Consider the following 57671-nt stretch of genomic DNA (forward strand, 5'->3'; position numbering starts at 1 on the left):
CCGAACCAGAACCGTCACCGGATCCCACGGAACAACCCACACCGGAGCCGGAACCCATCCCGGAGCCAAAACCCACCGTAGACCCCACGGATGCACCACTGCCCGAGCCTGAACTAGAACCATCCCCGGAGCCGTCGGCGCAGCCCGCCCCGGAGCCGGCACCCACCCCGGAACCGTCGGCGGAGCCCGCCCCACAGCCAAACCTGGAGCCCGCTCCTGCACCGTCGGAAGCGCCGGCACCCGCGCCTGCATCGGAGCCCTCCCCTCAGCCGAGCCCTGAGCCTGAGCCTGAACCCGAGCCCGAGCCCGAGCCTGAGCAACTTCCTACGGACGCCCCGGCCGTCGCCTCCTCACCGCACGAGCGCCCCGAGTCTCTTGCACCGGATCTCGCGCCCGAGCACACCACTGAATCCGAAATCAATGCCGGGTCCGCACCGGCGGCCGAACCCCCACTCGACTCCCCCGCGCCGCTACTCGTGCCCGAACAGGAGACTTCGGGACTCGCTCTCGCGCCGGCTCCGACGAGCCAACAAACTGAGATCCCCGCCCTCACCGTTCCCACGACCGAGGAATCGCAAACCGCCCCACCTGGCGTTCGCCTCAACCCCACGCAGGCCCCCACCGACGGTTCAACTCCGCCAGCGGATGACGTTCTCGGTGCGGACGAAGAGAAGGTCGACACGATTCTTTCCGTGTGGACCAACCCCGATGGCAGCGCCCTCGGCACGCTCAAAACCATCCTCGCGAGTACGGTCGCGGTAGGCGTTGGTGTTGCCGGCGGTCTTGGTGCCCTCACGCTCAGGGCGCGCGCAAAGCGACCATAGGGGCCTGCGAGTCAGCCTTGTTCAGGCAAGGGCAGGGCGATCCGGCCTAGGCGATCTCGCCGCGCTCACGAAGGCGCGACTTGATGAATAACAGGATCGACGGGACCGCGCGCTCCATCTTGAGCACGGTGCGGTCGAAAAACTTCTGGCTCTCGTAGAACGGATCGGGAACCTCGAGATCCTCGGGTTCAGCAACTGCCGGTTTCGCCGGATCGAATTCGCCCCACATGTGAAGCGTGGGCGGCTCGACGCCTTCGGGAATCGCCTCGAGTTTGCGCGTCATTTCCGCGAGGTGTTTCGTGCTCATCGTGAGCACGAGGTCCCATTCGCCGAGCTGGTGGACGAGAACGGTGCGGGCTGCATGCGCATCCGGGCTATAGCCAGCGCGCTCGAGGGCAAGGACGATGCGATCGTCCATGGGGAACCCTTCGGATTCGTACGTGGTTCCCGCGCTTTCAACCTCGACGAGACCCGCGAGACCGGCCTGCTCGAGGCCGGTCTTGAGCATGACGGCGGCCGCGGGCGAACGGCAGATGTTCGCCGTGCACACTGTCAACACTCGGTACTTGCTCACGCCCCTATCTTGCCGCATTTTCGGCGCGAGCGTTAAGGGTCGTACCCGGCGCGTCCACTAGTATGGGGTGGCTCCCGCCGGGGGTCTTTGCCGCGATCTGAAGTGCATGGAGGTGCGCGTTGGGTTCACACGCGTTCTCGCGACTGGATCGTCCCCATTGGTCGGCGCGCCTCGAAGACAAAAAGAACACCGCAGTCGCACGCGTACTGCGCGCCCTCGGCTACGAAGCGCGCATCCAGCCGTATACCGCGTACGGCTCCCCCACAAAAGTACGCGTGCTCGGGCGCGTTCTCTTCGCGGGCGCCGGCACGCGCCCGGATCATTTCGATCCTCCGGTCTACGACATGCGCTCGCTAGCGCGGCGCGGCTTTCGGAATTTCACGTCGCAAATCGATCCGCACGTTCGAGTTACGATCACCGTGAGCACCGCCAAGGGCCCACAGGTCTTTGAGACGTACGCTGACCGCTCCGGCATTATCGACGAGATCATTGCCGTAGAGCTCGACCCCGGCATCCACGAGCTCTCCCTCAGCACCGATGGCACAAACACCGTCACGGCGAACGTCCACGTTTTCGATGATGAGGCGCAAGAAATCGCGGTTGTCAGCGACATCGACGACACGGTCCTCATCACGCTCCTGCCCCGCCCCCTCATCGCCGGCTGGAACGCCTTCGTGATCTCCCAGGCCTCCCGCCGCATCGTTCCCGGAATGGCCGTTTTCTACCAGCAGCTTCGCCGCCACTACGGTGAGAACACCCCGTTCATATACCTCTCGACGGGAGCGTGGAACGTCGCGCCCGTGCTCGAACGCTTCCTCTTCAAGAACGGGTACCCTGCCGGCCCGCTTCTCCTCACCGACTGGGGCCCCACCAACACGGGCTTCTTCCGCTCGGGCACACGCCACAAGCTCACGACTCTCGCCGCCCTGCGCGAGATGTTCCCGAATACGCGCTGGCTCCTCGTGGGCGACGACGGTCAGCACGACCCCTCGATCTACGGAAGCGTGGTCGATGAACATCCGGAATCGGTCGCCGCGGTAGCGATTCGCGAACTCACCGACGACGAGCAGGACCTCGCTCACGGTGCCGAACGCCCCCTCGCGTCGATCGGCGCCCTCGGGCGCGCCCTCGTGGATGCCGTACCGAAGGTGTGGCGCAGCACTATTGGCCGAAAGGGTGCCGACGATCGCCCGGCAACCGTCGGACCTTCCTCAAGCGGTGATGCCAGCGCCAGCTCCACGCACGCGCCCGGGACTGCTCTCGAGAGCGTGCATGAGCGCCAGGGGGTGCCGTGGGTCAGCGCACCCGATGGTTTTGGCCTTATCCGGGCGGCGCGCGCGATCGGGATCCTCGGCCACCACTAAAATCAGGGGGAGAGAGGGGCAGGCATGGGCGAGAGGACCTTTACCGTCCGCTACAACGATGGCGGTCTCGCCGACGCCGCGAGTCCGCGCGAGGCGCGCGCCCGCCGCTACTGGCAGGCCCTCCTCGCGTTTTGTGGGCGGCACGTGACCGCGCTCGTCGCGCTCCTCATCGCGGGAGTTCTCGCGGACATCGCCTTGAAGAAGGCGTTCGGAATCCACATCTTTTTCATTTCACTGGTCTCCTCGGGAACGGTTTTTGCGCTCCTCGGGTACGTGTTCTACCGAGACGGTCGCAACCTCTACGATCGAGTGTTTCTTTCGCGTCGCGAGAACCCGCCAAGTCCACCCGTGGCGCCAACGGGCGCGGAGGCCTACGAGTGGGGTCGTGCGATCGACGGTGTCGGCCTGTGGATTGACCCCGAATATCTTGGCCTCGTCGCAGACCCGGGACGCTACGAGACCCACCCGTGGAGCGATGTGCGTCTCGACGAGGCCAAGTTCCGCGGGATTGGCAGGAGCGATTTGATCGTTCACTTGCCTCACCGCCACTTGCGCTATAGCGGCGACAAACTCGGGCTGAGCGCAACGGAGATCATCGCGAGCGCGGCACGCCTTCGCACCTAGCCCAATTTCGCTGTTACAGCAGGTCAGCCCATCGCTTTTCGCACCACTCTCGCATAAAATCGAAGTGGAACCCGCGAGAGTGAGAGGGTGCTTCGCATGGACCAGATGAGCGTCGGCTACGAGGACAACGGCCTCCCGGATACGCGAGAGAAGCTCGGGACACTTGCAAAGATGCCCTTCGAGTCCCTTGGGGTTTCTCGCGAGGAGTTGCACGACACCCTCCGCAACGACGTCCCCCGTCTCGGCAGTGGAGTTCTTCGCGTCGCAGGCACCTTCCTTGCGCTCGGGATCGCGGGGAGCGTGACCCTCTCGCTCCTCAACAGCGACGCTCTTCCCGCTCAACTAAAGTTCTTTGTTCCCTTGGTTATGGGGTTCGTGCTCCTTGTGGCCTTGCCGTTCATTCTTCGTATCGTGCAGCGCATTCGTGTCCGCCGGGAGCAGCGTCGTGCTGAAAGGGAAGCCGCGAGCGCGTACCACAACGCTCCCATCGAGGGCGTCTATACCCTCGATGAACGCGGGTTCTCGGCGCCGAAAGAGGCACGCTTCAGCGAAGCGCTCACGTCAAGTTTTCTGGACATCCGCGCCAGAGCGAGCACGATCGTCGCGGCCCCCACGGATCGGACCGTCACGTGGGGCCGCTCGAAAAACGGCAAAGGGCTGTGGCTCGACCGCGACGGCCTCACCATTCTCGAGCAGGGAGGCGAGCGCAGAACCTACCCTTGGCGCGATGTGAGCCTCTCGGTAACGAAGGCCTCACTGAGGGACGACACGAATCTCATGGTGCACCTTCCCCACACCAGCGTGGTGTATTTCGGGATGTACCTCGACGTTCCGCCAAGCAAGATTATCGCAGCGGCAGAACGTTTTCGCGCCGCGCGCTAGAGCACACTCGCGAGGAATGCCTTGAGCCGCTCCGAGCGCGGGTTATCGAGGATCTCGCTCGGCGGCCCAGCCTCGACCGCCTTACCGCCATCCATGAACACGACGTGGTCGGCAACCTCGCGCGCAAAGGCGATCTCGTGCGTCACGACGACCATGGTCTGGCCCTCGGCCGCAAGATCCTTGAGGACCTGGAGCACCTCGGCAACGAGTTCAGGATCAAGTGCCGATGTCGGCTCGTCGAACAGCATGATCTCGGGCTCCATCGCGAGAGCCCGCGCGATTGCGACGCGCTGCTGCTGCCCGCCCGAAAGCTCGCTCGGGTAGTGGTCGGCGCGGTCGCCGAGGCCGACGCGTTCGAGAAGCTCAAGCGATCGCGCACGCGCCTCGGCTTTCGACATGCCCCGCACGTGGATTGGCGCTTCGCTCACGTTCTCGAGGGCCGTCATGTGAGGGAACAGGTTGAAGCGTTGGAACACCATCGAGATGCGGGAGCGCTGCGCGGCGATGTCCTTTTCGGAGAGTTTTTGCCAGCGACCGTCGGCAAGCGGTTCCGGACCGTACCCCTGCAGTTCGCCGTCGATCAGGACTTTCCCGCCCGTGGGTTCCTCGAGTTGGTTGATGCAGCGAAGGAGCGTGGATTTACCCGAGCCCGAGGGGCCAATGAGCACGCACACGTCCCCGTCGCCTACCTCGAGGTCAACACCCCGTAGGACGTGCAGGTCCCCGAATGCCTTATGGATGTTCTCGAGCCGAACCTTCGGCTCTGCGGCCTTGGTCATGTCACCTTCCTCGCCACTGTTTTCTGTTCTTGCCACATGTGCCCCTGCGCTCACAGCTCAACCTCCGGCAGCGGGTCCTTCGGGGTTGTGCCGGCCGCGTTCACGGATGCCTGGCGCGAAGCTCGTTTGCCGGGGCGCACCGCGGCACGATCGTCGAAGCCGCGGCCGAAATAGCGCTCGATGTAGTACTGGCCCACCATGAGCACACTCGTCACGGCGAGGTACCACAGCGCTGCGACGATGAGCATCGGCACGGGCTTGAACAGAAGGTTCGCGATCGAGTTCGATGCGTAGGTGAGGTCGAGCGTGAACGGCACCGCGAGGACCAGCGAGGTCGTCTTGAGCATGCCGATCGTTTCGTTGCCAAGCGGCGGGATAATCACGCGCATGGCCTGCGGCAGCACGATCCTGCGCAGGATGAGCGAGTTCTTCATGCCGAGGGATTTCGCGGCCTCGCTTTGGCCACGCTCGACGCTCGTGAGGCCCGCGCGCATGATTTCCGCGAGGTAGGCGCCTTCGTTGAGGCCGAGTGCGACCGTGGCTGCCCAGAACGCGGTGAAGAAATCTCGCGTCGAGAAGCTAAAGAGTTCGGGCCCGAACGGCACGCCGATCACGACCTTCGGGATGATCACCGTGATGAGGCCCCAGAAGACGAGCTGCGTGTACACGGGCACGCCGCGGAACACGAAGATGTACGCCCACGAGACCCCGCGCAGAACGGGGTTGGAGCTCAGGCGCATGATCGCGGCGGTGAGGGCGATGATGGTGCCGATGATCATCGACACGAGCGTGAGCAGCAGGGTCCAACCAACGCCGCGAACGACCTTCACGTCGAAGAGGTAGGTGCCAACGACGTCCCATTCAAAGACCTCATTGCCTGCGGCGAAGGCAATGAGCCACACGCTGAGGACCGCGGTGATGACCGCGGCGATCCATGTTCCTGGCCTCGGGGCCCGCTTCGCGCGGATCCGGTTCGGGATCGGGGTATCGATACTCGTGTTCATGCCTTTTTGACCTCTGCTTTCTCGATCAGCCCTGCGTCGTTGCCCCACGCGCTCATGATGGTGCGCAGGGCTCCCGTGTCGATGAGGTGTTGCACGGCAGCGCGCAGCGCTTCGGCGAGCTGATCTTCGCCCTTTTTGACGACGATCCCATTGAGTGCCGATTCCTCGACGTCGCCTACCTGTTCGAGGCTTCCGCGCGAACGCGCAATCGCGTAGCTCGTGACGGGTGAGTCGGCAATGAGCACATCGGCCTTACCGCCCGCGACGTTCGTGACGGCGTCTGAGTTATTGGCGTAGGCGAGGACGTCGACGGGGCGTTGGCCTTCGGCGCGGCACTGCTCATCGGCGGCGAGGGCGATTTCCTCCTGGTAGGAGCCAACCTGCACCGCGGGGCGTTTGCCGCACAGGTTGTGCGGGTCGATGGAGTAGGGGTTGCCTTTCTTGACCGCGTAGGAGATGCCGGCTTCGAAGTAGCTCACCATCGTCACGGTTTGGAGTCGTTCCTCGTTGATCGTGAAGCCGGAGATTCCCACGTCGTATTTGCTTCCCACCGCGGGGATGATCTGGGAGAACACCGCCGATTCGGTGCGGGTTTTGAGACCGAACACGATGCCGAGTGCAGTGAGCAGGTCGATGTCGTAGCCGACCGCCTTGCCGTTGCTAAGGAATTCGCCGGGCGCGTAGCTCAGTTCGGCACCGTTGACGAGTTCGCCTCGCGTGCGGATCTCTTCGGGAAGGAGTGCGGCGATGTCCTCCTGATACTCGATCCCGCTGAAGTCCACTTCGGGAATGAGGCTCGCTTCAGCCGCCAGCTCTTCGGAAGCGCGCGTGCACGCGCCGAGGCTCGGGACTAGGGCGCTTGCCACGAGGGCGGCGGGGAGGGCTCGCAGGAATGTGCGCCTGGAGGTTCCGACGGTTGCCGCACTGGCGTCGGACCCACATTCACCGGTTTGAATCATTTTGCAATCGTATGCATGGCTATGCGATTGACGCAAGGCGTCCACTGTGTGACATACAGCGGGGTCGAAAGCCTCGGTGACGGGCATTACACTGGAATCACAAGCATCTCTCGGCAAGGAGGCCACCATGAACGAGAGCACCCCCACCAGCCGCGCAACCATGAATGAAGAGAGCTACGCGCATTTCCGCCGGCTCGGCACTTCGGGGCTTCTGCTCCCGCCGATCTCCCTGGGGTTCTGGCACAACTTTGGACGCGAACGCTTCGAAGGCGGCTTTGAACACGACGTTCGTGAACGTCCCAAAGCAGACTTCTCGCGCCAGCGCGAGATCGTGCACTACGCGTTCGATCACGGCATCACCCACTTCGACCTCGCCAACAACTACGGCCCGCCCGCGGGCAGCGCCGAAGAAACCTTCGGTGAGATTCTCCGCAAAGACCTCGCAGCCCACCGCGATGAAATCCTCGTGACCACCAAGGCGGGCTTTCGCATGTGGCCCGGGCCGTACGGCGATGGCGGCAGCAGGAAGTACCTGCTCGCCTCACTCGATCAATCGCTCTCGCGCCTCGGTCTCGACTACGTCGACATCTTCTACCACCATCGCCAAGACGACTCGACCCCGCTTGAGGAGTCGATGGGGGCACTCGCGCACGCCGTCAAGAGCGGCAAGGCGCTCTACGCAGGCATCTCAAACTACTCCCCCGAAAAAACCCGCGAGGCTGCAACGATGCTGCGCACGATGGGTGTTCCGCTCCTTGTCAACCAGGCGAGCTACTCGATGCTCACCCGCACCCCCGAGGAGAGCCCGAGCGGTCATGCGGAAGATTCGCTCCTTGGCGTATGCGAGCGGCTCGGCATCGGGGTCGTCGCGTTCTCTCCGCTCTCGCAAGGGCTGCTCACGAACCGCTACCTCACGGGCATTCCCGAGAAATCACGCGCCGCGCAGAACGTGTTCCTCGGGGAAGACGTCGCGAAGGACCCCCGCTACCTCGAGAAGGTGCGCGCGCTCAGTCGCGTTGCCGACGACCGCGGGCAGAGCCTCGCGCAAATGGCCCTCGCATGGGTTCTGCGTAAGCGCGTCGTGACGTCCGCGATCGTCGGGGCGTCGAGCGTGCAGCAGCTGCGCGCGAACATCGCCGCCGCACGAACCATCGTGCGCGCGGGCGAGAGCGTTCCTGCCACACACTTCAGCGACGACGAGATCGCGAGGATCGATGCGATCCTCGCCGATCCCGTTCCAGAAGACTGAGCATCTAGCCGTCCTGGGCAGAAGTCTGCAGCTCCTGCCCGGGACTGCTCTCACTCTCGCTGCTCGCACCCTCGAACTGCGAACGGTACAGCCGCGCGTACGCGCCACCCGCCGCAAGAAGCTCGTCGTGGGTACCTTGCTCGACGATGTCGCCGTGTTCCATCACGAGAATCACGTCGGCGTCGCGGATCGTCGATAGGCGGTGGGCAATCACAAATGACGTGCGCCCCTCGCGCAGAGTGTTCATCGCGTTCTGCACGAGGACCTCGGTGCGAGTATCGACGCTTGAGGTCGCCTCGTCGAGAATGAGTAGCTCGGGCCGCGCGAGGAAGGCACGCGCGATCGTGAGAAGCTGCTTTTCACCGGCAGACACGCTCGAACCTTCGTCGTCGATGATCGTGTCGTACCCCTCGGGAAGGTGCTGCACGAAGTCATGCACGTGAGTGGCTTTGGCGGCTTCAAGCACCTCCTCGTCGCTCGCATCGAGGCGGCCGTAGCGGATGTTCTCGCGGATCGTGCCTTTGAAAAGCCACGTATCCTGCAGCACCATTCCGGTGCGGCTACGGAGTTCATCGCGCGTCATCTCGCGCGTATCCACGCCGTCAATCGTGATCGCGCCACCGTCGATCTCGTAGAAGCGCATGATGAGGTTGACGAGAGTCGTTTTGCCCGCCCCCGTGGGGCCCACGATCGCGACCGTCATCCCGGGGCGCGCCACGAGTGACAAATCCGAGATGAGAGGCTTCTCGGGCGAGTAGGAAAAGCGCACGTGTTCGAACCGCACCTCGCCACGACCAGACGATGTGGCCTCGGGTTTGGGCCGGCGAGCGTCGGACCCCTCCCCCGGGCTCTCCGGGACCTGCTCCTCGGCATCCAAAAACTCGAAAATGCGCTCGGCCGACGCAACGCCCGACTGAAGCTGCGTGGCCATCGAAGCGAGCTGCGACACGGGCTGCGTGAACTGGCGCGAGTACTGGATGAAGGCCTGCACATCACCGAGCGTGAGCTGCCCCGAGACGACCTTGAGGCCGCCCACGAGCGCCACCGCCGCATAGGACAGGTTCCCCGCAAACATCATGAACGGCATGATGAGCGAACTGACCACCTGCGCACCAAAACTCGCGCGATACATCTCGGCGTTCTTCTTCTCGAAGCTCGCGCGCAGATCGTCCTGGCGACCAAAAACCGACACGATCTCGTGGCCGGAGAACGCTTCCTCAACCTCCGAGTTCACCTCGCCCGTCGCATCCCACTGCTCCCCAAACAACTTCTGGGCGCGCTTGCCGATCACCGCGGTAATCACAAGCGCGAGCGGGATCACGATGAGCGCCACGAGCGTGAGAATTGGCGAGATCACGAACATCATGATGATCGTGCCGAGCACCGTGAGGCCCGAGGTAATGATGCCGCCCAGAGTGTTGTTGAGCGTGTTTTGGAGGTTGTCGACATCGTTCGTGACGCGCGAGAGAAGGTCCCCGCGGCGACGCGAATCGAAGTAGCTGAGAGGCACGCGGTGCAGTTTCTCTTCGACGTCGCGGCGCAGCCGGTAGATGCTGCGGTACACCACGCGGATAAGCATGCGCGTTTCGAGCCACGTGAAGAATGCCGCGAGCACGTACAGGATCGTGACGGTGAGCAGAACCGTGTTGAGCGCGCCAAAGTCGATCCCGTGACCGGGATTCAGGTCCATGCCCGAGACCATGTCCGCAAGCTGCTCTTGGCCACTCGCGCGCATTCCGGCGACAACCTGGTCCTTCGTGACGCCAGCCGGCAAACGCTTCGAGATGACGCCGTTGAAGATGATGTCGGTTGCGCGGCCGAGGATCTTCGGGCCGATCACGCTCAGGATCACCGAGAGGACGCCGATCGCCATCGCGCCGAGCAACATCGTCTTTTCGACCATGAGTTCGCGAAAGAGCCGCTTCAGCGACGGCCCGAAATTGCGAGATTTTTGACCGGGGCGCAGGCCCCGCTCGCTCTGCTTCTTGTCCTCGCTCATTGCTTCGCCCCTTCCTCAAACTCCGAAGCCACACCTTGCGAGGCGACGATCTCCTGGTAGGTCTCGTTCGTCGCGAGGAGTTCCTCGTGCGTACCGCGCCCGACTATCCGGCCGTGATCGAGCACGAGGATCACATCGGCGCTCGTGATGGTCGAGACGCGCTGGGCGACGATCACCATGAGAGCCTCGCGTGTTTCGGGCTTCAGGGCCGAGCGCAACCGAGCATCGGTCTGCAGGTCGAGCGCGCTGAAGGAGTCGTCGAAAAGGTAAATGTCGGGCTTCGACAGGAGCGCCCGCGCGATCGAGAGGCGCTGGCGCTGACCGCCCGACACGTTTGAGCCGCCCTGGGCGATCGGGGAATCGAGCCCCTCGGGCATCTCGGCAACGAAGTCGCGGGCCTGCGCAATCGTGAGGGCATGCCACACCTCTTCGTCGCTCGCCTCCGGTCGACCAAACCTCACATTTGAGGCGACCGTTCCGCTAAAAAGATACGGGCGTTGCGGCACGTAACCGAGGCGACCGTGAAGCAACTCAGGCGCCGCCTCACGCACATCCACGCCGTTGACCTTGACGGCGCCGTCCGTCACGTCGAAGAGCCGCGAGATGAGGCCGAGTAGCGTGGTTTTGCCCGAGCCTGTTCCGCCGATGATCGCCACCGTTTGCCCCGCGTGAGCCTTGAACGAAATGCCCTCGAGCACGGGGCGTTCCGCCCCCGGATACGCGAACGTGACGTCGTCGAATTCGAGCTCGGCGCGCTCGCTTACTCGCGGATCCCCCGGTTGAACGGCGACCTCAGGGGCAGGAAGCGCCACCGAAGTATGCGTATCGAGCACCTCGGTGATGCGCTCTGCGGAGACCATCGCACGCGGAATCATCATCGTCATGAACGTCGCCATCATGACCGCAATGAGAATCTGGATGAGGTAGGAAATAAACGCGACAATCGAACCGACCTGCATCTCGCCGCGGTCGATTGGGCCTGCCGCCGCGAGCAGCACAAGCACCGAGCTAAACGACAGCAGAAACATGATGATCGGGTTGATAAACGCGATCAGGTGCCCCACCCGTCGATTGATCTGCGTGAAGCGCTCGTTCGACACCTCGAAACGGCCCCGCTCATGGGGCTCGCGGACAAATGCACGCACCACGCGAATGCCCGTGATCTGCTCGCGAAGAATCAGATTCAGCTCGTCAATCCTCTCCTGCATCTCGCGGAACAGGGGCGCCGCACGCAGCACGATGACACCGATCGCGATGAGCATGAGCGGCACCATGACCGCGATCAGCCACGCAAGCTGTACCTCCTGCTGAAGCGCGAGAACGACCCCACCGATGCCGGTGATCGGCGCGGACACGAGGAACATGAGGCCGAAGAACGACAGGTTTTGAAGCTGTTGCACATCGTTCGTGTTGCGCGTAATAAGCGAGGCAGGAGTGAAATGGCTGATTTCCTTCGCGCTGAAGGACTGCACGCGATTGAACACATCGGTGCGCACGTCCCGCGCAAGCCGCATCGCCACCCGACCCGCGAAGTAGTTCGCGGCGCACAGGGCGAGAATATTGGCAAGGCTCACGAGGAGCATCCAGCCGGCAAGGCGCCAAATCGCGTCGATATCACCCTTGGCGATACCGAGATCGATGATGTCAGCGTTGAGCGTGGGCAGGTAGAGGGCGGCAAGCTGCGCCGCAGCTTCGAACGCCACGACGAGCACGAGAGAAAGCCACGACATTTTTGCGTAGCGCCACAGGAGTCTCAGGAGGGTCACGAGAGAGGAGAACCTTTCGTGCTCGTGCGGGCAGCAAGGAGAGGCCGACGCCTGCCACGCCCGCAGTGACAATGCCCAAAGGATATAGCCAATGCTGCTTCGCGACTATGGTGATCGCGCACGGCCAATTCTGCCGTGGACCGTGGGGCTGTATTAACCTTGAGCGGTGAGTAAAACGACCCAGCGCATCGTCGTCCTGATCTTCGCTCTTGCCCTCATCATCCCCGCGGGGCTCGTGGGGATCGGGCAGTTCACGCAAAACGATCAGGGCGATCGACAGGTGGCCGACTCCGCGCAAGACACGCGCGCAAAGGTCGATCCCGCGACCCAGCCAAAGCCGACGAACACCACGGAACCATCGCGCGCGGACTTCCCGGGTATCGACGACGAAACCGAGGCGGGAGCAAAAGCAGCCACCACATATCTCTTTGCCGTGTACGCCTACATGATCGGCACCGGTGACACGAGCGCGTGGCGCGAACTCATGGACCCGTCGTGCGAGGAGTGCATGCGCTTTGCCGACAATGCGGAGCAACTTCATGCCGCCGGAGGCTGGATCGTGGGCGGCGAGATCACCCTCAGCGACGAGAAGGTGACGCTCACGAAGGGCAACGGCGCGAGCGATGGAGCCTCGACGACTGCGAAGGTCGACGCGACGTTCCATGAGGCCGCCGCAAAGCTCATCGACGACCCGACGCGCGAGCCCGCAACGCGCGGGGCTTCGCAGGGGAAGTTTTCCGTGGGTCTTCGTTTCGTTGACGGCCACTGGCGCGTGACGTCGATGGCGGTCGGTTAAGACAGTCGGCTAGACGGGCCTGTGCAGAAAGAGGTCCGTGCGGTACGGCATCGCGACCCGGCTTCCGGGCGTGTGGCCGAGGTACTCATGGAGGTACCAGTCGAGATTGTCGAGGACCTTCGCGCGGGTTTTTGCCGAAGCGGTGAGGTAGTAGCTGCGGGTCGTCGCAAGCTGTACGAAGTCCCACGTGGGGCGTTCATCTACCCAGTGTTCAACGTGACGCTTGACGAGCGTGAGCCCTTCGCCCACGTCAGGGCGAAAACCCTCGCGTTGCACGTCGCCCGCGTGAGCAATCCGCGAATATCGATGCACCCACGGCACGTTCACATCGAGCGTGTTCCACACGAGAGCGAGCACTCCCCCGGGTGCAAGAATCCTCCGCACTTCGGCGCTCACCGCGCCCGTCTCAAACCAGTGCCACGCTTGCGCGGCGGTCACGATATCCGCACTTTGCGTCTCGAGGCCCGTGGCCTCAGCAGGCGCCACACGCGTCTCGAACCGCTGCGCCATCTGGCCCGCGAGCGCCTTCGCGCGCGCGACCTCGAGCATCGTCTGGCTCGTATCGAGCGCAGTGACGCGACAGCCTCGCTCAGCGAGAGCGAGCGAGAGCTTCCCGGTTCCGGCCCCTAGGTCAACGACCCGGGGGCGAGCGGCGGTTCCGACGGCTGCCATTATCAAGTCGAGAGCTTCAGCCGGGTACCCGGGTCTCAGTTCGTCGTAGCCGGCGCCCTCGCCTAAAAATCCCTTCGCGAGTTCTTCTTTGCGCTCCCGCGATCCATAGCGCGGTTCATCCCGGCCCGAAATGTTGGGGATCGGGCCTGGGGCGCTGCGCCTATCGTTCATGGTCACGAAAGACCACCCTAGCGGCAGCTCTTGACGCTTCACGTTATGGTTTGCAGGTTTAGCAAAGTGAACGGAACCTCTTCCCCGAGGCGGCGAGCTTGTGCCCGCCGCCGATGAGGCCTCCATCCGGGCTAGTCGACGGGGCTGACTCGCACGAGGTTGTGGTCGGGGTCGGCTATCACGAAGGTGCGACCAAATACGTCGTCGTGCGGTTCCTCGATCACGTGCACTCCTTTCGTGACCCATTCCTCGTAGACGTCGTCGATGGCAGAGGCAGGACCGGGAATCATGAGCCCGATTTCGTTCGTGCGCGGTGTCGCTGATGCGAGATTTTCGTCGTGACCGGTCCAGATTGCGAAAAGCACGCCAGGTGCGACCTCAAAAGCGACGTACCGCGGGCTAGTGAAGTTGGGTTCGATTTCGAACAGACGGCTATAGAAATCAGTGGATCGCTCGACGTCGCTGACGTAGGTCAGAAACAGATTCGGAGCCGGCATGGATCTCTCCTTATTTCAGTGGATCAGGAAGCCCCATATAATCAGGCATAGACGACATCTGCTGTCATGTTTTCTTTAAGGATTGGGAATGAAGTCGTCCCGCTTGTTGTCCATCCTGCTGCTACTGCAAACCCATGAACGAATGACCAGTCAAGAACTGGCTCGCCGTCTCGAGGTATCTTCACGCACGATCCTGCGTGACATCACGGCGTTGTCGGCTGCTGGGGTGCCGATCTACACTGAGCGGGGCCGGGGTGGAGCCATCGTGCTGGACCACCGGGCCCGGCTCGACGTCTCACGCCTCGATCCAAATGAACTGCAGCTTCTTTCCGTCGCAGGACTAGATGAGGGTCTTCTCGAGCAGATCGGGCTCCATGCTGTACATGTCAGAACCCAGCAGAAGCTGACTGCTGTTGCAGCGCGTAAGCAAACCTCCGCCGCTCTGCCCTTGCCCGAGGTGCTCCACGTCGACCCCTCTGGATGGTTCACGGCCGAGCAGGAACTCGACGTGGCCGACCTTCTCACCGCTGCTCGAAATAGACAACGCATCCGCCTCCGATATCGACGCAGCGGCGAGAGTAGCGGACAGTGGGTTGTCGCGGACCCTTACGGTCTCGTGAACAAAGCCGGATCCTGGTATCTAGTGGCTGACGTCGCCTCACAACCCCGCATGTTTAACACCAGCCGCATTGAGACCCGCGAGCTACTTACGGATTCCGCAGTGCTACGACCGGACTGCGATCTGCGCTCAGTGTGGCAAGAATTGCTGACCAGTTTTCAGTCGACGCCTGGTATCGAGGTGCACGCACAGCTGCGCTCGACCCGCCTAGATCTGGCCCGACGAATCCTTAGAGGGCGAATGATCCGTATCGACGGCTCCGAGGACGAGTGGACTCATATCGTCGTCCACTATCCAGACGTTGAATCGGTTCGACAGCTCCTCCAATTCGGAGACCACATTCGGATCTTAAGACCAGCCGCAGCGGTGGTTCGATTCCGCGAGATCGCGGCCCAGATCGCGCAGTTTCACTCAGCACAAAGCACTGCCGATCATCGCCGTCGCGATCGCTAACCTGCCCTCGAGAAGAGGTGGATGCCGAGCGCGACGATGAACACTGCTCCGCTCGCCATAGCGAGCAGGAGTTCTACGAGAATGCCAATCCCGAGGGTTTTCAAGGTGGAGAGCGTCGAGTTGAGGGCGTCGTGGAACTCACGCTTGCGGCTCAGCTCCACGAGGAAGAAGCCGAGAATGAACCCGATGAGGAGGCCCGGGCCGGGGATGAGGAACAGGCCGAGGACCGCGCAGCCGATCGCGACGAAGATCGCCCACGTGGGTACTTCGCTCTGTTTGAGCTTCCGCCCTGTGAGCACGTAGCTGCTCGCCATGCCCGCGATTGAAAACATCGCCACCAGCGCGAACGCAACCCAGCCCGTCCAGCCGCCGATCCCTATGGCCCATACGAGCATTCCGATAAGGATGAGGAACGACCCGGGAAGCACGGGCAGCACGATGCCCGTAATACCTACCGCGAAGGCGAGCGCGGCGATGATTGTCACGATGATGTCCACGGGCACGGTGTTCTCCTTAGTGCGTGGCGGGCAAGGGGCAATTGGGACGCCGCTGGCGGAGGCTTCAGTCTATAGAGAATCGCGCAGGCACCGCCCGCTACACACTCACGCTGATGCGCGAGGTGCCGTCGGACTTTCTTTCCACGTGCACCTTCTCCGCGATCTGTGTTTTGAGTTCGGCGACGTGGGAGATGATTCCCACCGTGCGACCGTGGGCGGCAAGTTGGCGGATCTCGGCGATCACACCCTCGAGTTTTTCCGGGTCGAGCGTGCCGAAGCCTTCGTCGATAAAGAGGGTGTTCATCTGCACCCCGCCGTTTTCTCCGCTCACGACGTCGGCGAGGCCGAGCGCGAGCGCGAGTGACACATAGAAGGTTTCACCGCCCGAGAGGGTCGAGGGCGAGCGAGAGGAATCATTGCGCAAGTCGAGCATGTCGAGGTCGAGCCCAACGTGCTTTCGGCCTGTTTTCTCGGGTGGCGCAAGGCGGATCTCGTAGATCCCACCCGAGAGAGCCGATAGCCGCGCATTCGCGGCCTCGATGACCTTCTCGAAGCGGCGCATGACCGCGAACGTCGACAGGGTCAGACGTGCTTTCGCATCGCTTGAGTTTCCCGTCGTGATATTCGCGAGGTGAAGTATTTCGCTTTGGCGCGCCGAGCGTTTCTCGTGCGCGGCGGCAAGCGCCGTGAAATCTGTGTGTGCGCGTTTCACACGCTCGAGCTCTTTCGCGCGAGTCGCGTGGGTTCCCGCGGCTTCCGTGTGCGCATCGCGGGTCTCGCGCACGCGCGCTGCCGCGGTCTCGAGAGCATCGGCTGCATCTCGCTGAGCTTCTTCGCTCGCATCAATGCCCTCGAGGCGGCCGTCCGCGCGGGCATCCTCGATGAGCGCGGTGAGCGAAGCATGCTCCTTCACTGTGTCCTCGAGCGATTGTCTACGGTCGGGGGCAAGGCGCGCCTGAACCACATTTTCTATAGCGTCAAAGCCGCTGCCCTCGAGTGCCTCGTTGAGGTGCGCTTGAGCCCGCTCATGCACGGAGCGAGCCTCCAGGGCTTTGTCGAGCAGTTTTGCGTGTGCACGTGCAGCCTCCCCCGCCGTCAGGAGCGAGAGGCGGAGCGCCGCGATGCTCTCGTGCGAGCCCTCGTGGTCCGTAAGCTCCTGAGCAATGGCCGCGCGGGTCTCGGTTAGAGCTTTCTCGAGGTGCTGAGCTTCGAGGGCGGCACGCTCGGCGGCGAGCGCCTCCTCGTGCGCTTCGCGTTCGAGCGAGGCCGTTCGCTCGTCGAACCGCGAGATCTCGGTTTTCACTCGTTCACGCTCGCCCTCGGCTTTACGCGCACGCTCCTCCTCGCGGGCAAGCGCAACACCCTCGGTCTTCAAGCGTTCGGTGAGTTCAGGAAGCTGCTCCTGGAACTTCGCGAGATCCCCCTCGACGCTCTCCTCCCACGCGCGCTCGAGGGCATCAATATGGAGTGCCTTGGTGGCGGCTGCCGATGCTCGTGCCTCGCTCAGGCCCTGTTCGGCCTCTACTCGCGTGCGTTCGGCCGCCGCAATGCTCTCTTGGCTCACGAGCTCATCGTCGGTGTGCGCGGGGGCCGGGTGCTCACACGCGCCGCACACGGGGCATGCCTGGCCGTCCTCGAGGTCCGCCGCGAGCTCGAAGGCGATCGCGTCGAGGCGTTTGCGCCGAAGGCGTGCCTCTTCCTCGCTCGCGCGCTTGAGGGCCGCAAGCATGTCGCGTTCATATTGCGCGCGCGACGAGTAGGTTTCGAGAGTCGCGCTCGCCTCTTTCGCGGTACGCTCGCGCGCGGCATGGGACTCGCGCTTTTCTTTGAGGGCCCCAAGGCTCGAGGCCCGCTCGGTTGCCTCGCGAAGCTTCTCGGTGAGCACTTCACGTTCCGACGGCCGCTCGTTCAGCTGCGTCGCCTTCTCTTTCGACGCTTCCGCCGCACGTTCAGCCTCGCGAGCGGCCTCTTTCGCCTCGGTCGCACGTCGAGGTAGCGCCGTTTCCTCCTTTTCGAGGCTCGCGAGCGCAGCGGCCGCTCCCAGTGCGCTTTCGCTTCGCTGATGGTTGGTGTCGCTTAGCGTTCCCCACTGGGAAACTTGCCCGCGTTCGGCTTCGGGAAGTGCCGTCGCGGCGGCGTCCAGCGCTGCCGCCGCGCTCTTTTCATGCGCGTGGGCGTAGAACGGTTTTTCGGCGCGTTCGTGAGAGGCAAGGCTTTCGCGGGCTTTGCGCGCCGCCCCTTCAAGCGATGCCCGTTTCTTCTCGTGGCTGTCGAGCTGGGCTTTGCGAGTGAGCAAATCGTGGCGTTCGGTGGCTTTTTTCGCGGCTTCCTCCGCCTCGTTCGAGGCCGCCTTCGCTATGTCCAGGATGCGCATGGCTTCGCGAGCGGCGGCTTCGGAGGAATTCTCGAGCTCCTCACCAATGGCCCTGGCACGCTCGAGACCCGCCGGGGTGAAATCCCGGGTATCGGCGAGCGCCTGCCTGCGTTGCTCATCGCTGACCGATGCCGCCTCGAGGACCCGCTGGAGGGCCGCGCCGAGTTCCGCTTTTGAGGCGTCGACGTCACGTTGAGCCTCGCGCCTGAGTTCACCGAACGATTGCTCAATCTGCTCGTACAGCTGAGTCTGGAAGATCCGTTCGAGCACAGTCTTACGTTCACTCGTGTCGGCTTTGAGGAAGCGAGCAAACTCCCCCTGAGGGAGCACGACCGTTTGGGTGAACTGCGCGTGCGTGAGGCCGAGCAATTCCTGAATCTCCCGGCCAACGTCGGCCGGTCGGTTGGCGATCGGCTCGATCTCTTCCGCGCGTTCGGTGCCAGCGATCGCCTCACCCAGCGCTTCGAGCGAGGCGAGCCGCCAGAGCTTCGCGCTCTGGTTCTCATGCACCGGAGCGCCTTTTCCACGCAGGCGAGCCCGCTCGTAGGCGGGAGTGCGTCGAACGCGGTAGATCCCTCGTGGGACCTCGAAAAAGAGGTCCACGACGCTCGGGTGCGTATTGGGCATGAAGTCGCTTCGCACTCGGGCATCGCTCGAGCCGCCGCCCGCAACATTGCCGTAGAGGGCAAAGACGATCGCATCGATGATGGTGGACTTTCCCGAACCCGTGGCGCCCTCGAGGAGAAAGAGGCCGCTCGCGCCGAGCGCATCGAAATCGAGTTCGACTTTCTCCCTGAACGGCCCGATGCCCTCAAAACTCAGGTGGTGAAGTTTCATAGATTCAGGAGGCCTTTCGCTGTGCGTGCGACTCGGTGAAATCGGCACGCGCGCGTGCATCGGCGAGCACCTGCTCGATGGTGTCTCGTTGCACGGCGCTCGGTTCGGCACCCGTGACGTAGTCGAAGAATTCCGAGATGACCTCCGCCGGTGAAGCCTCGCGCGTCACAACCGGCGCGGCACTAGATTCCGTGTCGCGTGTGGAGCGGAACTCCGTGAAGAGGAGATGTGGAAGCGCCGCGCTCAGGATCTGCTGAAGGTGCGCGGGGCGAGTTTCCTCCCGCACGATCGCGTGGATCCAATCCTCCGAATAGTTCGGGGCGCTATCGAGAATCTCTTTGAGAGAGCCGTCCAGTTCGATGAGCCTGCGGCGCACGGGGGTGGGAATACGTTCCACCTCGACCAACCCCGAGGAGTCCATCTCGACAAGAAGCACGGCTTTGGTGTGGTGACGCTCCGAGAACGAGAAGGCCAGTGGGCTTCCCGAGTACCACGCGGCGGGCCGCTCGCCTGGGACAAGCGCACTCATGTTTTGGCAGCCGTGGAGGTGGCCGAGCGCGACGTAGTCGACCCCCGCAAACACGCCACCGGGAACAGACGCCACACCGCCCACGCTCAAGTCGCGTTCGGAATCCGAGCCGTCCCCGCCCGCAACGAAGGTGTGGGCAAGCACGACGCTTCGCGGATGCCCCAGAGTCTCGAGTTTTGCGCGGACTCGATCCATCGCCTGCACCGTAACGTCTTCGTGCGTGCGAGGAAGCGGGTCGCCACCCTTGGGAGCGAGGCTGTAGCGCGCAAGATCCGGATCAAGGAAGGGCAGCCCGAAAAAGAGCACCTCACCGTGCTCATCAGCTACCGAAACCGGGTGCTCGATCCCTTCGACATCCGCGAGAATGTGAATGCCGGGCCGCATGAGTTTTGCGCCGAAGCCGAGCCGCACCGCCGAATCGTGGTTGCCTGGCGTGAGGATCACCGTGGTTTCTTCCGCGAGCGCTGCGAGCGACTCGTGCAGAAGCTCAACCGCCTCGACGGGCGGGACCGAGCGATCGTAGATATCGCCGGCGATCACGAGAGCGTGCGCTCCGGTTTCACGGATCTTCGCCAGAAGGAAATCCTGGAACTCCCGCTGGTATTCGTGCAGGTTCTCACCGTGCAAGGTGCGCCCGAGGTGCCAATCCGACGTGTGAAGAATTTTCATGCTTTCACTCTAAGAGGAGGGTGGGACATTTAAACTCACCTCATGACGTCCGCGCCTTTTTTCGCCTTCGTGGCCGCCCTCGCAAATACCGTGTTCTTTCTGCCCAAAGTTCCCGAAGCCGCCGAGCCGGTCACCTCCCTCCCCGGCGCGGATAAATTGGGGCACATCCTCGTGTTTGCTTTCACGACCTGGGCGTTTTCACGACTTCTATGTCTCGAAGACTCGCGGGCTCTCTCGTGGTCCCCTCGTGCTGAGAGTGGCGCGCACCAGCGTGGGAGCACGAGGCTTGGGACCGTTTTCGGGGTCGTGAAGGCCCGACATTTGCTCGTTCTCATTGCCGTCCTCCTCCTGTGGGGCGCCGCGATCGAAGTCCTGCAATCGTTCATGCCCGCGCGCTCAGCAGATGCCACCGACGCGATTGCCGACGCATGCGGAATCGCCCTCGGCGTCGGAGCGCTGTGGATCGAACTCGCGCTCGCCCAGCCCTCCCGCGCCCGCCGCACCGCAGGATAACGACTGCGACATGATCGCGAGCCTCACGACAGTCGCGCGGCTCACAGGATGTGGAGCTTTCTTTCACGTCACCGTTTTACCGTTATGGTCGGCCATAGCCGAGTCGCATCACTGAAGGACCAGATTGTTCATGCCCCTGCTCCCCGCGTTCTATCGCAAGACCGTGCCCGCCAAAGATGGCGCAAGTTGGCCCCATGTCGTGATCGTTGGCGGCGGCTTCGCCGGCGCCCACCTCGTGCTTGCCCTACGCGATGTTCGCGTTCGGGTCACGCTCATTGATCGGAACGTGTACAAGACTTTCCAGCCGCTCCTCTATCAGGTTGCGACCGCGGGCCTCAACTCTGGCGACGTCACGATGTTCCTGCGCGGGCTCTCCCTCCACGCCCCCAATATGCGCTTTCGCCAGGGAGAGGTCACGGGGATTGACACCGACGATCAGGTCGTGAAGCTTTCCGACGGAGGCTCGGTGCGCTACGACCACCTCGTCCTGGCAAATGGCGCCACCACGAACTATTTCGGCACCCCGGGTGCGGAAGAGTTCGCGATGCCGATGTACACCCGCTCGCAGGCTCTCGAGATCCGCGAGAGGATCTTCGCGGAGCTCGAGCGTGCCACGCAGCTCACGGAGATGAGCTTCACCGACCGTCTCGCCATTTCGATTGTGGGCGGTGGCCCCACGGGCGTAGAAATCGCGGGGGCACTCGCTGATTTCCGCATTAGCGAGCTCGATGTGCTCTACCCCGAGGTGGACCCGGGAACGCTCGAGATTTCCCTTATTCAACGCGGCGACGAACTCCTCAAGGCCTTCGAGCCTCAGCATCGCGAGTATGCGGCGCGCGAGCTTGAAAGGCGCGGCGTGACGCTGCGCCTAGGCCAGGGTGTCGAGGAGGTCGGCTACGACTTCGTGCGCCTCGCCGACGGCAGCTACGTCGAATCAGACATCACGATCTGGGCCGCCGGTGTGAGCGTGTCGACATCCGTCAACGCGTGGGGTTTTCCGCAGGGGCGCGGGGGGCGAATCGATGTCGATCCCACCCTTCGCGTCAAGGGCTATGACAACGTGTGGGCCGCGGGTGATATCGCCGGTGGCGATGATCCACAGCCGCAGCTCGCTCAACCGGCCGTGCAAATGGGCCAGCACGTGGCCCGCGCGATTAAGGCCCTCGTCGACGGCGATGAGGCCGCTGCACAAAAGCCTTTCCACTACAACGACCTGGGGGCGATGGCGACGATCGGTCGGCGTGCCGCTATCGCGGAACTGCCCGGAGGCGTGAATCTTCAGGGCTCGATCGGGTGGCTAGCATGGCTGGGCGTACACGTCTCGAAGTTGCTCGGTACACGCAATCGCCGTTCGGTTGCCGCGAACCTCCTGTATCTCTACAACGGCACGGGCATTTCCCGTGTGCCGAACCCGGTCGTGGGTGACGTGGATTCGCTCGGAGCTCGCAGGGCCTTTCGGGAAAATGCGCCGATTCGCCGGTTCGGCTACCAGGCCGGCAAACGGTTCAAGGATCCGGGCAGGCCGCGCATGCGCCGCTAGAGTGATGCCCCGGGTTTTACACGGGTTTTAAGCGCGCTACACGCTTAACGGTTGTTTCGTGGCCTATCGTGAGGTGGAGCGCGGTGAATCTTCCGCGTGGAATCTCTATCGCTCGCCTGACCACGAGGACGCACCCCATGGCCCAGCCCCGCACAACTGCGCTTCGCCGCCGCCTGAGCGGTGTCGTCGTAGGAGCGAGTGTGCTTGCCTCGGCAATCGCGACCTTGGGCACGGTGCCGTTTGAGACGGTGAGCGCTTTTGCTGTCGACACCGCCTGCACACCGGGAACCGTCACCCTTTCCGAAGCAAAGGTCGAAAAGGGAAAGGCGTTTACGGCACTCGTATGCGGCCTCGAGGAAGGCACTCAGGTGCGAGGCGAATACCGCCACGCCGATCAAGCCGTCACGACCGAGACAACTGCAACCCCCGCCGAAGGCAATCCGGTCGAGCTTCCACTGCTCGGTTACTCGCGTGACACCGCGATTGTGGACGCTAACGGGCGTGCGAGCGTGACCTTCGTCATCGCTGAGCCCGGAAGTTACACGGTCACTGTCGCACCGCTCGAGGGCGGCACGAAGTCCAGCGCGCAGGTCACCATCACCGAGCCGGCTGAGCCCACACCAACACCAACCCCAACCCCGACCCCTGAACCGACGCCAACGCCCGATCCCACCGATCAGCCCGAGCCAAGCCCAACGGAGCAGCCGGAACCAAGCCCAACGGAACAGCCCAAGCCAAGCCCAACGGAGCAGCCAGAGCCAAGCCCCACACCGAAGCCGGATCCCACAGAGAAACCTGCACCTTCACCAACGGAACCGGCGTCCCCATCCTCGCCAGCGCCCCCTTCCCCGCGCCCTGAAACGGAAGCGCCGCTCCCCGCCGATCCGGGCGACAGCCCCGGCAGCACCGAACCCTCGACGACGCCCTCTCGCGGCCAAACGGGTGAGTCCGAAGAGACGTCGACCGAGGCTGGCGGATCGAAGTTCGTGCGCTCTCACCCCTCCGCCATGTCCCGAATTCCTCAGCGAAGCGGCTACGGTCGCTCCGCCGACTTCGGCGCCGTGGGAAGCGACTATTCGAAACTCAACCGCCGCAGCACAAGTGGCAACGGAGATGCTGGCGGCATCGTCAGGCCAGGCCCAACCCCGAGCCCAATGCCCGGTCAGCCTCAAGAGGAGCCGACGGAGGGCTCCACCCAGCTCATCACCGATCCCTCACGGCAGCCGCTCGGCCTATCGGTCGCGTGGCTCATCGGCGGCGTGATTGCGGGCCTCGGTCTCGCGGCTACGGGCGCGATCGTGCTGATGCGCCGCAATAACTAGGCCAGGTACGCGGCGAGCGCCTCGAACTGATCGCGCGGGTGAAAGCCCGCCTCGGTAATTTTGCTCAGGTCGAGCGCCGAATTGATGGGGCGAAGCGCGACGCCCTTGTGCGTATCGAGGTATTCGGCACTTGAGACGCTTTGAACGTTCTCCGGGTCGTGACCCGTGAGCTCGTAGACCCTCTGCGCGATCTCGAACCACGAGGTGATATCGCCTGAGTTCGTCACATTGTAGGTGCCGAACGGCACCCGGGTGCGCAGCACAAAATCGATCGCACGCGCGATTTCATCCGTAAAGGTCAATCGTCCAAACTGGTCGTTCACGACCGAGGGCGAGTCGCCGTTGGCGGCGTGTTCGCGCATCGTCGCGACAAAGTTCTTGCCCTCGCCGACAACCCAGCTCGTGCGGAGAATGTAGTGCGTATCGAGGGTCGAGACCGCGGCATCACCGGCCGCTTTCGTCTGTCCGTAGACGCCGAGCGGGGCGAAGCCTTCCTCCTCCGTGTGGAACGCGACCGAACCATCGAAGACGTAGTCACTCGAGATGTGCACGAGCACGGCGCCCGCCTCACGAGCGGCCGAGACCAAAAGTGCAACCCCCTTGGCGTTCACCGCCCATGCTTCGCGGCGCCCCTCGGCACTTTCCGCGCCGTCTTTATCGGTATAGCCCGCGGCGTTCACGATCACCCTGTAGGGCGAGAAATCAAAGGCGGCGATGGAGTCATGGGCGCCGACATCGAGGACCTCGCGGTCCACGAAATCAACATCGTCGCGACCGAGCCACAAGCCCTGGAGAGCTCGCCCTAGCTGTCCCGCGGCCCCCACCACGAGGGTACGCTCGGGCGAGGAGGCCGCTTCTTGCCATTCGCGTTCGGCAGGCGGGGATGCAAAATCGTGGGACACGGGCATTCCTTACTGTTCGTTTTTCGCGTATGTCGCTTCAGTTGCGGCCTTTGAGGCGCGCCACCACTGTTCGTTCTCGCGATACCACTCAATCGTCTCGCGAATACCGGCATCAAAGTCGCGGTGGCGAGGGTGCCACCCGAGTTCGTTCTCAAGCTTGCGTGCGTCGAGCGCGTAGCGCACGTCGTGCCCGGGCCGGTCGGCCACAAAGTCGATGTCGTCTCCGTCGCGCCCGAAGGCCTCGAGAATGACCCGCGCAACCTCGCGGTTACTTCTCTCGCACTTCGCGCCCACCAGGTACGTCTCACCGATGCGGCCCCGCTCGAGGATAGCAAGAACGGCCGAAGAGTGGTCGTCAACATGAATCCAATCGCGAACGTTCGCGCCGTCACCAAAGAGGCGCGGCCGCACTCCATCAAGAAGATTCGTGATTTGCCGGGGAATGAACTTCTCAACGTGCTGGTGAGGCCCGTAGTTATTCGAGCAAATCGAGATGGTTGCCCTTAACCCGAAGCTGCGTGTCCAAGCGCGTACGAGAAGATCGCTGGAAGCTTTCGTCGCACTATAGGGAGAGCTTGGCCTGTAAGGGGATTCTTCCGTGAACCGCCGCTCATCCTCGAGCGGTAGATCGCCGTAGACCTCGTCGGTAGAGACGTGGTGGAGGCGCACGCCGAACTCGCGTACCGCTTCAAGCAGGGCAAAAGTGCCCACAATGTTCGAGCGCACGAACACGGTCGGGTCGCTCAGCGATCGATCGTTATGGGACTCGGCAGCAAAGTGCACAACCGCATCCGTTTCAGGATCGAGGCTTTCTACAAGCGCACGAGTGGCTTCACGATCAGCGACATCGCCAACAACGAGATGCACGCGATCCTCAGGAAGGCCCTCGAGGTTTGCTTCATTACCCGCGTACGTCAAAGCATCAAGAACTGTCACCGAATAATCGGTGTGCGTGACGACATAGTGCACGAAATTCGCACCGACGAATCCCGCGCCACCGGTCACGATCAAGTGTGCAGCACCCATAGCCGTTAGTGTGCCACGACGAGGAACGCGAGGCTGTTAGGCGAGCCTCCCGGCCCTCTCCCCACGCCCCAGCGCCATGATCGTAAAACCGGCCTCGCGCCAGCGGGCCAGATCGAAGACCCCGCGTCCGTCGATCACCGCACGCTCGGCCACGAGCTCCGCGACACGAGCAGGATCAAGGTCGCGGTACACCTGCCACTCCGTCGCGAGGATGAGCAAGCGCGCGCCGCTCATCGCTTCCTCGAGATCGTCCACGAGGGTCAACTCCTCGTAGCGGCCTCGCACGACCGCGAGAGCCTGCGGATCCGTGATGCGCACATCCGCACCGTGACGTGCGAGGGAAAGAGCGATGTCGATCGCGGGCGAATCACGCACGTCATCGCTATAGGGCTTGAACGCGGCGCCGAGAACAGTAATGGGCACACCCGTGAGGTCCCCGTTGAAATACTCGAGGGCGAGCTCCACGGGACGCGCGCGACGCTTCTGATTGATGCGATCAACGTTGCGGAGAAACTCGAAGGACTCCCCCACGCCGTGCTCCTCCGCGCTCGCAATGAAGGCCCGCACGTCTTTAGGGAGACACCCGCCGCCGAAGCCGATGCCGGCTTTGAGGAAGCGTCGGCCAATGCGCTCGTCGAGACCGATCGCCTCGGCGACCTCAACAACGTCGGCGCCCGTTGCCTCGCACATCTCCGCGACCGCGTTGACAAAACTGATCTTCGTTGCGAGGAACGCATTCGCGCTCACCTTCACGAGCTCGGCGCTCTCGTACCCGTACACAAGGCGAGGCGTGCCGGCCTCGAGGATCGAGGCGTACACCTCGTCGAGATGCGTGATGGAAAACTTCTGCTCCTCGTGCACGCCGTACACGAGGCGATCCGGACCGAGAGTGTCTTTCACCGCGTACCCCTCGCGCAAAAACTCCGGATTCCACGCGAGTTCGACGTTCGGAAGATCCGCAAACGCCTCGCTGAGGCCGCGAGCCGTTCCGACGGGCACGGTCGACTTGCCCACCACAAGGATCCTGTCGCGCGTTGATCCGGCGAGAACTTCCCTCAGGCCCCTGCGTACAGCACGGAGGGCGGTGAGATCTGCGGAGCCGTCGGACCCCTGTGGCGTTCCCACGCACACAAAGTGCACGTCGCACTCGCGCACATCCGCAAGATCCGTCGAGAAATGGAGATTTCCCCGCTCGAGGGCTGCGGAGAGTTTTTCGGGGAAACTGGGCTCGAAAAATGGCGCTTCACCGCGCTCAAGCTTGGCGATCCTCTCGGTATCCACATCGATCCCCACGACATCGTGCCCCAGTTCCGCCATACATACCGCGTGAACTGCACCAAGATATCCGAGCCCAATAACCGAGATTTTCATATATATCCTTGTGACGAATCAGTAAGCGAATCTTTGACGACGAAAAACCGTCATTGATTCGACTCTACCGACCGCACACTCACACCCCGGCCCGGGTCACCGAGAATTCACCGCGTACTTTCAGCCGTTCACGCGCCCGTTAACAACGTCTGGTTTCCGACGGTCGCCGCGACCACTCGACCCCACACGGATCAATCGTGCGGCGACGAGTGCGGGTCAGCGATCACGGCCGACTCGTAGTATTCGCGCAACCGCTCTTCTTGCGTGAACGTCAAATGGCCGAGCCCGTTCGCGCGCGGGGCATCCTCGAGAATTTCGCGCCGAACCGCGGTTCTGGGGCCGCTTTCATCAAGGTCAATATACTCGTAGGGAATATAGATTTCACGCGTACTGAAAGGCCCGAGAGCAAGCGTCACAAAAGAGATTTTTTGAGTGCGATCATTGAGGAAAATTTCGCACACTTTACCGAGGCGCGCACCGGAGGCATCGCGCACGAGAGCGTTGCGGAGTCGATCAAGCTCAACCTCGGTCGCCATACACGCTACTTTCTACTCGTCGGGGTAAACGGATCGGCTTCGCGCAGCGGGATGACGAACATGCGCAAGAAAATCGAGAGGTCATGGTCATAGAGGCCATCGCCCATGAGGGCATCGCGCATGAAGACCCCCGTCCACATCGCGACGATCGAGCGGGCAATCCACTCGGGGCTCGCACCTTCGTCGAGCCAGCCCTTTTCTTCGTACATCTCAAAAAGGGCGGTGAGCTTTTCTTCTGCCATCGTCTGCATTCCCACGATCGCTTCGTGACCGGGGTGATCTTTTTCGACAGCCTCGGCCCTCACGACGGCGAACATGACGGACTGGTACTGCCGCACCGCATCCCAGTCACGAATCGCCGCGGGCTCTTGCGCCGTCTCGACGAAGTCATCGATGAGCTCTTCAAAATGGCGTGCCGCGCGCTCGAGGACCGCCTGGAGCAAGGTTTCCTTACGGGAAAAATGATGGAGCATACCCGGGTGGGAGATTCCCACGCGCTCGGAAATATCGCGAAGCGACGTGCCACGGTAGCCGTACGTGGAGAACAGGAGCGTCGCTTCCTCGAGGATGACCTCGCGGGTGCGCTCTCCGCGCGCCCGCGTGAGGTTGACTCTGGCGCCGTGATCCGGCGATGGATCGGCCGTGCGACGGGCTGCTCGGCGATCGGGGGTCATGGGCAACACTCCTAGGCTCTGTGACGGCGCGTGAGCCTTGTGGCTGCTACGCACGCTCGCCCGCACAACACTGTAGGGCCACGACCTGCACGTACGCTAAGTTACCGCGATGAGCATGGGGGTGGATTCACGGGCGAATACCAATATTTCCAGCAGTTACTCCCAGTATGTCACAGCTCCGGGCCTTCAGCCCGCAAGCCGCTCGCATATCTGCACCGCGTTGAGGGCCGCGCCCTTGCGAAGATTGTCCGAGGACACGAAGAAGATAAGTCCGCGACCATCCGGAACCGCCTGATCACTGCGGAACCGCCCCACGAATGTGCCGTCGCGCCCTGCAGCAAGGCGCGACGTGGGCACATCAACGAGGTCGACGCCCACCTGGGCCCGGACCGCTTCCTCGGCTTCGTCCACGGTAATCGGCCGCTCAAACTCAGCGTGGATGCTGAGCGAATGCCCCGTGAACACCCCAATGCGCACGCATGTGCCCGACACACGGAGATCCGGAAGATCGAGAATACGCCGGGACTCATTGCGGAGTTTTTGCTCTTCATCGGTCTCGAGCGAGCCGTCGTCCACAAGCGCCCCCGCGAACGGGACCGCGTTGAACGCGATCGGAGCTGGATATACGCACGGCGCCGGCTCAGCATCGACTCGGCCATCGAGGGCAAGCGACTCAAGATCATTCACGTGAGCGCGCGTTTGGCTCGCAAGCTCGTCGACGCCTTTGAGGCCGCTGCCGGACACAGCCTGGTAGGTCGCAACCGTGAGGCGCTCGAGCCCGGCGCGCTCGTGAAGAGCCTTGAGGGTCGGCATCGCCGCCATCGTCGTGCAGTTCGGGTTCGCGATAATGCCTTTCGGCGCTTTCTCGGCACACTCTCCGTTCACTTCGGCGACAACGAGCGGGACATCCGGGTCCTTGCGCCACGCGGAACTGTTGTCGATCACGGTTGCACCGGCGCGTGCAAACACGGGAGCGAGGCGCTTCGAGGTCGCACCACCCGCGCTGAACAACGCGATATCGACCGTATTGCCCTCACCCTCGAGCACTGCGGTCTCGGCGTTTTCTACCACGAGGTCCTCGCCATTGACACGCATACGGGTACCCGCCGAACGCTCGGACGCAAAAAGGCGGATTCGCGAGTGCCGCACGCGACGCTCTTCGAGAAGCGTGAGCATGACACGGCCCACCTGGCCCGTCGCGCCCACAACAGCAATGATCGGCCCCGACGGGTCCTTGTCCATAACCTTTTCGCCCATTGCCCTCTCCCTTCGGCCGCGCTCAGCGACCCGTTCCGGCGTAAATGATGGCTTCACCCTCGCCGTCGAGGCCGAAAGCCGTGTGGAGCACCCGCACAGCCTGGTCGAGCTCGTCGACGCGAGTCACGACGCTGATGCGGATCTCCGAGGTCGAAATCATCGAGATATTGATCCCCGCGTTCGACAGCGCGCGGAACGCCGTCGCGGACACGCCGGGGTTCGATTTCATGCCCGCGCCAATGATCGAGACCTTGCCGATCTGGCTGGTGTACCGCAACTCGCGGTAGCCGATCTCGCTTCGCGCTGCCTCGAGCGCACGAGTGGCAGCCTCGGCGTGTGCCTCGGGAATTGTGAACGAAATCGCGACTGTACCGTCGACAGTTGAGACGTTCTGGACGATCATGTCGACATGCGCGCCGACGGACGCGACGAGTTCAAAAATTGCCGCGGCTTTCCCGGGCGTATCGGGGACCTCGACGAGGGTCACCATACCCTCACTGCGGTCGTGGGCGATGCCCGTGATCATCGGGGCCTCATGGCCCCCTTCTGTCAGGAATGCCACGGGGGCCTCCTCCTTCGTAGGTGAAACGTCGCAGGCGCCCGCGAGTGCGCCAAGGCGGGGAAGGTCGGGGTCGATCGGGAAGTCCCGATCGGGATCCTCGCAAATAACGGTGCCGATACGGCCGCTGTGGCTCGAACGCACGTGGAGTGGAACCTCGAAACGGCGCGCGTACTCGACACATCGAAGGGCGAGAATCTTCGCTCCGGCAGCGGCCATTTCCAGCATCTCCTCGGAGCTGATCTCGGGGATGCGGCATGCGCTCGACACGATGCGCGGATCGGCGGTAAAGATTCCATCCACGTCGCTATAGATCTCGCACACGTCTGCCTCGAGCGCTGCCGCGAGGGCGACGGCGGTGGTGTCGCTCCCGCCGCGACCGAGAGTCGTGATTTCCTTCGTCGTGCGCGACACCCCTTGAAAGCCCGCGACGATGGCGACATGACCGTTGTCGAGCGCGCTGCGGATACGCCCCGGGGTCACGTCGATGATGTGGGCGCCGCCGTGAAGCTCGTCGGTAATCATGCCCGCCTGCGAGCCCGTGTATGCCCGCGCGCTCACGCCGTTGGCGTTGAGGGCCATCGAGAGCACCGCCATCGAGATGCGTTCGCCCGCCGTGAGCAGCATGTCGAGTTCGCGGGCGGGCGGCTGCGCGGTCACTTCTTGGGCGAGGTCGATGAGTTCATCGGTCATGTCCCCCATCGCCGAGACGACAACCACGACTTCGTGGCCCGCCTTCGCGTACAGGGCGATGCGCGCGGCGACGCGCTTGATCGCGGCGGCATCCTCAACGGAGGATCCGCCAAATTTTTGTACGACAAGCGCCATGGGCGAGTTTCCCTTTCGCGCGCGGGGTTACCGCGGTAGAGGCATGAATGCGGGGTGGTGCCATTGTGACAGGCGAGGCCGCAGGGATGAGTGCAGCGCGCCCGTTGCGTCTCACACTGTGAGGCGTCCCGCGTGCAGCTCCTCGAGACTCTCCGGGATATCGTGCTCGCCTTTGATCGTGGGAGGCTCGACCGTGGCGGGCCTCACCTGCTCTTCGCCGAGCCCAAAGTCGGGCAACACACCGGTCCTCGAAGCTGCCTTGGCGATTTGCTCGAGCGTCGCGTCTTTCGGTAGACCAAGCTTCATCGCCTGACGTTCGCGCAGAGCCGCCCTCACGCGCGGATCGTCCGCGAGATCCGTCCGTGTGCCGCGCTGAGGTGCAATGGCTGAAAACGGCACCTCTCTGCGCATGTACCAGCCCGCAGGGCCGTAGACGATCGTGCGCAGGTCAATCGCCATCGCGCGGTAGGTGGCGATCATCCCCAGCGCGCTCGCCGCGAATCCCGAGATCCCAAGAACCCAGAGGTGCACCGGGCCCGCGAGGGCTGCGTCACCGGTCACCTGGAGCACGACGAGCAACGCGATGAGGCACACGGCTTCCACTGAGGCGAGACCAAGGGTTGTCACCCACACGACGCCCCGCTCCCATCGATTCACGGCCATGCGCTCAGTAATCGTGGGATAGGTGCGCTGATCCCGGACCCCTCGCTTTGATGGCGGTATGAGGTGAAAAAGGGAGAGCACGAGTGGTGGCAGCCATGCGAAGGCACTCAGCCACGCAACGAGCAGGACGAGTGCCGCGATGCGCGTCGTGAGGGAAAAATCCGTCGCGCCGGAGATGTCGCCAACGTTGCCATCGAACGTAAAAAGCTGCCCGAAATCGGCAAAGTAGTAAAACGGCACTACCAAAACAGCGACGATCAGGACCTGCCACCAGCGGTAACGAGCGATAGTGCGAAACGACTGCGCCACGACACGAGGGTTTGCGATGAACCTATTGCGCGGCAGGTGCCGACGATCCTGCGCGAATAGAACGCGCGTGTAGTGACCGTAGTTGTCCGTGCCAATCGCAGCTTGGCGCCTCATTTCCAGCTCGCCAAGTCCCGGCAGCTTCAGTGGGTTTGATGCACGCGCGAGTCCAGCCGCGAGAGGCGCGCTCAACAGTGCAACCACAAACATCTGGAGATACCCCGACACGACGATGTAAGAAAAATCGGCGAGGACGAAGGTGTTACCGGGAAGCGCGGTGAGGATCATCGAAAGGACGATCACTGCGAGCTCGGGCCACAGGATCCACTTCGCAAACGACCAGCCGATCGCCCTTCGAAACTCCTTCTCCGTGAGGTACTCGCGGGGGCGTAGCCGCGCAACCGACCGCAGACCGAGCGCTGCCGCCCCCAGACCGGCGAGCGCGCCTAAGGGCGCCGACCCAAAAGCTATGAACAGCACGACACCCGGTGACGCGCCGAGTCCGTTGAGGAGCGATGCCACGAACGATGGCTCGGCAATCGCGAAAATCGGCAAAAACAAAAACAGCGGGGTCAGCGAACCGAGAAACACCATCGCGAGCGCTCCCCAACTGACAAACCCCACAATTGCCATCCACACCCAAATCTTCCGGCCCGTGGCCGCGCGCATCGACCGCGCGGATTCGCACAAGACTTCCTCGGGAAGGTCGACGACGTCGTCTCCCGTGGGCAGCCTTTCCGGCTCGGGCAAGTCGAGCAGTGGCGGAAGTGACTGCGCCGAAGGCCCGGCGAGCGTCGGAATCCCCATGCCCTGGCCCGGCCTTCCCGGGTGAGTGCCCTGCACCATCGAAACCCCCTAGAAAGTGCGCCGCCCCGCGAACGCGCGGCCAAGAGTCATCTCATCAGCGTAATCAAGGTCCCCGCCGACCGGAAGGCCCGAGGCCAGACGCGTGACCTCGACTCCGGAGTCCGCAAGCGTGCGCGCGATGTAGGTGCTCGTCGCCTCGCCCTGAACGTTCGGGTCCAGCGCAAGGATCACTTCGGTGATGCCTCCTTGCGAGACGCGATCCTGAAGTTCCTGAATACGCAGGTCCGCCGGGCCGACTCCCCCGATTGGGTCGATCGCGCCGCCGAGCACGTGGTAGCGACCCCGATACTCGCGAAGCCGCTCGATCGCAAAAACATCGCGGGGCTCCTCCACAACGCACAGGAGCTCACCGTTGCGACGCTCGTCGAGGCAGATCGCACAGCGTTCTTCCTCTGCGATATTGCCGCACACCTCGCAAAAGCGGATGCGCTTTTTCACCTCGGTGAGGGTCGAGGCCAGCCGTTCGATCGACGCGCTCTCCGCACCGAGCACGTAAAACGCGATGCGCTGCGCCGACTTGGGGCCCACCCCGGGGAGCATCCCGAGTTCGTCGATCAGATCCTGCACGATTCCCTGAAACACACCTAAACTCTATGGCACGGGTGAGACAAATAAACTCGTAAACTCGCCCCACGCCCGTTCTCAACGCGAAAGCACACCATGACCATCCACACGACTCCCGGCGGAAGCGATGTCGAAAACGGCCGCGGCTACACGACACTCACCGTGCTCGATCAGCCCTCCGTGCCGCTCGCCGCCGTCCGCGTCAACGACCTTGCGATGGACGCGCTCGGAGACTATGCGAGCGTGGTTGCTGATGCTCTGCCCGCGGCGCTCGAGCGCGAAGGCGCCGAGATCACCGGGCACCTGGTTGTCGTGTTTTACCGCGTTGGCGGCATCGACAGCGCTCACGCGAAGAGCGATGTCGCTATCGGTTTCCCGATCGAACGTCCGCTTTCGAGGGATATCGACGTGAGGTCCGACGCTTGCCCGGGCGAGACCACACTCCACGCAAGTACCGTCACCCTCCCCGAGGGGCGCATCGCAGCTCTTTCGCACAACGGCCCCTACAGCACGCGCGACGACTCGTGGAATGCCCTGCTCACAACTCTCACGGACCGCGGGCTCGAGCCCACGCCGCCGTTTTGGGAAGTGTCGATTCCCGTTGCCGAGCAGGACACGGTCGTGACAACCTCACGCACCGATCTTTTCGCACCGCTTGCCCCGCTGAACTAGGAGCGGGCCATGCTTGCCGACGGTCAAGACGACCCCCTCGATTTCAGCGCCGTTCGACTCGCGCGGGCCTACCGCGACGGAGAGCTCACGCCGAGCGTCCACGTCGGGCGCGCACTCGAGCGCGCCCATGAACGCGGCGCGAAGGTCGGGGCGTTTTCGTGTGTCACCGACGATCGTGCCCGCACGCAAGCCGAGCGCGCCGAGGAGATGCTGCTCGCAGAACGCTCTGCGGGCAAAACGCCAGCGCCTTTCCTCGCCGGCATTCCCCTACCGATCAAAGACCTCGTCGAAGTCGAAGGGCTGCCATTCGAGGCCGGCTCCCCCGCTCTCGCAGGAAGCATATCGACTCGCACCGATGGCATCGCCGAGGATCTCATCGCCGCCGGCACCCTCACGCTCGGGAAAACCACGACGAGCGAGTTCGGGATGAGCGTGTTTAGCGAATCGCCACTCGGAGCGGCCCGCACTCCGTGGGATGTGCGGCGCACCGCAGGCGGTTCGAGCGGCGGCGCCGGTGCAGCCGTCGCGTGCGGCATCGCGCCACTCGCCCACGGCAACGACGCCGGCGGAAGCGTGCGTGTGCCCGCTGCCTGCAATGGCGTCCTCGGCATGGTGACCTCGCGTGGAACGGTAAGCGCCGGACCACACGGCCTCGACGGGCCGGGACTCGCGCGCCACGGAATGCTCGCGCGCACGGTCGCGGATCTCGCCCTCGGCATCGATCTCATCGCCCACGCACGGCCAGGCGATTCATTCGCTGGCACGCGGCCCACACGGGGCGCGGGCTGCGGCGCAACCTCTTCAGTCGAGGCGTCGCTCGCTGCGCTCGATGCGCGAAAGGTTTCACCGCTCAGGATCGGTGTGCTCACCTCGCCCATGGTCGCCGAGGTAGAGCTCGCGGCCTCCTCTCTCGAAGCCGTCGAGCGTGCCCGCTCGCTGCTCGAGGCCCTCGGGCACGCAACCATCGAGATCCCCGCACCGATGACACCGAAGGATTGGCAAACGTTCATGCCCGTGTGGGCTGTGGGAGCAGCGTCGATTCCGCTGCCGTACGGTCCGGCCGGGAGCGCCGAAGCCCGCGCCGGGGAGGAGGCAGCGGGCGTTGGAGCACTCACGCGCTGGCTACGCAGCATCGGCGCCGAAGTCACCGGATTTGAGTACGCCGCCGCCATCGCGCGCATCCAGGAACTTACGCGACGCATGGCCGAGGCGTGGGAAAGCTTCGACGCGATCCTCACGCCGATGCTGTCCGAGCCGCCCGTGCTCGCGGATCGCATCCCCGACGACCCGCGCGAGGACTTCGATTTTCAATCGCGCTTCACACCGTTCACGAGCGTGTGGAATATGAATGGGTTCGCCGCCATGAGCGTGCCACTGCATCGCACAGTGGTCGACGGAATCGAACTGCCCGTAGGCGTCCACCTCGGGGGAACTCGGCCGGGAGCCGAGACCACTCTTCTCAGTATCGCCGCGCAGCTCGAGGCCCTCGACCCCTGGCCCCTACTCGTCGCGCCCTGAAAGGCCCAGGCGCGGCTCGCCCCTTCCGCCGATCCTGCTCACATCCCGGACCTGACGTGTGTCCTGCCGGCCGGGCTTTTCCCTGCCGCCGCTCTCCTCGCCCGCGCCGTCACACTTCATGAAAAAACTGCCAGCACCAAGCCCTCACCGACCCCCCAGACCCACAATTTCTTCATACTCCGAGACGCGATCAGCGCCCAGAGCACAGCACCGAGAACGCAGCGCCGACCCCCGAACACAGAGCCGAGCCCAGAACAGCCCCTACCGCCGCTCTCCGCGCCCGCGCGCCGTCACACTTCATGAAAAACTGCCAACACCAAGCCCCCACCGACCCCCAAGCCCACAATTTCTTCATACTCCGAGACGCGATCAGCACCCAGAGCGCAGCACCGAGAGCGCCAGGCCGCGCCCAGAACTCAGAGCCGCGACCAGAACAGCCCCTGCCGCCGCTCTCCTCACCCGCGCACCGTCACACTTCATGAAAAAACAGCCAGCACCAAGCCCTCACCGACCCCCAAGCCCACAATTTCTTCATACTCCGAGACGCAATCAGCGCCCAGAGCGCAGAGCCGAGAACGCAGCGCCGACCCCCGAACACAGATTCTCGACTGCGAGATCAGGGCTGCTCGTCGATAACCTCGAGCACCTCGCCGCCGAGGAATTCCTCAACAATGTCTCGACCGGGGCGGCGCTGCGAGCCAGTTGACGACGCGTCTTCGTCATCGAGCGAAGCCCCCTGGAAGGGATCATCGTAATTATGACCCTCGGCGCTCACGTGCGATTCTTGAGCCTTGGGCGAGTGCTGGCTGCGTCCATTGAGCCCATAGCCAGCATGTGCACCGCTGCCGTGTCGATTGGCTTGCGCTTCGTGGAGGGCCTGACGCGCAAGCGCAGCACCCGTCAGACGCGGCGCACCAGCGGGACCCAGACCCGGGCCCCGCTTGAGCTCCTGTCTTTCGGGAGCCTGATCGCGTTGCACATCTGGTTGCGTGCGTAGTCCCCAGCTGTCTTCATCTGTCGACGTAGCGGTTGCTGTCCCCGACCATGCATCGGTCTGCTCCGCATCAACCTCGGCCTGAGCCCGCCCGATTGCTGGATCCTTTTCGTGCCCCGCCGGGACGTTCGCCTCGGGTGCATCTACGAGAGTCGCCGCAGGTTCAAAACCCTGACCGAACGCGCTTGCCATCGCCTCCTTGAGAGCCTTCTGGCCGTGGGTGCGAGGCTCTCCCTCGCCTGGTTGTGCCGGGATGCGCACCGGCTCCGTGACCCCGCGCGGCATCGAAGCAGTGTCGCGCGCGGGCGTCGGTTCTTCAAACTGCGCCCGAGGTTCAGGCTCCGGCTCGGAGGTGCGCTGCGGTGTGTAGTCCTCAGACGGGGCATCCTCGTCACCGGGAGGCTCCTCGTCGAAGAACGGCGGCACGTCCGCGTCCGGCTCGCGAGGGGCGGCAACTGCCACGGGAGGCTGGCCCCCTGGAGACGCCTCCGCGTCGCGCGTTGCGCGTGCATTCGCTGCGTTCTGCCCGGGCACGTGCGGTGAAGGCGCCGGATGCTCGGCTGGAGCAACGGCATCGCCCCACCGCTCAGTGGGCGCGGCGGCCTTGGGGGGTCCACCTTCGCGTGATCGATTGCCGTTCGCAGGCGAACCATTGGAGGGAGAACCGCCGCGCCCATCTCCCGGCGGCACATCGCCAGAGGTAGCCTCGACCGTCACGTCGATGCGCATGATGCGCCGCACGGCCTCGGCCATATGCGGCGCGTGCTGGCCGCGATAGAAAGCACTGACGAGCCCTTGGCTGCGGAAACTCAACACGAGGGTCGAGCCGTCAAACGACTGAATGCCCGCATTTTGAGCGATAAGCGCCCACGATGCGCGCTTGAGCGTCTGCAGCGTATCCATAAGCGCCGACCAGTGCCCCTCAACATCGCTCGCACTCGCGCCCGAATCCGCCGGTGTGGCCTGCGGGTTCGCCCCCTTCGTCGCAGAATGGGCCGGTTGCTCGGTGGCCGGGTTCGGCTTCGGGGAGTCCGACGGTTGCTGCGACACAAGGTCGCCCCATGAATCATCGCTGTTGCTCGGCGCCGGTCGCCGTGGCTGCGATTGAGGTTGCTCCGGCGTCGGCCGAGAGGCCTGCGCGTTTTTCACGGGTTCCGCTTCAGGCGAGGCTGGCACGTGCTCCGGCCCTTCTTGAGCCTTGGGCTGCGTCCGAGGCTGGTCTGCCTGCACCGCTCTCTGCTCTTCTCGCGCGGGGTCTCGGTGCGCGTGCGGCGACGATTCCTCGGCCTGCGGCGCTCGCGAGACCTGATCTTTGTCGCGGCCCGCGGCCGCCGCTGCCTGTTCCCGTGCAATTTGCACGGCGCGCTGACGTGGAGACAGGGTTTGGCGGGAGGCGTCGGACTGCGCAGCCCCGCCCCCATTCGCGCCACCGAAAGAGGCGCCCGGGGCGCCGCCCACCGCGCCGGGGCGTGCCCCGATTGCGCCCTCCCCCGTACCCGTCGCCGGGCTGAGAAGGAGCCTCGCGGCGAGCAATTCGAGATGTAAGCGTGGCGAGGTCGCGCCCACCATGGAGTTGAGGGCCTCGCTCGTCACCTGCGCCAAATTCGTAAGCGTGCGAGGCTCGAAATCCTCGGCCTGGGCACTCAGGCGTTGGACCTGGTCGCTAGGAACGTCCGGAAGCAGCTCGCGTGCGCGCTCGGGGGCAGCCACGAGAACGATGAGATCACGGAAGCGCTCGAGCAGGTCCTCGACAAAGCGCCTAGGCTCGTGGCCCGAGCCGATCACCTCGTCGAGAACGCCGAACAGGGTCGCGGCGTCGTGCGCCGCGATGGCATCAACCGCGCGATTAAGCAGTTCAACGTCGGTGAAGCCGAGCAGGTTCGTCGCAACCTCAAGCTCGACACCGCGTTCGTCAGAGCCGGCGATCAGCTGGTCAAGCACGCTCAACGTGTCACGGGCCGAGCCGCCGCCCGCACGCACGGCGAGCGAAAGGACTCCATCCTCAACCGCGACGCCCTCCTGGGCGCAAATCTGTTCGAGGTAAGGGAGTAACACCTGCGGCGGGATGAGGCGGAACGGATAGTGGTGAGTGCGCGAACGGATCGTGCCGATCACCTTGTCGGGCTCGGTCGTCGCGAACACAAACTTGACGTGCTCGGGCGGCTCCTCAACGAGCTTGAGCAGCGCGTTGAAGCCGGCCGAGGTGACCATGTGGGCCTCGTCGATGATGAAGACCTTGAAGCGGTCGCGGACCGGAGCAAAAGCTGCACGTTCGCGCAGGTCACGGGCATCATCCACGCCGCCGTGGCTCGCGGCGTCGATCTCGACGACGTCGAGGCTGCCCGCCCCGTCGCGTGCGAGATCACGGCATGAATCGCACGTGCCGCAGGGTGTATCCGTGGGCCCCTCGGCGCAGTTCAGGCACCGCGCGAGAATACGTGCCGACGTGGTCTTTCCGCAGCCGCGCGGGCCCGAAAAAAGATAGGCGTGGCCGATTCGGCCCGACTTCAACGCTCGCCGGATCGGCTCGGTGACGTGGTCCTGGCCGATCACTTCGGCGAAGGACTCGGGGCGATAACGACGGTAAAGAGCTGTAGCCACGACACCAGCCTAATGGAGGGCAGCATTGTGGATGAGGTTGGGAATCGCGCGGGCGTGCTGGCTGGGCCCGGATCTCGCGGAGATTGCGTTCCACACCATGAAGAAACCCTCAGAGCTGTTTGCCTTCGAGGGCCTGCACAGCCCCGGAATTTTTATCAAAAGTGACGCGGTCCAGTTCATCGCACCCGCTTACGATGAAAACCCTGTCTGATAGCTTCCCTCACTCGAGCCTCGCACTCCTCCCACCGGTAAAACACCTGGTCGTAGGTCAGCCTGATCACCCTGTAGCCACGGAGCTGAAGATCCGCATCGCGCTCGCGGTCTCGATTGAATCCATGCCGGCTAGCTTGATGATGCTCGAACGAATCGAGCTCAACGACGAGCGAGTCCCCGATCAGGAAGTCAACCCGCCCAATGGCATCGATGTACACCTGCTGCCGAAAACCGACACCCAGGCGTTTCATGCGAAAGGCGAACGCCGATTCCGTTCCCGACTCCGAGAACCGGCCCGGGATTCCAATCTCCCTGGCCTGATAGGCAAAGCATTTTTCCAAAATGCGCTCAACTTCAAACGGGGCTACCTTCCCAAGGCGGAGGGCAGACTCGAGCACAATAAACGCCTGCTCAGCAGTTCCGCAGTGGACAGCCTCAGTCAGCGAATCCACGATGTCCAGCACGGGTGCTTTCGAGGGGTTGCGGGTCCATCGGCGGTGGGATCCCACGCTCGCCTTTCGGGCCTTGCCACTTGCGAGGCGATTGTAGGTCGTGCACAAATGCGGCGGGCCAGACATTCGTGGGACCCAGAGACCACGCCTTTCGAGTGCCGAGAAGCACGTGACCCAACAGCCGAGCCTGACGGCGCGTATAGCCAGATCCTCCGTCGAAAGCGGGGTGAACGAGTAGCTCCCGTACGCGACCCGCACGAGGTTTCCCATCGCGAGAGCGCGGTTGATGGAACGCCGGGTCCAACCCGCCTCGAAAAGTTGCGCCGCACTCACAGTCTCGTGGGAAAAGTCAATTCTCATACTCCAAGGATTGAAGTTGAGAGGTATTCAAATCACAGGGGTAACGCCGCTGTTGACAACCGCAGGCTGTGAAGCGAAAGCCGCGGCAAGAGGAAAGAGTTTGCCACAGCCCCTCGCCTGCAATCCCTCACCACCCCACTTCCGCCCCCACTTCCGCCCCTCACTGCCTTCTTCCCCCGCGTCGCCTCCTCTTCCCCCGCCTCGCCCATCTTCTCCCGTTTCACTTCATGAAGAAACAGGGGCATGGCAAGGGCAGCAGCCCCGCATAACTCGAGAATTTTCATAAAGTGCGACGGCGAGGGAGAGAGGGAGCAGCGTGGGAAGGAGGAGACTGGGACGGCCCCCGCGCCTCAGGGGCTGGTGGCCTAGGCTTAACCCATGACATTTGCGCAGTGGACCGAAGCACTGATCGGGGCGGTCGGTATCGAATGGTGGCGTATCCCCATCGTGGTCCTCTCCGCCGTCGTGATTTACCTCGTCTTCTACCTCCTCATCCACATTTTTGGGCCGCGCATCCTCACGGGGTCGACGAGCTTCGACGCCGCCGTCATCATCATGCTCGGCGCAGTCGCAGGCCGCGTCGTGATTGGACACCCACCCACCCTCGCCGCAGGCGTGATCGGGCTCGTCACCCTCGTTCTCATGGAAGTGATCTTCGGCGCGCTCAACACGGCACTGTCACGATCGACAAAATATCCCGCGCTTGGTCTCAACAAACGACCCGTCGTCGTCTTCGCGCACGGTAAGAGAATCGAGCACTACGCGCGGCGGGCCCGCGTCACGGACCAGGACCTCGCATTCGCGTTCCGTCGCTCCGGCATCGCTACCCGGAGCCAGGTTCAGTGCGCGATTATGGAGCCGAACGGCTTCATTAGCGTCATCCGCGAAGGGGAAAATATTGACCCCCTCCTTATCAAGGGGGTCGTGGGGCAGGAATTTGTTCTTTCCGAAGACGACTCGCTCGACTAACCCCTGCTCGCTGACGGCATAAAACGACTCCCCGCGCACCTGCCAGAGCCTTCGTACCCTTGCTGCCGTCAAGCCCTGGGGGATTCCGATGGATGACACCACGCGGGGAGTCGCCCTCAACGATACAGGCTCGCAACGTATTTCGCACAGCCACCGTCGGCCACTGTGATGTAGACGAGCCCCATTCTCGGAGCCGACCACATCGCGAAACGCGGTGGACACGGCGCGCTCCTCCTCCCCACACTATGGAGGTTCAATTCGCGACCCACGCGAACACCCCACATGGAAAGACCACGATGACCGATCATCCCCACCACTTGGGCGTGGAACCGTCGGCCCCGAGCACTGACCGACCCGCCGGTCTCCCCACCACTTCGCACGCCGCCCCCGAACAACAGCGCGCTAACCGCGGCGCGTTCTCCGGCCGCACAGCGTTTATTTTTGCGGCGATCGGCTCGGCGGTGGGGCTTGGCAACATTTGGCGCTTCCCGTACACGGCGTACGAAAACGGTGGCGGCGCATTTATGATTCCGTACCTGATCGCGCTCCTCACCGCGGGTGTTCCGCTCCTCTTCATGGATTACGCGATTGGGCACCGGTGGCGTAGTTCCGCACCTCTCGCCTGGCGGCGCATGAACCGCAAGGCCGAGGCTATCGGCTGGTGGCAGGTCATGATCTGCGTAGTGATCGCGGCGTATTACGCGGCAATCCTCGCGTGGTCTGCGTGGTACTTCATCTTCAGCTTTAACAAGGCGTGGGGTGATGACCCAGGGGCGTTTTTCGGTGAGTTCACGGCGTCGGTCCCCGCTGAGACAACGGGGATTGGCTTTGATTTCGTGCCGAAGATCCTCATCGCGATGATCGTCGTGTGGGTTTTGAGCGTCGGTGTTCTTGCGCTCGGCGTTCAAGGCGGGATCGCCCGCTCGAGCACGATCTTCATCCCGCTTCTTATCGTGATGTTCCTCGTGCTCGTCATTCGTGCGGTGACTCTACCGAACGCAAGCTTCGGCCTTGATGCACTCTTCACGCCCGACTGGGGTGCTCTTACAGACGGCTCGGTGTGGATCGCGGCCTATGGGCAGATCTTCTATTCGCTCTCGGTTGCGTTCGGCATCATGCTCACCTACGCCTCGTACCTCAAGAAGAAGACCGACCTGACGGGCTCCGGCCTCGTTGTCGCCTTCTCGAACTCGGGCTTCGAGCTCCTCGCCGGCATCGGCGTGTTTGCCGCTCTCGGCTTCATGGCGGCGTCAACCGGCCAACAGGTGACCGACGTCGCGACCGACGGCATCGGTCTCGCCTTCATTGCCTTCCCGGCAATCATCAATCAGGCCCCGCTCGGTGCTCTCATTGGTGCGCTGTTCTTCGGCTCTCTGCTCGTGGCCGGCTTCACCTCGCTCATTTCGATCCTCGAAGTCATCATCGCCGCTGTGCAGGACAAGCTGGGCCTTGGCCGCGTTGCCGGCACGCTCGCCGTGGGCATCCCCATGGCGATCCTTTCGACCCTCGGCTTTTCCACGACGACGGGCCTCAACTTGCTCGACGTCTCCGACAAGTTCGTGAATTCGTTTGGCATCGTGGTCGCTGCCCTCGTGGGGACGCTCGTTCTCTCCTACGTGATTCGCGGCATCCCCGCCCTGCGCGACCACTTGAATATGTACGGCTCCTTCCGAGTGGGCGATTTTTGGTACGTCATGATCTCGGTCATCGCCCCGGCGATCCTCGCCGTCACCCTCGTGCTCGATGCGCGCGAAATCCTCGCGAACGGCTACGGCGGCATGCCCTCGTGGTTCGTCAATACGTTTGGGTGGGGCATGGCGGCGACACTCGTCGCTTTAGCCATCATCATGAGCGCAATCCCGTGGCCGAAAGCCTCCAATGCTGGCAAGCTCGACTCCGACGGCGACCCGATCGCTCAAAGCATCGTGCGCGGCAAGCCGCTTGAGGCCCCCACGTCCACGACGCAGTTCCCGCAAGAGCTTCGCGCCGACGATGACCCCGCGCGCGCCGGACTCTTCGCGCGCCTCTTGACGAAGGGAGGGAAGCGATGAATGCGTCAGCCGTTGTTTTGCTGATCGTCTCGATGCTTATGCTCTGGGGCGGGCTCGGTGCAGCGATCGTGAATCTACTGCGCCATCCCGATCTTTCAGCCGAAGACGACTAAGCCGTGTGACCTTCGACCCGTCTGTACCGAGCGATTCCGGCCCGCACATGCGCCGCGCATGTCTTTTTGGGTACACTGGAGCGCGTTGCCCTTTGTGGCGGGTATGTCCCGCACACGGCAGCGAACTGGAGGATTCGCCTAGCGGCCTATGGCGCACGCCTGGAACGCGTGTTGGGTTCACGCCCTCAGGGGTTCAAATCCCCTATCCTCCGCTGATTGAGCGGGCACCGCCTCAGCCTTCATGGTTGGGCCGGTGCCCGTTTTTCGCGCTGGGGCTCTCGCAGTTCCACCAGAACCGGTACATAAACTCGGTGCGCGCCCCTTTCAATCACGACGAAGCGACGACCGGCGCCTGGAGTCCCACATGTGGCACATTACCCCGCTCGACAAGATTCAACAGTGCACCGCACAGAGCGCAGAGGCGTGCTCGCAGGAGCCGCCCGAGCACCACTTCCCCACGAAGATTGCCGCGAGCCTCTTTCTCGATGAGTTGCACGCCGAGAGTGTCATCGACCCCATTTCGGGTTTCCACATTCGTGAGCTAAGGCGTGTGCGGCCGAGGAGCGGGGCCCCCGATCGCTTCCTTCGGTCCCTCAAAGATGACCTCGACGAGAAATTTGAGGGGAGCGAGCCGGGCGAAATTAAGGGTGTAAACATGGTGACCACGGCGACGAGCCGGGTCTTACCGGTTTCGTATGGGATCTTTCGTAACGTAAGGAGCGACGGAGGCGGTACGTGGAAGCTCGTGTTCGCCGATCGTGCGGATAAGCACGTTAGGCATCGGTTTTCGACGAAAGATTCCGGTGAAGGGGATCCACGCGTGACGGGCGAAATCGACAAAGCCGTTGATGCTTTCCGCGACCTGATTTACAAGGAATACGGAAGTGCAACATGGGAGTTCCGCCCCGAAAGTACGGAAGAGTTCGATCGGGCCATTGCCGCCGACATGGCCGCCATCCTTTCGTGCGTGTACTACGTCGAGGAGTACCTCTCCCCGTTATCCTCCGGCAGCGAGCGCCTGTTCATCGGGAGCGCGAGTTACCTCTTCAATCACCTGATTCAGTCCGACGGTTCCCTTGCAGGGCAGGTTCCCTACTTTTCCGGGTTCGACGCGCGGGACATTCGCCGTCTCTTCCGCTGCTCGCCCGCCGTGCGCGATCGGTATGCGCGTATCGACATCACCGTGGCCGAGGAACCCGATGCGTACCTGCGCAGGGAGATTGGCGACCGGGCCCCCGCGTGGGCCCTGCGGAACGCTCAGGGGCGCTGGCAGTACGACGAAATTGAGAACGACGAGAGCGTCACGCACTCTCTCGCCTCCCCCGACGATGCCTTCGCGAAGGTCATGGAGCACTTTGAGCGGCTCGAGCACGTCCAGGGGTTTGCTGCTTCCGGGGACAAGGTTCAGCGCAGTCAGTACCGACGTGCGGCCACGAGACGAGCGGAGTGGGCACGAGATTTCATGCACACCACCGATGCCTTTGCACTCGCGCATGATGCGTCACGTGCGCAGGCCGCGAAGAACGCGCAAGGTTAAATGTTGGGCTGGCGTAGCCGGGAAGCTAGGCCTGGCGGCATCAGCTCTTGAGGTGGGGTCCGACGGTTGCCTGGATACCGTCGGAATCGCAAACCCCTAGGTGCTTCACTCCCCCGCCGGGGATTTCACCCCGTTTGACCGGATCGCGAGGAAACTCTCTGGCGCCTAGGCCGCAAGCTCCGCCTCCTGCACACGGATGATCCCACGAAGCTCCCCTCGGGAATTATGTCAGCGCCGAACACGAAGCGGACACCCTTCGATGCTCCATACGTAGCACTCCAGGACACCCGGCTGATCGAGAGAAGTCGACCCACGATTAAATCGAGGCGCGAGGGAGCATAACGATGCATCTTCCTTGCTCGACCGCGCTCTCGTGACACACAACACCCACAGGTTTAGGTTGCCCTAACTTCTTTGTTAGTGCATCCTGGATTTCTCGCGTCATAGGGCGCGAGAGACGGGTCGACATCCGACGTGCACGGATGCACGCCTGCTCGGCACGTCTTCACTCCAGCATCAAAGGGATAACGTGAACCTTCGAAAGTCAGCACGCGCTGCCGTCGTTGCCTTCGCTGCCATGGCGCTCGCACTCACTGGCTGCTCAGGCCAAACCACACGCCAAGACGACGGCAAGAAACTCTCCGTGTACGCGACGACGGGCTACCTCGCCGATGCCGTCGCGAACATCGCCCCAGACGCCGAGATCACGACGATGGTGGGTCCCGGAGGGGATCCCCATACCTACCAGCCTTCCACCCAAGACATCGAAAAGATGCGAAGCGCCGACCTCGTTTTCTGGAACGGCTTGAATCTCGAGGCCCACATGACCTCTCAGCTCGAAAGCTTCGGCGATCGTCAACTCGCTGTCGGCTCGAAGGTCCCTGAGAAGCTTCTCCTGCCGTGGCCAGAAAAGGACGACAAAGGGCGCCCGCTCCACGACCCCCACATCTGGAACAGCCCTGAAGCATGGCTCATCGCCGTTGACTCGGTTGCCGACAAGATCGCCGAGGCCGACCCCAAAAACGAAAAAACCTATCGCGCGAACGCCGAGAAATACAAGGAAAAAATTCGCGCAGCAGTGAGTGAGGCCGACGCAAAACTCGCAAAGATCGATGCGCCCCGCATCCTCGTGACGGGGCACGACGCCTTCAACTATTTCGGAAAGCACTTCGATCTCGAGGTTCACGCGACCGATTTCATCTCGACGGAAGCCAAGCGGAGCGCAAAGGAAATCGACGAGCTTGCAACCCTCATCGCCTCGAAGAAAGTTCCCACGATCTTCCTCGACAACCAGGCCAACCCGCAGGCCATCAAGAGTCTCCAAGAAGCCGTGCACGCGAAAGGGTGGGACGTCAAGATCTCGGATGCCGAGCTCTACGCGGATTCCCTTGGAGCGGAACCCGGGGTCGACACGTACCTGGGAGCTTTCACCCACAACGTTGACGCTGTCGCGGAGGCGCTTGGGAAGTGACGGTGCAACCCCCTGCTAAGAGTGTCGCCGCGCCCGCGTGTCGCGTCACCGACATGACAGTCGCCTACCGCGAAAATATCGTCCTCAAAGGTGTCACGCTCGAAGTGGCACGCGGCGCCTGCATGGCGATCGTCGGGCCCAACGGGGCGGGAAAATCCACTCTGCTCAAAGCCATGCTTGGGCTCGTTCCACCCCTCACGGGCACGGCCGAGTTTTTCGGGCAAAGCCTCCGCGTGGCACGTTCGCGAGTGGGGTACATGCCGCAATCTCTGAGCGTCGATTGGGACTTTCCCGCGACCACGCTCACCGTTGTGACAATGGGGACCTACGGCACTCTCGGGTGGTTTCGCCGGCCGGGGCGCCGCGAGCGTGAGCGTGCGCTCGCGGCGCTTCGCCAGGTCGGCCTCGAGGATCTGAGCACACGCCACATTAATGAGCTCTCGGGTGGTCAGCGCCAACGTGTCTTTCTCGCCCGGGCCCTCGTACAAGAGCCCGACCTCCTCATCCTCGACGAAGCATTTCAAGGGGTCGATGCGCGAAGCGAGCGTGCAATCTTTGATGTTCTTGCCGACTTCCGCTCGAAAGGGCGCACCGTTGTGCTCGTTCATCACAATCTTGCGACTGTTCGGGAGTTTTGCTCTGACGTTGCGATTCTCAATACTGAACTCATCGCATCGGGCCCCGTGGAACGCACCCTCACAGACGTAGCTATTCGGCGCGCGTATGACCTCGATGGATGTCTCTCGCGCGCCCTCGTCTCTCGCGAAGAAGGCCACTCGTGAGTATCGTCGATTTTCTTTCGGTCTACACGTACCGCAGCGTCCTTGTGGGGACGAGCCTCATCGGGGCTATCGCTGGGGCACTCGGCTGCTTCGCCTATGTGCGCCACCAGTCGCTTGCGAGCGACGTCATCTCGCATTCAGCCCTCCCTGGGGTTCTCCTCGCCTTCCTTTTTTCAACGCTTGGTCCGGGCGCCTTCATACATTCGCCACTTCTTCTCGTCATAGGAGCGGCGGTCACCGGAACGGCAGCGCATCTCGTCGCGAACTTCGTCGCGTCTCGCACACCGCTCACGATCGATGCCGCGATGGCCACGACGCTCTCGCTCTTTTTCGGAACCGGTATGCTGCTCCTTCAGTTCATCAGTAAAAGTTCCCTCCCCGGTAAGGGTGGGATCGGTGCGTTTCTTTTCGGTAACGCCTCAACGCTCACGAAAGCCGACATCACCTCGAGCGCGGTAGTCGGCGGGTGCGCAATCCTCGTGACGCTCGCCCTGTGGAAAGAGTTTTCGCTGCGCGCGTTCGATCCGGAGTTTTGCACGGTACTCGGGCTGAACGGCAAGGTGATCGATGCGGCCATGTTCGCCATGCTCGCGATCGCCACGGTCGCGGGGGTAAAAGCCGTCGGGCTCGTGCTCATGGTGGCTTTCGTTGTGACCCCTCCGGCGGTCGCACGCCAGTGGACGCGCGAGCTTTCCTCCATGACACTTTGCTCCGCTCTCGTTGGTGCGGGCGCGAGCAGCCTCGGCGCCTATGCGTCTGTCGCGCTCGGGGAACTGCCGAGCGGTCCCGTGACCGTTCTCGTGCTCGTCGGGGCTCTCGTCGTGTCACTCCTGTGCGCCCCTCGACGTGGAATCCTTGCGCGCATGGTCGCGTCTTCGACGACGCGCCGCACTTTTCGATCGTCACCCGGGCAAGGGAGGAAACTGTGAGCTTCATCCTTGGTACGTGTGCCCTAGCTGTCACGACGGCACTCGCTACGGCTCTTCCCGGAGTTTTCGTCGTACTTCGCAAGAGTTCGATGATGGTCGATGGTATGAGCCATGCGGTTCTTCCGGGAGTCGTGATCGGCTATGCGCTGACGCACTCTCTTACCTCTCCCCTGCTCATCGTCGGCGCCGCAGGCGCGGGGCTCCTCGTCGTGCTCGGAAGCGAAGCACTCTCACGCACGCGTTTGCTCGCGGGAGATGCGTCGCAGGGCCTTGTGTTTCCCGCTCTTTTCAGCGCCGGCGTTCTTCTCATCTCGATCGATTTCGGCAATGTCCACCTCGATGAACACGCGGTCTTGGTGGGCGATGTCAATCTCGCCGCATGGACACCTCTCACCATCGGCGGCATCGACGTGGGACCGCAATACCTCTACGTCATGCTCGCGGTTCTCGCCCTTAACATCGGCGTAATCGCCGCGCTGTTCCCACGATTGACCATCACCACCTACGATCCAGCATTCGCCCAATCAATCGGCGTGCGCACGGGAGCCATCAATGTGGTCTTCATGTTTCTCACATCGCTCACCGTGACGGCCGCTTTTCACGCCGCCGGCGCTGTCCTGGTACTTGCCCTGGTCGTGATTCCCGCCGCGACAGCGCGGTTGTGGTCCAGAGACCTTCGAGACATGGTGATCGGAAGTGTTCTCGTCGCTACGCTCGGAACGCTCGCTGGGTTTTGGCTCGCCTACGTGCTCGGCGCGGCGACGAGCGCGGGCATGGCTGTCGTCTATGGCCTCATCTTTTTCTGCGTACTCGCCGCCCGCACGGCGCTCTCTCGGGTTCGCCCCTCTATTCGAGAACCGTGACCCACACAGCGTCAGTCGCAGTCTTGCCGAGCGCCGCTATCCCCTTCACGCCGTCGACCTCAAGGTCGAGCGTCTCGGAGAAAGGTTCCGCTTCGCGTGCACGCACGATCGCCCCAAAGGTGAGCCCTTTCCCCGCGAGGAACTGCAAGAGCGCTGGATCAGCATCCGACACTCGCTCCACTCGTGCCGACTCCCCTGCCGCAAGATTTGTGAGCTGGAACGCGGGGATCGTTTCAAGTTTTCCGTCGGGCCCTGGAATCGGGTCACCGTGCGGGTCTCGCGTGGGGTGCGCCAGCGCGGCGTCGATTCTCTCCACCATGAGATCGGAGACCGCATGCTCAAGCACTTCTGCTTCGGCATGCACCTCCTCCCACCCGTAGCCGAGCTTTTCAACGAGGAAGGTCTCGATGAGTCTATGTCGGCGCACCATAGCGAGAGCGAGGCAGCGTCCTTCTTCCGTGAGCGTGATTGCCCCGTAAGGCGAATGCTCCACGAGCGCCTGTTGAGCCAGTTTCTTAATGGTCTCGGATGCCGTTGCCGGTCGAACTCCCACGCGCGCGGCAATCTTCGAGGTCGTCACGGGTTCGTTCGACCACTCGCCTAGAACCCACACAGCCTTGAGGTAATCCTGCACACTACCGGAGAGCTTCTCTACTGACACGCCACCACAGTAGCAACACAGCTCTCTCATGACCGGCTCACGGCTGAGCCGATCAAAGACTATTGGGCCGTGCGGCACCAGTTGAGGCCGCGTGCCGTGAGGCGCGCGAGGTGGGCCTTCATCGTCTCGAGCTCACGTGCGTTGCCGGCCGAACCGGACCACACCTGCTGCGCGACCGAACAGCCTCGGGGCCACAGAAGATACTCGGCTTTCACCCAGTCGTGCACGTATTCGGTCCACAGTTGGAATTGCGCACCGAGCAGTTCGCCTTTGCCTTCGCCGCCAACGGCGTCGAGGAGGTCGCTGAGGCCCGCGACCTTGCTGAGCGGGAGGTTGCCGCCGATCGTGAGCGGGTGGTCCTCCCCGGAGTGCTGGCGGTAGTCGAAATACGTGAACTCCGTGGGCGCGGCGATAGCGTCGAAGCCGGCGTTCATCGCCGCCTCGACCGCTTCGGACTTGCGCCACACCATGACCGTCGTCCCCTCTGGCACGGTGCCGTCGAGCACCTCATCCCATGCGATCACGCGGCGGTTCATGCCGAGAACGTGCGTGCACACTTCGTTCTCGAACCAGGCCTGGGCCTCGGCAGGTGTCGTTGCACCGATGCGTTCCATGGTTGCGCGCGAAGCCTCGTGTTCGCGCCATTCCTTACCGGGGCATTCGTCGCCGCCCACGTGGATGGGTGAGTCGGGAAAGAGCGAAGCGACGTCGGTGAGCACTGCGCGGCAGAATTCGACGGCTTCGTCGGTGAGGGCGAGAACGTGTTCGGAGATGCCCCAACACGTGCGCGGGTGTTCGATGGGGACACAGCCGAGCTCGGGGTATGCGGCGACGACAGATTCCATGTGCCCGGGCATGTCAATTTCGGGCACGACTTGGATGCCGAGCTTTCCGGCTCGTTCGATGAGCGCGGTGATCTCGTCGCGCGTGTAGTAGCCGCCGCATTCGATTCCATCGTGTTCCGCGACATCGTCGCAGTCGTTTTCGTCGGGCGGCGGCTGATGGCCCGCGAGGGTTCCCGGGCGCCGTGATCCCTTCTCGATGAGCTTCGGGAACCCTTCGATGGGAATGCGCCACCCCTGATCGTCGGTGAGGTGGAGATGCAGGACGTTGAGCTTGTGCATCGCCATGACCTCGAGGTGCCTGTAGAGGCCCTCAAGGGGAAGGAAGTTGCGGGCGACGTCGATGTGAGAGCCGCGCCAGTGGTAGCGCGGGGCGTCCTCAATCTCGACGCACGGCACGACGAGGGAGGAGGGCTCCATGGGGCCCGATGAATAGATTGCGGGCGGAAGGAGCTGGAGGAGCGTCTGCACGGCCCATCCGGCACCGCGGTCGTCGGCGCTCTCAATCTGGATGCCCTCGGCGCTCACGCGCAGGCGGTAGGCCTCGTCGCCGAGGGAATCGTCGCGGGAGAACACCACTCCGCCGGAGCCTTCGCACACGCGCACGCCGGCCGCGCGGGAAAGTCGTTCCTCGAGATAGTCGGCGGCCTGTCCGCCTCCGGTCAGTGGCAGGGGCGAGGGAAGGGTGAAGTGGCCGTCCAGCTCGCGCACGGTTGTTGGTTCGGGAATAAGGGTTCTCATGTCAGCTGCTCCGGTGTCCACGAGGTCACGATGTCGTCGTTAAGAGTATCGACTGCCACCGTCCCGATTCCACGTGCGTCGTCGCCGATCGTCACGACAAAGGCGCCCGAAGCGACAGCGGCGCGGGCTCCCGTGGGCGAGTCTTCGAAAATGACGCAATCGCGAGGGTCGGCTCCTAAGCGCCTGGCCGCTTCACGGTAGAGGTCGGGGGCGGGCTTGGGGTTCATGTGTGCACTGACGCCGAGGGCTGCGGTGAACCGCTCCTGCCAGCCGATCGCGCGCACGCACTGCTCGACGATGCGTTGCGGCGAGTTGGAGCCGATCGCGAGCGGCACCACTTGGGCGAGGCGAGACGTGAGGGCGTCGGCTCCAGGCATGGGCGCGAGGTCGACGTCGAGTCGCTCGCGGATCGCGTCTTCGAGTCTCGCGCATACGTCACCCATGCGCTCTTCGCGTTCGTCCCCTCCCCCGAATTCGTCAAGGAACGCGTTCGCGAGGTCTTCGACGGTGCCGCCTCGGTCTCCGTAGCCGCGAAAGACTCCCCCTGCATCACGCCACAGGGCAGCGGCTGCTTCGTGCCACGCCTTTTCCGAATCGAAAAGTGTGTCGTCCATGTCAAAGATGACGCCGGCAACCCGGCTCGGGAGTGTTTCCGCCACGGCCACCCTCACCACTCGAAAGCGAGGTTGCGCGTGGGGCCCACCTGCTCGATGTCGCGTAGCACTCCCACTCCTTCGGCGTCGTAGCTACCCTGGCGCACGCCCATGGCATCGAGGAGGTCCCACATGACCTGCTCGCTGTGGAGCACATCGCGCGAGGTAAGAACGTCAGGCAAGGGCGCGCCGATGCGGTGGGTAATGAGGAAGCTGCGGCGCACTTCGACCTCGTCCTCGCCGTGGCCTCCTTCGGGTTTGTGGCCGTGGTCGGTCGTGACGGCCACGAGCCAGTCCTCGCCGAGCTGCTCGTGACGCTCGGCAACAGCTTTCACGAGGTGACGGGTGAGTTCATCGACGTGGCGGATCGCGTCCCGATACTGTTCCGATTCGGCGCCGTGCGCGTGGCCCGCGCCGTCAACGCCCTCGAAGTACACGACCGCCGCGTCAGGGCCCTCGTGGAGAAGCTTCCACGTCGCCCAGTGCGCAACGTCATCGTCCGCGCGATCCAATCCGTCCTTGAGGTCGGGGTGGAACGTCTGGTGCTGGCCGGTGCGCTGTTGATCCATGCGGTGCTGGAGCAGCGGCCCGAGCCCGTGGGGAGCACAGAACGCCTCCCACGTGGCGGCGGCGAGTGTGCGCGCGGCGGGGTTCGCGAAGAATACGCGCGAGAGGATGTCGGGGCGCCGCGCGAGGTCGTGGCCGACGAATTCGTTCCACCACACGTTGCATTCCTCGTGCGTGGAGCCCGTGAGGATGGAGGACCAGCCGGGCGCGGAGTCCGTCGGCGGCGTCATCCACATGGGCGTGATGTGCCCGCCCGAGTGCTCGTCGCCGCGAGCGAGCCGCGCGAGCGTGGGCGCGAGATTCTTCGGGGCATCCTCGGGGGCGAGGGTGCGGTCAAGCGGGGGGTCGTTCGGTCCGACGGCAGGCTCGTCCTCGTCGGTCACTGCCCGAAAGCGCGGATCAGCGTCGTGATCGGGTTTCGCGAAGTGCGGATCCGCCGCAACGAATTCGGGAAGGGCGATGTCGGCCCTCACTCCATCGAGGCATATAAGAAGAAGTTTCATGCGCGGGCCACCCTTACGGTCACAATCTGGAATTCGTGCATCGACACCTCGTAGAGCGAGGGGTCCTCGCTACACGCGGTAAGGCCGGGCGCGACCTCCGGCGCTTCTTTTTCGCGCAGGTTCGTCGCGCGGACTTTGCTCGGCGCGGAGGCGAAGCGGACGTGGGCGATGCCCGCACGCCCCTCGGCCTCGTGGAGACGGACGATGAGGTCGCCCGACCCGTCGTCGGCGGGCTTCACGGAGTCGATGAAGGCGAGCGTGTCGCCCTCGCGGTGCTCGATGCTCGCGACAGCCGATGTTTCGAGCGCGTGAGCGGTTTCGCGAAGCGGCTGCGTGAGGCGGAGGCAAGCGGCGTGCGCGTGCGCGATGTCCGCGCCACACACGAGGCTGTAGCGAAGCGTGTGCTCGCCGAGATCGACTTCCGGGTCAGGCGCCGTGGCCGAGCGCAAGAGCGTGTAGCCAAACGCGACACCACCGCGGCGGTCGGCGCCGGCAGCGTCAAGCACGCGGACATCGTGCCCGTATGTTTGCGAGTTGGCGAAGGCAACCGCGTAGTCGGGTTCTTCGAGGAGCGCCCAGCGGTGGCCGCTCACCTCGAACTGCGCTTCCTGCCACGAAGTGTTCTTCGCGATCGCACGGTCGATATGCCCGAACTGGATCTCCGAACGATCCGTGCGGGCACTCAGTGCAAGCGGGAAGCCCACGCGCAGCACGCGATGCTTCTCGCGCCAATCGACATGCACCTCGAAGTCGACGGCGCGTGCGTCCGCATCGAGCATGATGCGCTGGGTGAAGGTGGAATCTCCGTGGGAGCGGCGTACTTCGACGCACGCGCGAAGCGCCGTCTTCGTCACGACCTTCACCTCGAGCGCTTCCTCAAGCACTGTTTCGCTGCGCTTGTACTGGTGCTGGAGCTCCCACGCATCGAAGCAGCTCGGGAAGTCCGGGTGGATGCTGAGCGCATTGGCCTTCTCCCCTGCCGCGAGCAGCTCTCGGCCCGCCCTGAGGTCGCGAAGGGACGACACGAGACCGTTTGCGTCAATCACAACCTCCACGAGGCCGTTGTTGAGCACGGTGCCACCTTCGCGCTTTTCACACGTCACGGGGTTCTCCGGCTCCACCTCAACCGAGGAGAGAGGTGCAGCGGAAAATGGAGCAACCTCGATAAGCGAGCAGCCGTCGGAATGCTCCCACACCTCGCGGCGAACCACGGGCGAGGGATTGAGAACGGTGGGTTCGGAGCCCGCGAGCGCCGCGGCCTGACCGTGGCCGCCCTCGCGCACCTCGACCTGACTCTTGTGCTCACCTGCGAGGGAGGTGAAGAGCGAGTCGATGAGCCGTTCGATGTCGGTGCGCAGCGCCTCGTACTCGGCGCGTGCCTCACGATTGACCCAGTGGATCGACGAGCCGGGCAGAATGTCGTGGAACTGGAGGAGAAGGGCGCGCTGCCACAGCTCTTCGACCTCGTCGAGCGGGTAGTCGATTCCGCGCCCGGTCGCGAGGGCTCCGAGCCATTCGAGAACGGCGAGCTTCGCTTCAACTTCGCGATTGCCGCGCTTGAGCTCGGCGCTCGACGTGTACACGCCGCGATGGAACTCGAGGTACATCTCGCCACTCCACACGGGAGCGTTCGGGTACTCTTCGCGCGCCTTGTCGAAGAAGCCGTCCGGCGAATCGAACTCGAGGCGCGGCGCCCCTTCCATATCGGCGAAACGCCGTGCGCGCTCGACCATCTCCGCGACGGGACCGCCGCCACCATCGCCGTAGCCGTATGGGAGGAGTGAACGCTTCGCGCGCCCCTTCTCCTTGAAGTTGCGTTCGGCCTTGTAGACCTCTTCGGGACTCACGATCGAGTCGTAGCAGTCCACGGGCGGGAAGTGCGTGAAGATGCGGGTGCCGTCGATCCCCTCCCACCAGAAGGTGTGGTGCGGAAGTGAGTTCGTTTGGCTCCAGTTGAGCTTTTGCGTGAAGAACGTCGTCATGCCGCTGAGGCGCGCGATCTGCGGCAGCGCCCCCGTGTACCCGAAGGAGTCGGGAAGCCACGTGCACGTCGGGGCAACGCCAAGCTCTCGCTCCATCCAGTTGAGTCCCACGGTGAACTGGCGAACGAGAGCCTCGCCGCCGGGGAGGTTGGTGTCGGATTCAACCCACATGCCGCCCGCGGGGTGCCACTGGCCGTTCGCAATCGATTCTTTTACGCGCGCGAAGAGCGCCGGGGCTCCATCCTTGAGCCACGCGTAATGCTGCGCAGACGTGCACGCGAACGTGAACTCGGGGTAGTCCTCGGCGAGGGCAAGGACGTTCGAGAAGGTGCGTGCGACCTTGCGGCGCGTTTCGCGCAAGGGCCACAGCCACGCGGAATCGATATGCGCGTGTCCCACGGCGCTCATCACCTGGGCGGAGGCTCCGGCACCACTCGCGATCACGGGCGCGAGGTGGGCGCGGGCGGCGTCGGCCCCTTCCTGGATGCCCTGAGCGTCGACGATGTCCGCGGCCTCCTCGAGCCTGCGCAGAAGGGTCGCGCGCAGAGTCGAATCCTTGGGCTGCTCCTTGAGCACGCCCCAGAGCACCTCGACGTCGAGCCACAGGTGCCACACGCTCCCGTTGCGCACCACGAGGTCGGCACCACCGAACGCCCACACGGGTGTGTCCGGGCGCGTCGAAAGGTCCCCGAGGTCGGTGGGATTGTTCATGTAGTCGCCCATATTGGGGTTTGCGCCGGCCTCGATGAGGAGTTCAACGGCACCGTTGTCGTCGAGGAGCTGCTCCCCCGCCTTCGCGATGGTCGCGGGAAGCCCCTCGCCCGTCAGCGGGATCAGGCGGTTCATGGGGTTGACGCCCTTGAGCGGCGTTCCAGCGGTCGTGTAGGCGAGGCCCTCGGACTGGTTGCCTGCCCAATCACCTTCGAAGCCAAGATCGACCCGCAGGTGCACGCGCTCGCCTCTCGCCTCTGCGGGAACGGTGCCCTTCATACGGAACCACCACGTGCTCCACGCCGGGCCCCAGCGATCCCCCGAGGCAATCGGGGTATAGCTCGAGCCCGCCGCCGTTGCAAAGTCAACGGGCTCACCCGGCGCCTTCCACGCGGTGACCTGAACGGGCGCGAGAACCCTGAAGAGCTCCTTGCCCAGCCTCTCGTGGAGACGCTCGATGCGGTCCTCCACAAGCGTTGAATCGTCAAACACTCCACCCTCCAGAACATCGCCCTAGTTTCACGGCCAGCCCCATCGCTAAACCGCGCACGCAGCGAGCTTACCAGCTCACAAAAACACCCCGTGTAACTAAACGCACACATAATGACCTTTTACCCCTGGGAAGAAACCACGCTTTCGATGAGGCACGACCGGGCACCTCACGCACCAACCCAGAAAAACCCCCTTGACAGGGGAAAACACGCCGTCGGCCCAGCTCGAAGAAAGTGCACTCTTCGGTCGGCGCAAACCGCATCAATAAAAGTTTACTTACGTCATCATTTTCCATTTACTCGACGTTAACCGCACGGGTATTGACTGGCACGGCAACGCGGCCGTACAGGAATCATCCACGGCGCATCCCACCGAGGCTTACTTGGAGTTTTCAATGAATATTTCCCGTCGTTCATTCCTCGGAGCCAGCGCGCTCACGCTTGGCCCACTGGCTCTCGTCGGTTGCTCGACGAGCAACTCCGGTTCAAGTGCCGGCGACGGCGACGAGTTCATCCTGTGGATGTGGCCCGAGGGCTACGGTGACGACGTTCTCAACGCCGTCAAAGAAAAATTTTCTGGCATTTCGCTCCGCCAGGACGTGATCGGCGGCGACTTCAAGCAGAAGCTCACGACGACCTTCAGCGCAGGCTCCGGGCTTCCCGACCTCACCGGCGTCAAAGGCGAAGACATCTCCTTCTTCCTCTCGAAAGCCGACTACTTCGAGGACCTCAACGACCTCGGCGCGAAGGACATCAAAGGCGACTACCTCGACTGGAAGTGGGAGCAAGCCACCACGAAGGACGGCAAGCAGCTCGGCATCCCCACGGACATCGGCCCGACCGCACTCTTCTACCGCTTCGATGTGTTTGAAGAGGCGGGCCTTCCCTCCGATCCCACGGAGCTCGAGAACGCGATCCGCTCGTGGGATGAGTACTTCGAACTCGGCAAGGAACTCATTGCGAAGAAGCCCGGCACCTTCCTCGTTCGCAACACGGCCAGCGTGTTCGGCACGGCTTGGCGTCAGGCCGGTAAGGGCTTCATCGACGAAAACGGCGCGTTCATCGGCGACCAGGAGCACATCCGTGCCGCGTGGGATCTCGCGGTCAAGGCCAACGCTGCCGGCATCAACGGCGCGCTCGCCGCACAGACCACCGACTCGGCGGCAGCAGTGAGCGACGGACGCCTTCCGGCCGACTTCGGAGCTTCATGGCATCTCGCCGATCTCATGTCGGACGCTCCCGAGACCTCCGGCAAGTGGCACGTGTGCAAGCACCCGGGTGAGGCCGTGAACAAGGGCGGCTCGTTCCTCACCATCCCGAAGGGCGCCAAGGATCCGAAGAAATCGTTCGAGGTCCTCTCCTTCATGCTCAACGCCAAGAACCAGGCACTCGAGTACAAGCACAGCGGAAACTTCCCCGCAGCCCCCGAGGCTCACGCCATGCCTGAAGTTGACGGTGAGGTCGAATTCCTCGGTGGTCAGAAGGCCGCTGAGGTATTCAGCGCTGCCGCCGAAACCGTGCGCCCGCTCTACGAGGATCCGAACTCGGAAGCAGTGAACGCCCCCTTCTACGCGGAACTCGAGCAGGTGGAATCGACAAAGAAGGACCCCGAAAAGGCGTGGAGCGATGCAGTCACGGCCGCCAAGCGCATCGCTGAACAATCCGGCATCAAGGTGAACTGACCACAATGATCGAGCCGAAGGCCCGACCACTCGGGACGCGCATCAAACAGGCACTGCCGCAATACCTCGCCATCTCGCCGTACTTTTTCTTCTTCTTCGTGTTCGGCGCGATGCCCGTGGTGTTTACGATGGGGCTCGCGTTCACGAACTGGTCGGGCCTCGGCGATTTCGACCTGATCGGCCTGACGAACTTCAAATACCTCGTCACTGATCCACTTTTCTATAAATCCCTCGTCAACACCTTGAT

Annotated in this window: 48 protein-coding genes, 1 tRNA gene, 1 other RNA gene and 1 pseudogene (1 of these 51 running past the window's edge); 23 read left to right on the forward strand and 28 right to left on the reverse strand. The window is 63.4% G+C overall.

The genetic code is table 11. The features are described 5' to 3' along the window. A pseudogene (locus HMPREF3176_RS10350) lies at positions 1-824 on the forward strand (hypothetical protein); the annotation flags it as partial. Between the two features lie 46 nt (positions 825-870). Here HMPREF3176_RS10350 and HMPREF3176_RS07280 read toward each other — a convergent pair. After that, complete coding sequence (locus HMPREF3176_RS07280; RefSeq protein WP_245630694.1) at positions 871-1398, reverse strand: arsenate reductase/protein-tyrosine-phosphatase family protein; 528 nt, start codon at positions 1396-1398, stop codon at positions 871-873. A gap of 119 nt (positions 1399-1517) precedes the next feature. Between HMPREF3176_RS07280 and HMPREF3176_RS07285 the strand changes: the two genes are divergently transcribed. The 3 genes from HMPREF3176_RS07285 to HMPREF3176_RS07295 all read left to right on the forward strand — a co-directional run bounded on the left by HMPREF3176_RS07285 (position 1518) and on the right by HMPREF3176_RS07295 (position 4268). Further along, complete coding sequence (locus HMPREF3176_RS07285) at positions 1518-2762, forward strand: App1 family protein (RefSeq protein ID WP_070459255.1); 1245 nt, start codon at positions 1518-1520, stop codon at positions 2760-2762. Positions 2763-2786: 24 nt separating this feature from the next. Continuing rightward, positions 2787-3386, forward strand: coding sequence for a hypothetical protein (locus tag HMPREF3176_RS07290; RefSeq protein WP_070459258.1), 600 nt, complete (start codon positions 2787-2789; stop codon positions 3384-3386). 96 nt (positions 3387-3482) lie between these two features. Next, a complete protein-coding gene (locus HMPREF3176_RS07295) occupies positions 3483-4268 on the forward strand; it encodes a hypothetical protein (protein ID WP_070459261.1) in 786 nt (261 codons plus the stop codon). On the opposite strand, the gene HMPREF3176_RS07300 is transcribed toward HMPREF3176_RS07295, so the two are convergent. From HMPREF3176_RS07300 to HMPREF3176_RS07310, 3 genes are read right to left on the reverse strand one after another with little or no spacing between them, the layout of a single operon-like run. Beyond that, entirely contained in the window at positions 4265-5047 is a 783-nt protein-coding gene (locus HMPREF3176_RS07300; protein WP_070459264.1) for an amino acid ABC transporter ATP-binding protein, read from the reverse strand. The genes HMPREF3176_RS07295 and HMPREF3176_RS07300 overlap by 4 nt on opposite strands. Positions 5048-5097: 50 nt before the next feature. After that, positions 5098-6051, reverse strand: a complete 954-nt coding sequence (locus HMPREF3176_RS07305; RefSeq protein WP_070459267.1) for an amino acid ABC transporter permease — start codon at positions 6049-6051, stop codon at positions 5098-5100. Beyond that, the gene (locus HMPREF3176_RS07310; protein WP_070459270.1) at positions 6048-7010 is read right to left on the reverse strand and encodes an ABC transporter substrate-binding protein; all 963 of its coding nucleotides are present in this window, start codon (positions 7008-7010) and stop codon (positions 6048-6050) included. The genes HMPREF3176_RS07305 and HMPREF3176_RS07310 overlap by 4 nt, the downstream gene beginning before the upstream one ends. Before the next feature lie 127 nt (positions 7011-7137). On the opposite strand from HMPREF3176_RS07310, the gene HMPREF3176_RS07315 reads away from it, so the two are divergent. After that, positions 7138-8259 carry an aldo/keto reductase gene (locus HMPREF3176_RS07315; protein ID WP_070459273.1) on the forward strand — a complete coding sequence of 374 codons (1122 nt, stop codon included), beginning with the start codon at positions 7138-7140 and terminating at the stop codon, positions 8257-8259. Between the two features lie 4 nt (positions 8260-8263). Here HMPREF3176_RS07315 and HMPREF3176_RS07320 read toward each other — a convergent pair whose 3' ends face one another. Further along, the gene (locus HMPREF3176_RS07320; protein ID WP_070459276.1) at positions 8264-10258 is read right to left on the reverse strand and encodes an ABC transporter ATP-binding protein; all 1995 of its coding nucleotides are present in this window, start codon (positions 10256-10258) and stop codon (positions 8264-8266) included. Then, complete coding sequence (locus tag HMPREF3176_RS07325) at positions 10255-11988, reverse strand: ABC transporter ATP-binding protein (RefSeq protein WP_070459477.1); 1734 nt, start codon at positions 11986-11988, stop codon at positions 10255-10257. The genes HMPREF3176_RS07320 and HMPREF3176_RS07325 overlap by 4 nt, the downstream gene beginning before the upstream one ends. 202 nt (positions 11989-12190) lie before the next feature. On the opposite strand from HMPREF3176_RS07325, the gene HMPREF3176_RS07330 reads away from it, so the two are divergent. Next, complete coding sequence (locus HMPREF3176_RS07330) at positions 12191-12820, forward strand: DUF6318 family protein (RefSeq protein WP_070459289.1); 630 nt, start codon at positions 12191-12193, stop codon at positions 12818-12820. A 9-nt stretch (positions 12821-12829) separates the two neighbouring features. Here HMPREF3176_RS07330 and HMPREF3176_RS07335 read toward each other — a convergent pair whose 3' ends face one another. Both HMPREF3176_RS07335 and HMPREF3176_RS07340 read right to left on the reverse strand, forming a co-directional pair. Continuing rightward, positions 12830-13663: a class I SAM-dependent methyltransferase gene (locus tag HMPREF3176_RS07335; protein WP_070459296.1), complete on the reverse strand. Its 834-nt coding sequence runs from the start codon at positions 13661-13663 to the stop codon at positions 12830-12832. A gap of 131 nt (positions 13664-13794) precedes the next feature. Continuing rightward, on the reverse strand, positions 13795-14160 hold the full coding sequence (locus tag HMPREF3176_RS07340) for a VOC family protein (protein ID WP_070459298.1): 366 nt from the start codon (positions 14158-14160) through the stop codon (positions 13795-13797). An 88-nt stretch (positions 14161-14248) separates the two neighbouring features. On the opposite strand from HMPREF3176_RS07340, the gene HMPREF3176_RS07345 reads away from it, so the two are divergent. Continuing rightward, positions 14249-15232 carry a helix-turn-helix transcriptional regulator gene (locus HMPREF3176_RS07345; protein ID WP_070459302.1) on the forward strand — a complete coding sequence of 328 codons (984 nt, stop codon included), beginning with the start codon at positions 14249-14251 and terminating at the stop codon, positions 15230-15232. On the opposite strand, the gene HMPREF3176_RS07350 is transcribed toward HMPREF3176_RS07345, so the two are convergent. From HMPREF3176_RS07350 to HMPREF3176_RS07360, 3 genes are all read right to left on the reverse strand, one after another. Further along, the gene (locus HMPREF3176_RS07350) at positions 15229-15735 is read right to left on the reverse strand and encodes a DUF456 domain-containing protein (protein WP_070459305.1); all 507 of its coding nucleotides are present in this window, start codon (positions 15733-15735) and stop codon (positions 15229-15231) included. The genes HMPREF3176_RS07345 and HMPREF3176_RS07350 overlap by 4 nt on opposite strands. A gap of 91 nt (positions 15736-15826) precedes the next feature. Continuing rightward, positions 15827-18940: an AAA family ATPase gene (locus tag HMPREF3176_RS07355; protein WP_070459308.1), complete on the reverse strand. Its 3114-nt coding sequence runs from the start codon at positions 18938-18940 to the stop codon at positions 15827-15829. A gap of 4 nt (positions 18941-18944) precedes the next feature. Further along, entirely contained in the window at positions 18945-20138 is a 1194-nt protein-coding gene (locus HMPREF3176_RS07360; RefSeq protein ID WP_070459311.1) for an exonuclease SbcCD subunit D, read from the reverse strand. Positions 20139-20180: 42 nt separating this feature from the next. On the opposite strand from HMPREF3176_RS07360, the gene HMPREF3176_RS07365 reads away from it, so the two are divergent. From HMPREF3176_RS07365 to HMPREF3176_RS10355, 3 genes are all read left to right on the forward strand, one after another. Then, positions 20181-20651 (forward strand): VanZ family protein, encoded by a 471-nt coding sequence (locus HMPREF3176_RS07365; protein ID WP_070459314.1) that lies wholly within the window; start codon positions 20181-20183, stop codon positions 20649-20651. 130 nt (positions 20652-20781) lie between these two features. Further along, positions 20782-22191: an NAD(P)/FAD-dependent oxidoreductase gene (locus HMPREF3176_RS07370; protein ID WP_070459317.1), complete on the forward strand. Its 1410-nt coding sequence runs from the start codon at positions 20782-20784 to the stop codon at positions 22189-22191. Positions 22192-22328: 137 nt separating this feature from the next. After that, the gene (locus tag HMPREF3176_RS10355) at positions 22329-23513 is read left to right on the forward strand and encodes a hypothetical protein (protein WP_070459320.1); all 1185 of its coding nucleotides are present in this window, start codon (positions 22329-22331) and stop codon (positions 23511-23513) included. Here HMPREF3176_RS10355 and HMPREF3176_RS07380 read toward each other — a convergent pair. From HMPREF3176_RS07380 to recR, 9 genes are all read right to left on the reverse strand, one after another. After that, on the reverse strand, positions 23510-24415 hold the full coding sequence (locus HMPREF3176_RS07380; RefSeq protein WP_070459323.1) for an SDR family oxidoreductase: 906 nt from the start codon (positions 24413-24415) through the stop codon (positions 23510-23512). The genes HMPREF3176_RS10355 and HMPREF3176_RS07380 overlap by 4 nt on opposite strands. A 9-nt stretch (positions 24416-24424) precedes the next feature. Beyond that, positions 24425-25441, reverse strand: a complete 1017-nt coding sequence (gene rfbB / locus HMPREF3176_RS07385) for a dTDP-glucose 4,6-dehydratase (RefSeq protein WP_070459326.1) — start codon at positions 25439-25441, stop codon at positions 24425-24427. A gap of 36 nt (positions 25442-25477) precedes the next feature. After that, positions 25478-26812, reverse strand: a complete 1335-nt coding sequence (locus HMPREF3176_RS07390) for a UDP-glucose dehydrogenase family protein (RefSeq protein ID WP_070459329.1) — start codon at positions 26810-26812, stop codon at positions 25478-25480. Between the two features lie 191 nt (positions 26813-27003). Then, positions 27004-27348 (reverse strand): PRC-barrel domain-containing protein, encoded by a 345-nt coding sequence (locus tag HMPREF3176_RS07395; RefSeq protein ID WP_070459332.1) that lies wholly within the window; start codon positions 27346-27348, stop codon positions 27004-27006. A gap of 5 nt (positions 27349-27353) precedes the next feature. After that, the gene (locus HMPREF3176_RS07400) at positions 27354-28022 is read right to left on the reverse strand and encodes a TetR/AcrR family transcriptional regulator (protein ID WP_016663778.1); all 669 of its coding nucleotides are present in this window, start codon (positions 28020-28022) and stop codon (positions 27354-27356) included. Positions 28023-28208: 186 nt separating this feature from the next. Then, entirely contained in the window at positions 28209-29279 is a 1071-nt protein-coding gene (locus HMPREF3176_RS07405; protein WP_083286317.1) for an aspartate-semialdehyde dehydrogenase, read from the reverse strand. A 22-nt stretch (positions 29280-29301) separates the two neighbouring features. Next, complete coding sequence (locus HMPREF3176_RS07410) at positions 29302-30666, reverse strand: aspartate kinase (protein WP_070459335.1); 1365 nt, start codon at positions 30664-30666, stop codon at positions 29302-29304. A 111-nt stretch (positions 30667-30777) separates the two neighbouring features. Then, complete coding sequence (locus HMPREF3176_RS07415) at positions 30778-32481, reverse strand: hypothetical protein (RefSeq protein ID WP_070459338.1); 1704 nt, start codon at positions 32479-32481, stop codon at positions 30778-30780. Positions 32482-32490: 9 nt separating this feature from the next. Beyond that, positions 32491-33084, reverse strand: a complete 594-nt coding sequence (gene recR, locus HMPREF3176_RS07420) for a recombination mediator RecR (protein ID WP_016663774.1) — start codon at positions 33082-33084, stop codon at positions 32491-32493. A gap of 78 nt (positions 33085-33162) precedes the next feature. Here recR and HMPREF3176_RS07425 point away from each other — a divergent pair, with 78 nt between their 5' ends. Next, positions 33163-33738 carry a GyrI-like domain-containing protein gene (locus HMPREF3176_RS07425; protein WP_070435592.1) on the forward strand — a complete coding sequence of 192 codons (576 nt, stop codon included), beginning with the start codon at positions 33163-33165 and terminating at the stop codon, positions 33736-33738. A 9-nt stretch (positions 33739-33747) separates the two neighbouring features. Continuing rightward, complete coding sequence (locus HMPREF3176_RS07430) at positions 33748-35256, forward strand: amidase (RefSeq protein WP_070459341.1); 1509 nt, start codon at positions 33748-33750, stop codon at positions 35254-35256. 616 nt (positions 35257-35872) lie between these two features. Here the strand turns inward: HMPREF3176_RS07430 and HMPREF3176_RS07435 are convergent. Beyond that, positions 35873-38851 (reverse strand): DNA polymerase III subunit gamma and tau, encoded by a 2979-nt coding sequence (locus HMPREF3176_RS07435; RefSeq protein WP_070459343.1) that lies wholly within the window; start codon positions 38849-38851, stop codon positions 35873-35875. Positions 38852-39027: 176 nt separating this feature from the next. After that, positions 39028-39528 carry an endonuclease domain-containing protein gene (locus HMPREF3176_RS10360; RefSeq protein WP_168161962.1) on the reverse strand — a complete coding sequence of 167 codons (501 nt, stop codon included), beginning with the start codon at positions 39526-39528 and terminating at the stop codon, positions 39028-39030. Positions 39529-40254: 726 nt separating this feature from the next. Here HMPREF3176_RS10360 and HMPREF3176_RS07445 point away from each other — a divergent pair. Further along, positions 40255-40845, forward strand: coding sequence for a DUF421 domain-containing protein (locus HMPREF3176_RS07445; protein WP_070459351.1), 591 nt, complete (start codon positions 40255-40257; stop codon positions 40843-40845). 19 nt (positions 40846-40864) lie between these two features. Here HMPREF3176_RS07445 and ffs read toward each other — a convergent pair. Beyond that, an RNA gene (gene ffs, locus HMPREF3176_RS07450) (signal recognition particle sRNA small type) lies at positions 40865-40960 on the reverse strand. A gap of 181 nt (positions 40961-41141) precedes the next feature. Between ffs and HMPREF3176_RS07455 the strand changes: the two genes are divergently transcribed. From HMPREF3176_RS07455 to HMPREF3176_RS07490, 8 genes are all read left to right on the forward strand, one after another. Continuing rightward, on the forward strand, positions 41142-42896 hold the full coding sequence (locus tag HMPREF3176_RS07455; RefSeq protein ID WP_070459484.1) for a sodium-dependent transporter: 1755 nt from the start codon (positions 41142-41144) through the stop codon (positions 42894-42896). Then, on the forward strand, positions 42893-43009 hold the full coding sequence (locus HMPREF3176_RS07460) for a methionine/alanine import family NSS transporter small subunit (RefSeq protein WP_016663766.1): 117 nt from the start codon (positions 42893-42895) through the stop codon (positions 43007-43009). The genes HMPREF3176_RS07455 and HMPREF3176_RS07460 overlap by 4 nt, the downstream gene beginning before the upstream one ends. Before the next feature lie 127 nt (positions 43010-43136). After that, positions 43137-43221, forward strand: a tRNA-Ser gene (locus HMPREF3176_RS07465). A 152-nt stretch (positions 43222-43373) separates the two neighbouring features. Further along, positions 43374-44546, forward strand: coding sequence for a hypothetical protein (locus tag HMPREF3176_RS07470; protein ID WP_070459354.1), 1173 nt, complete (start codon positions 43374-43376; stop codon positions 44544-44546). 529 nt (positions 44547-45075) lie between these two features. After that, positions 45076-46017, forward strand: a complete 942-nt coding sequence (locus tag HMPREF3176_RS07475) for a metal ABC transporter substrate-binding protein (RefSeq protein ID WP_141742386.1) — start codon at positions 45076-45078, stop codon at positions 46015-46017. A 53-nt stretch (positions 46018-46070) separates the two neighbouring features. Beyond that, a complete protein-coding gene (locus tag HMPREF3176_RS07480; protein WP_051120618.1) occupies positions 46071-46799 on the forward strand; it encodes a metal ABC transporter ATP-binding protein in 729 nt (242 codons plus the stop codon). Further along, the gene (locus HMPREF3176_RS07485) at positions 46796-47728 is read left to right on the forward strand and encodes a metal ABC transporter permease (RefSeq protein ID WP_070459356.1); all 933 of its coding nucleotides are present in this window, start codon (positions 46796-46798) and stop codon (positions 47726-47728) included. Before HMPREF3176_RS07480 ends, HMPREF3176_RS07485 begins: the two co-directional genes overlap by 4 nt. Further along, positions 47725-48591, forward strand: coding sequence for a metal ABC transporter permease (locus HMPREF3176_RS07490; RefSeq protein ID WP_070459359.1), 867 nt, complete (start codon positions 47725-47727; stop codon positions 48589-48591). Before HMPREF3176_RS07485 ends, HMPREF3176_RS07490 begins: the two co-directional genes overlap by 4 nt. Here the strand turns inward: HMPREF3176_RS07490 and HMPREF3176_RS07495 are convergent. Genes HMPREF3176_RS07495 through HMPREF3176_RS07515 form a run of 5 tightly spaced genes read right to left on the reverse strand, consistent with a single transcriptional unit; the run spans position 48575 to position 55743 of the window. After that, entirely contained in the window at positions 48575-49252 is a 678-nt protein-coding gene (locus HMPREF3176_RS07495) for a metal-dependent transcriptional regulator (RefSeq protein WP_070459362.1), read from the reverse strand. The two genes, HMPREF3176_RS07490 and HMPREF3176_RS07495, sit on opposite strands and share 17 nt — an antisense overlap. Before the next feature lie 59 nt (positions 49253-49311). Continuing rightward, positions 49312-50835 carry a beta-N-acetylhexosaminidase gene (locus HMPREF3176_RS07500; protein WP_070459490.1) on the reverse strand — a complete coding sequence of 508 codons (1524 nt, stop codon included), beginning with the start codon at positions 50833-50835 and terminating at the stop codon, positions 49312-49314. Beyond that, positions 50832-51494 carry an HAD family hydrolase gene (locus tag HMPREF3176_RS07505; protein ID WP_141742387.1) on the reverse strand — a complete coding sequence of 221 codons (663 nt, stop codon included), beginning with the start codon at positions 51492-51494 and terminating at the stop codon, positions 50832-50834. The genes HMPREF3176_RS07500 and HMPREF3176_RS07505 overlap by 4 nt, the downstream gene beginning before the upstream one ends. 8 nt (positions 51495-51502) lie before the next feature. Next, positions 51503-52558 (reverse strand): alkaline phosphatase family protein, encoded by a 1056-nt coding sequence (locus HMPREF3176_RS07510; protein ID WP_070459365.1) that lies wholly within the window; start codon positions 52556-52558, stop codon positions 51503-51505. After that, the gene (locus HMPREF3176_RS07515; RefSeq protein WP_070459368.1) at positions 52555-55743 is read right to left on the reverse strand and encodes an alpha-mannosidase; all 3189 of its coding nucleotides are present in this window, start codon (positions 55741-55743) and stop codon (positions 52555-52557) included. Before HMPREF3176_RS07515 ends, HMPREF3176_RS07510 begins: the two co-directional genes overlap by 4 nt. Positions 55744-56137: 394 nt before the next feature. Here HMPREF3176_RS07515 and HMPREF3176_RS07520 point away from each other — a divergent pair, with 394 nt between their 5' ends. Both HMPREF3176_RS07520 and HMPREF3176_RS07525 read left to right on the forward strand, forming a co-directional pair. Further along, positions 56138-57424, forward strand: a complete 1287-nt coding sequence (locus tag HMPREF3176_RS07520) for an ABC transporter substrate-binding protein (RefSeq protein ID WP_070459370.1) — start codon at positions 56138-56140, stop codon at positions 57422-57424. Between the two features lie 5 nt (positions 57425-57429). Further along, positions 57430-57671: the 5' portion of a carbohydrate ABC transporter permease gene (locus tag HMPREF3176_RS07525; RefSeq protein ID WP_202974885.1), read on the forward strand. 679 nt of this gene lie beyond the right edge of the window; only the first 242 of its 921 coding nucleotides appear in the window; the start codon lies at positions 57430-57432; its stop codon lies beyond the right edge, outside the window.

Source organism: Dermabacter sp. HMSC08H10, from assembly GCF_001807585.1.
Taxonomy (GTDB): Bacteria; Actinomycetota; Actinomycetes; order Actinomycetales; family Dermabacteraceae; genus Dermabacter; species Dermabacter hominis.

Bases quoted from the DNA above. Each gene is read 5' to 3' on its own strand.
- rfbB (WP_070459326.1), bottom strand. From the start codon at position 25,441: ATGGGTGCTGCACACTTGATCGTGACCGGTGGCGCGGGATTCGTCGGT.
- HMPREF3176_RS07290 (WP_070459258.1), top strand. From the start codon at position 2,787: ATGGGCGAGAGGACCTTTACCGTCCGCTACAACGATGGCGGTCTCGCC.
- HMPREF3176_RS07340 (WP_070459298.1), bottom strand. From the start codon at position 14,160: ATGCCGGCTCCGAATCTGTTTCTGACCTACGTCAGCGACGTCGAGCGA.
- HMPREF3176_RS07325 (WP_070459477.1), bottom strand. From the start codon at position 11,988: ATGTCGTGGCTTTCTCTCGTGCTCGTCGTGGCGTTCGAAGCTGCGGCG.
- HMPREF3176_RS07365 (WP_070459314.1), top strand. From the start codon at position 20,181: ATGACGTCCGCGCCTTTTTTCGCCTTCGTGGCCGCCCTCGCAAATACC.
- HMPREF3176_RS07405 (WP_083286317.1), bottom strand. From the start codon at position 29,279: ATGGGCGAAAAGGTTATGGACAAGGACCCGTCGGGGCCGATCATTGCT.
- HMPREF3176_RS07310 (WP_070459270.1), bottom strand. From the start codon at position 7,010: ATGATTCAAACCGGTGAATGTGGGTCCGACGCCAGTGCGGCAACCGTC.
- HMPREF3176_RS10355 (WP_070459320.1), top strand. From the start codon at position 22,329: ATGGCCCAGCCCCGCACAACTGCGCTTCGCCGCCGCCTGAGCGGTGTC.
- HMPREF3176_RS07415 (WP_070459338.1), bottom strand. From the start codon at position 32,481: ATGGTGCAGGGCACTCACCCGGGAAGGCCGGGCCAGGGCATGGGGATT.
- HMPREF3176_RS07425 (WP_070435592.1), top strand. From the start codon at position 33,163: ATGACCATCCACACGACTCCCGGCGGAAGCGATGTCGAAAACGGCCGC.
- HMPREF3176_RS07395 (WP_070459332.1), bottom strand. From the start codon at position 27,348: ATGGCGACCGAGGTTGAGCTTGATCGACTCCGCAACGCTCTCGTGCGC.
- HMPREF3176_RS07355 (WP_070459308.1), bottom strand. From the start codon at position 18,940: ATGAAACTTCACCACCTGAGTTTTGAGGGCATCGGGCCGTTCAGGGAG.
- HMPREF3176_RS07410 (WP_070459335.1), bottom strand. From the start codon at position 30,666: ATGGCGCTTGTCGTACAAAAATTTGGCGGATCCTCCGTTGAGGATGCC.
- HMPREF3176_RS07400 (WP_016663778.1), bottom strand. From the start codon at position 28,022: ATGACCCCCGATCGCCGAGCAGCCCGTCGCACGGCCGATCCATCGCCG.
- HMPREF3176_RS07390 (WP_070459329.1), bottom strand. From the start codon at position 26,812: ATGAAAATCTCGGTTATTGGGCTCGGATATCTTGGTGCAGTTCACGCG.
- HMPREF3176_RS07510 (WP_070459365.1), bottom strand. From the start codon at position 52,558: ATGAAACTTCTTCTTATATGCCTCGATGGAGTGAGGGCCGACATCGCC.
- HMPREF3176_RS07430 (WP_070459341.1), top strand. From the start codon at position 33,748: ATGCTTGCCGACGGTCAAGACGACCCCCTCGATTTCAGCGCCGTTCGA.
- HMPREF3176_RS07470 (WP_070459354.1), top strand. From the start codon at position 43,374: ATGTGGCACATTACCCCGCTCGACAAGATTCAACAGTGCACCGCACAG.
- HMPREF3176_RS07370 (WP_070459317.1), top strand. From the start codon at position 20,782: ATGCCCCTGCTCCCCGCGTTCTATCGCAAGACCGTGCCCGCCAAAGAT.
- HMPREF3176_RS07335 (WP_070459296.1), bottom strand. From the start codon at position 13,663: ATGAACGATAGGCGCAGCGCCCCAGGCCCGATCCCCAACATTTCGGGC.
- HMPREF3176_RS07295 (WP_070459261.1), top strand. From the start codon at position 3,483: ATGGACCAGATGAGCGTCGGCTACGAGGACAACGGCCTCCCGGATACG.
- HMPREF3176_RS07345 (WP_070459302.1), top strand. From the start codon at position 14,249: ATGAAGTCGTCCCGCTTGTTGTCCATCCTGCTGCTACTGCAAACCCAT.
- HMPREF3176_RS07315 (WP_070459273.1), top strand. From the start codon at position 7,138: ATGAACGAGAGCACCCCCACCAGCCGCGCAACCATGAATGAAGAGAGC.
- HMPREF3176_RS07305 (WP_070459267.1), bottom strand. From the start codon at position 6,051: ATGAACACGAGTATCGATACCCCGATCCCGAACCGGATCCGCGCGAAG.
- HMPREF3176_RS07520 (WP_070459370.1), top strand. From the start codon at position 56,138: ATGAATATTTCCCGTCGTTCATTCCTCGGAGCCAGCGCGCTCACGCTT.
- HMPREF3176_RS07320 (WP_070459276.1), bottom strand. From the start codon at position 10,258: ATGAGCGAGGACAAGAAGCAGAGCGAGCGGGGCCTGCGCCCCGGTCAA.
- HMPREF3176_RS07300 (WP_070459264.1), bottom strand. From the start codon at position 5,047: ATGACCAAGGCCGCAGAGCCGAAGGTTCGGCTCGAGAACATCCATAAG.
- HMPREF3176_RS07455 (WP_070459484.1), top strand. From the start codon at position 41,142: ATGACCGATCATCCCCACCACTTGGGCGTGGAACCGTCGGCCCCGAGC.
- HMPREF3176_RS07500 (WP_070459490.1), bottom strand. From the start codon at position 50,835: ATGAGAACCCTTATTCCCGAACCAACAACCGTGCGCGAGCTGGACGGC.
- HMPREF3176_RS07360 (WP_070459311.1), bottom strand. From the start codon at position 20,138: ATGAAAATTCTTCACACGTCGGATTGGCACCTCGGGCGCACCTTGCAC.
- HMPREF3176_RS07480 (WP_051120618.1), top strand. From the start codon at position 46,071: ATGACAGTCGCCTACCGCGAAAATATCGTCCTCAAAGGTGTCACGCTC.
- HMPREF3176_RS07445 (WP_070459351.1), top strand. From the start codon at position 40,255: ATGACATTTGCGCAGTGGACCGAAGCACTGATCGGGGCGGTCGGTATC.
- HMPREF3176_RS07460 (WP_016663766.1), top strand. From the start codon at position 42,893: ATGAATGCGTCAGCCGTTGTTTTGCTGATCGTCTCGATGCTTATGCTC.